The organism is Ornithinimicrobium sp. CNJ-824 (genome assembly GCF_001942405.1).
GTDB lineage: Bacteria > Actinomycetota > Actinomycetes > Actinomycetales > Dermatophilaceae > Ornithinicoccus > Ornithinicoccus kibberensis.
On the sequence record NZ_MKKA01000059.1, the window covers coordinates 1 to 57,671 of the forward strand.

Annotated in this window: 45 protein-coding genes and 8 pseudogenes (1 of these 53 running past the window's edge); 40 read left to right on the plus strand and 13 right to left on the minus strand. The window is 74.3% G+C overall.

From position 1 onward, the window contains the following. The 3 genes from BJF81_RS13835 to BJF81_RS13845 form a co-directional block, all read right to left on the minus strand. Positions 1-442 (minus strand): hypothetical protein (locus BJF81_RS13835; RefSeq protein WP_202817498.1); only part of this gene is annotated, 442 nt, incomplete at its 3' end. Positions 443-695: 253 nt separating this feature from the next. Further along, the gene (locus BJF81_RS13840; RefSeq protein ID WP_075958843.1) at positions 696-1,259 is read right to left on the minus strand and encodes a DUF421 domain-containing protein; all 564 of its coding nucleotides are present in this window, start codon (positions 1,257-1,259) and stop codon (positions 696-698) included. Between the two features lie 66 nt (positions 1,260-1,325). After that, positions 1,326-1,646: a putative quinol monooxygenase gene (locus BJF81_RS13845; protein ID WP_075958844.1), complete on the minus strand. Its 321-nt coding sequence runs from the start codon at positions 1,644-1,646 to the stop codon at positions 1,326-1,328. A gap of 142 nt (positions 1,647-1,788) precedes the next feature. On the opposite strand from BJF81_RS13845, the gene BJF81_RS13850 reads away from it, so the two are divergent. Beyond that, positions 1,789-3,081, plus strand: a complete 1,293-nt coding sequence (locus BJF81_RS13850; protein ID WP_237770250.1) for a DUF445 domain-containing protein — start codon at positions 1,789-1,791, stop codon at positions 3,079-3,081. Between the two features lie 112 nt (positions 3,082-3,193). After that, on the plus strand, positions 3,194-3,643 hold the full coding sequence (locus BJF81_RS13855) for a hypothetical protein (protein ID WP_075958845.1): 450 nt from the start codon (positions 3,194-3,196) through the stop codon (positions 3,641-3,643). Here BJF81_RS13855 and BJF81_RS13860 read toward each other — a convergent pair. Then, positions 3,587-4,060, minus strand: coding sequence for a hypothetical protein (locus tag BJF81_RS13860; RefSeq protein ID WP_075958846.1), 474 nt, complete (start codon positions 4,058-4,060; stop codon positions 3,587-3,589). The genes BJF81_RS13855 and BJF81_RS13860 overlap by 57 nt on opposite strands. Positions 4,061-4,170: 110 nt before the next feature. On the opposite strand from BJF81_RS13860, the pseudogene hrpA reads away from it, so the two are divergent. The 3 genes and pseudogenes from hrpA (at position 4,171) to BJF81_RS13880 (ending at position 10,545) form a co-directional block, all read left to right on the plus strand. Further along, positions 4,171-8,577 (plus strand): annotated as a pseudogene (gene hrpA / locus BJF81_RS16970) (ATP-dependent RNA helicase HrpA). 26 nt (positions 8,578-8,603) lie between these two features. Continuing rightward, a complete protein-coding gene (locus BJF81_RS13875) occupies positions 8,604-9,284 on the plus strand; it encodes a VOC family protein (RefSeq protein ID WP_075958848.1) in 681 nt (226 codons plus the stop codon). Then, positions 9,277-10,545, plus strand: coding sequence for a serine hydroxymethyltransferase (locus BJF81_RS13880; RefSeq protein WP_075958849.1), 1,269 nt, complete (start codon positions 9,277-9,279; stop codon positions 10,543-10,545). The genes BJF81_RS13875 and BJF81_RS13880 overlap by 8 nt, the downstream gene beginning before the upstream one ends. Positions 10,546-10,611: 66 nt before the next feature. Here BJF81_RS13880 and BJF81_RS13885 read toward each other — a convergent pair whose 3' ends face one another. After that, positions 10,612-11,649: a glycerophosphodiester phosphodiesterase family protein gene (locus BJF81_RS13885; RefSeq protein WP_075958850.1), complete on the minus strand. Its 1,038-nt coding sequence runs from the start codon at positions 11,647-11,649 to the stop codon at positions 10,612-10,614. A gap of 89 nt (positions 11,650-11,738) precedes the next feature. Between BJF81_RS13885 and BJF81_RS17690 the strand changes: the two genes are divergently transcribed. After that, positions 11,739-12,212, plus strand: coding sequence for a flavodoxin family protein (locus BJF81_RS17690; RefSeq protein ID WP_075958851.1), 474 nt, complete (start codon positions 11,739-11,741; stop codon positions 12,210-12,212). Here BJF81_RS17690 and BJF81_RS13895 read toward each other — a convergent pair. Continuing rightward, complete coding sequence (locus BJF81_RS13895; protein WP_075958852.1) at positions 12,196-12,897, minus strand: esterase/lipase family protein; 702 nt, start codon at positions 12,895-12,897, stop codon at positions 12,196-12,198. The genes BJF81_RS17690 and BJF81_RS13895 overlap by 17 nt on opposite strands. Further along, positions 12,894-13,691, minus strand: a complete 798-nt coding sequence (locus BJF81_RS13900; RefSeq protein ID WP_075958853.1) for an alpha/beta fold hydrolase — start codon at positions 13,689-13,691, stop codon at positions 12,894-12,896. The genes BJF81_RS13895 and BJF81_RS13900 overlap by 4 nt, the downstream gene beginning before the upstream one ends. 212 nt (positions 13,692-13,903) lie before the next feature. Between BJF81_RS13900 and BJF81_RS13905 the strand changes: the two are divergent. From BJF81_RS13905 to BJF81_RS21645, 4 genes and pseudogenes are all read left to right on the plus strand, one after another. Next, positions 13,904-14,529 (plus strand): annotated as a pseudogene (locus BJF81_RS13905) (DUF5701 family protein). Between the two features lie 33 nt (positions 14,530-14,562). Beyond that, positions 14,563-15,501: a dephospho-CoA kinase gene (coaE, locus tag BJF81_RS18720; protein ID WP_075958854.1), complete on the plus strand. Its 939-nt coding sequence runs from the start codon at positions 14,563-14,565 to the stop codon at positions 15,499-15,501. Between the two features lie 94 nt (positions 15,502-15,595). Further along, complete coding sequence (locus BJF81_RS18725; protein WP_202817499.1) at positions 15,596-16,138, plus strand: hypothetical protein; 543 nt, start codon at positions 15,596-15,598, stop codon at positions 16,136-16,138. Further along, positions 16,099-17,892: a hypothetical protein gene (locus BJF81_RS21645; RefSeq protein WP_446740563.1), complete on the plus strand. Its 1,794-nt coding sequence runs from the start codon at positions 16,099-16,101 to the stop codon at positions 17,890-17,892. The genes BJF81_RS18725 and BJF81_RS21645 overlap by 40 nt, the downstream gene beginning before the upstream one ends. On the opposite strand, the pseudogene BJF81_RS13920 reads toward BJF81_RS21645, so the two are convergent. Then, a pseudogene (locus BJF81_RS13920) lies at positions 17,774-19,977 on the minus strand (prolyl oligopeptidase family serine peptidase). The gene BJF81_RS21645 and the pseudogene BJF81_RS13920 sit on opposite strands and share 119 nt — an antisense overlap. Positions 19,978-20,098: 121 nt before the next feature. Between BJF81_RS13920 and BJF81_RS13925 the strand changes: the two are divergent. From BJF81_RS13925 to BJF81_RS13950, 8 genes and pseudogenes are all read left to right on the plus strand, one after another. Further along, positions 20,099-21,073 (plus strand): PAC2 family protein, encoded by a 975-nt coding sequence (locus BJF81_RS13925; protein ID WP_083664247.1) that lies wholly within the window; start codon positions 20,099-20,101, stop codon positions 21,071-21,073. Between the two features lie 85 nt (positions 21,074-21,158). After that, complete coding sequence (locus BJF81_RS19920) at positions 21,159-21,521, plus strand: hypothetical protein (RefSeq protein ID WP_237770251.1); 363 nt, start codon at positions 21,159-21,161, stop codon at positions 21,519-21,521. After that, positions 21,482-21,679 carry a hypothetical protein gene (locus BJF81_RS19925; protein ID WP_237770252.1) on the plus strand — a complete coding sequence of 66 codons (198 nt, stop codon included), beginning with the start codon at positions 21,482-21,484 and terminating at the stop codon, positions 21,677-21,679. The genes BJF81_RS19920 and BJF81_RS19925 overlap by 40 nt, the downstream gene beginning before the upstream one ends. Then, positions 21,676-21,876, plus strand: a complete 201-nt coding sequence (locus BJF81_RS19930) for an EcsC family protein (protein WP_237770253.1) — start codon at positions 21,676-21,678, stop codon at positions 21,874-21,876. Before BJF81_RS19925 ends, BJF81_RS19930 begins: the two co-directional genes overlap by 4 nt. A 94-nt stretch (positions 21,877-21,970) precedes the next feature. After that, entirely contained in the window at positions 21,971-23,140 is a 1,170-nt protein-coding gene (locus BJF81_RS13935; RefSeq protein ID WP_075958855.1) for a DUF4192 domain-containing protein, read from the plus strand. Positions 23,141-23,189: 49 nt separating this feature from the next. Next, positions 23,190-23,597 (plus strand): universal stress protein, encoded by a 408-nt coding sequence (locus BJF81_RS13940; protein ID WP_075958856.1) that lies wholly within the window; start codon positions 23,190-23,192, stop codon positions 23,595-23,597. Positions 23,598-23,837: 240 nt separating this feature from the next. Next, positions 23,838-25,654 (plus strand): annotated as a pseudogene (locus BJF81_RS18735) (RNA polymerase sigma factor). Between the two features lie 5 nt (positions 25,655-25,659). Then, positions 25,660-26,175 (plus strand): GNAT family N-acetyltransferase, encoded by a 516-nt coding sequence (locus BJF81_RS13950; RefSeq protein ID WP_075958857.1) that lies wholly within the window; start codon positions 25,660-25,662, stop codon positions 26,173-26,175. Here BJF81_RS13950 and BJF81_RS20570 read toward each other — a convergent pair. From BJF81_RS20570 to BJF81_RS13970, 5 genes are all read right to left on the minus strand, one after another. After that, positions 26,142-26,822 (minus strand): helix-turn-helix transcriptional regulator, encoded by a 681-nt coding sequence (locus BJF81_RS20570; protein ID WP_187345518.1) that lies wholly within the window; start codon positions 26,820-26,822, stop codon positions 26,142-26,144. The genes BJF81_RS13950 and BJF81_RS20570 overlap by 34 nt on opposite strands. Continuing rightward, on the minus strand, positions 26,762-28,690 hold the full coding sequence (locus tag BJF81_RS17695) for a hypothetical protein (protein ID WP_143780868.1): 1,929 nt from the start codon (positions 28,688-28,690) through the stop codon (positions 26,762-26,764). The genes BJF81_RS20570 and BJF81_RS17695 overlap by 61 nt, the downstream gene beginning before the upstream one ends. Before the next feature lie 304 nt (positions 28,691-28,994). Then, entirely contained in the window at positions 28,995-31,307 is a 2,313-nt protein-coding gene (locus BJF81_RS13960) for a transglutaminase family protein (RefSeq protein ID WP_075958859.1), read from the minus strand. After that, positions 31,304-32,623 carry a DUF58 domain-containing protein gene (locus tag BJF81_RS13965; RefSeq protein ID WP_075958860.1) on the minus strand — a complete coding sequence of 440 codons (1,320 nt, stop codon included), beginning with the start codon at positions 32,621-32,623 and terminating at the stop codon, positions 31,304-31,306. The genes BJF81_RS13960 and BJF81_RS13965 overlap by 4 nt, the downstream gene beginning before the upstream one ends. 67 nt (positions 32,624-32,690) lie before the next feature. Next, positions 32,691-33,677: an AAA family ATPase gene (locus tag BJF81_RS13970; protein WP_075958861.1), complete on the minus strand. Its 987-nt coding sequence runs from the start codon at positions 33,675-33,677 to the stop codon at positions 32,691-32,693. Positions 33,678-34,036: 359 nt separating this feature from the next. On the opposite strand from BJF81_RS13970, the gene mraZ reads away from it, so the two are divergent. The 22 genes and pseudogenes from mraZ to BJF81_RS14090 all read left to right on the plus strand — a co-directional run. Then, the gene (mraZ, locus tag BJF81_RS13975; protein ID WP_237770264.1) at positions 34,037-34,471 is read left to right on the plus strand and encodes a division/cell wall cluster transcriptional repressor MraZ; all 435 of its coding nucleotides are present in this window, start codon (positions 34,037-34,039) and stop codon (positions 34,469-34,471) included. Between the two features lie 237 nt (positions 34,472-34,708). Continuing rightward, positions 34,709-35,719: pseudogene (rsmH, locus tag BJF81_RS13985) on the plus strand (16S rRNA (cytosine(1402)-N(4))-methyltransferase RsmH); the annotation flags it as partial. A 209-nt stretch (positions 35,720-35,928) separates the two neighbouring features. Next, positions 35,929-36,315 carry a cell division protein FtsL gene (locus tag BJF81_RS13990; RefSeq protein WP_075958864.1) on the plus strand — a complete coding sequence of 129 codons (387 nt, stop codon included), beginning with the start codon at positions 35,929-35,931 and terminating at the stop codon, positions 36,313-36,315. A 42-nt stretch (positions 36,316-36,357) separates the two neighbouring features. Continuing rightward, complete coding sequence (locus tag BJF81_RS13995) at positions 36,358-38,238, plus strand: peptidoglycan D,D-transpeptidase FtsI family protein (protein ID WP_143780869.1); 1,881 nt, start codon at positions 36,358-36,360, stop codon at positions 38,236-38,238. After that, positions 38,239-39,729: a UDP-N-acetylmuramoyl-tripeptide--D-alanyl-D-alanine ligase gene (locus BJF81_RS14000; protein ID WP_075958866.1), complete on the plus strand. Its 1,491-nt coding sequence runs from the start codon at positions 38,239-38,241 to the stop codon at positions 39,727-39,729. It begins immediately after the preceding gene. Next, positions 39,729-40,844: a phospho-N-acetylmuramoyl-pentapeptide-transferase gene (gene mraY, locus BJF81_RS14005; protein ID WP_075958867.1), complete on the plus strand. Its 1,116-nt coding sequence runs from the start codon at positions 39,729-39,731 to the stop codon at positions 40,842-40,844. The genes BJF81_RS14000 and mraY overlap by 1 nt, the downstream gene beginning before the upstream one ends. Continuing rightward, positions 40,841-42,384, plus strand: a pseudogene (murD, locus tag BJF81_RS14010) (UDP-N-acetylmuramoyl-L-alanine--D-glutamate ligase). The gene mraY and the pseudogene murD overlap by 4 nt, the downstream one beginning before the upstream one ends. Continuing rightward, a complete protein-coding gene (gene ftsW, locus BJF81_RS14015) occupies positions 42,381-43,856 on the plus strand; it encodes a putative lipid II flippase FtsW (RefSeq protein WP_083664248.1) in 1,476 nt (491 codons plus the stop codon). Before murD ends, ftsW begins: the two are co-directional and overlap by 4 nt. After that, positions 43,853-44,949, plus strand: a pseudogene (gene murG, locus BJF81_RS14020) (undecaprenyldiphospho-muramoylpentapeptide beta-N-acetylglucosaminyltransferase). Before ftsW ends, murG begins: the two are co-directional and overlap by 4 nt. Beyond that, positions 44,946-46,565: a UDP-N-acetylmuramate--L-alanine ligase gene (murC, locus tag BJF81_RS14025; RefSeq protein WP_342447154.1), complete on the plus strand. Its 1,620-nt coding sequence runs from the start codon at positions 44,946-44,948 to the stop codon at positions 46,563-46,565. The pseudogene murG and the gene murC overlap by 4 nt, the downstream one beginning before the upstream one ends. A 5-nt stretch (positions 46,566-46,570) precedes the next feature. Continuing rightward, complete coding sequence (locus tag BJF81_RS14030) at positions 46,571-47,380, plus strand: cell division protein FtsQ/DivIB (RefSeq protein ID WP_075958868.1); 810 nt, start codon at positions 46,571-46,573, stop codon at positions 47,378-47,380. 141 nt (positions 47,381-47,521) lie between these two features. Continuing rightward, positions 47,522-48,847, plus strand: coding sequence for a cell division protein FtsZ (gene ftsZ, locus BJF81_RS14035; protein WP_075958869.1), 1,326 nt, complete (start codon positions 47,522-47,524; stop codon positions 48,845-48,847). A gap of 202 nt (positions 48,848-49,049) precedes the next feature. Further along, positions 49,050-49,427 (plus strand): DivIVA domain-containing protein, encoded by a 378-nt coding sequence (locus tag BJF81_RS14040; RefSeq protein WP_075958870.1) that lies wholly within the window; start codon positions 49,050-49,052, stop codon positions 49,425-49,427. A 4-nt stretch (positions 49,428-49,431) separates the two neighbouring features. Continuing rightward, positions 49,432-50,214 (plus strand): polyphenol oxidase family protein, encoded by a 783-nt coding sequence (locus BJF81_RS14045; protein ID WP_075958871.1) that lies wholly within the window; start codon positions 49,432-49,434, stop codon positions 50,212-50,214. After that, positions 50,214-50,941 (plus strand): annotated as a pseudogene (locus tag BJF81_RS14050) (YggS family pyridoxal phosphate-dependent enzyme). Before BJF81_RS14045 ends, BJF81_RS14050 begins: the two are co-directional and overlap by 1 nt. A gap of 60 nt (positions 50,942-51,001) precedes the next feature. Next, the gene (locus BJF81_RS14055) at positions 51,002-51,514 is read left to right on the plus strand and encodes a cell division protein SepF (RefSeq protein ID WP_075958872.1); all 513 of its coding nucleotides are present in this window, start codon (positions 51,002-51,004) and stop codon (positions 51,512-51,514) included. 25 nt (positions 51,515-51,539) lie between these two features. Further along, a complete protein-coding gene (locus BJF81_RS14060; RefSeq protein ID WP_075958873.1) occupies positions 51,540-51,824 on the plus strand; it encodes a YggT family protein in 285 nt (94 codons plus the stop codon). Between the two features lie 128 nt (positions 51,825-51,952). Then, positions 51,953-53,887, plus strand: coding sequence for a TraR/DksA C4-type zinc finger protein (locus BJF81_RS20575; protein WP_083664249.1), 1,935 nt, complete (start codon positions 51,953-51,955; stop codon positions 53,885-53,887). Next, positions 53,860-54,408: a signal peptidase II gene (gene lspA, locus BJF81_RS14075; RefSeq protein WP_083664250.1), complete on the plus strand. Its 549-nt coding sequence runs from the start codon at positions 53,860-53,862 to the stop codon at positions 54,406-54,408. The genes BJF81_RS20575 and lspA overlap by 28 nt, the downstream gene beginning before the upstream one ends. Continuing rightward, a complete protein-coding gene (locus BJF81_RS14080) occupies positions 54,405-55,334 on the plus strand; it encodes an RluA family pseudouridine synthase (RefSeq protein WP_075958874.1) in 930 nt (309 codons plus the stop codon). Before lspA ends, BJF81_RS14080 begins: the two co-directional genes overlap by 4 nt. A 16-nt stretch (positions 55,335-55,350) precedes the next feature. Further along, positions 55,351-57,012, plus strand: a complete 1,662-nt coding sequence (locus tag BJF81_RS14085) for a glycoside hydrolase family 3 protein (RefSeq protein ID WP_143780871.1) — start codon at positions 55,351-55,353, stop codon at positions 57,010-57,012. Between the two features lie 78 nt (positions 57,013-57,090). After that, positions 57,091-57,671: the 5' portion of an endonuclease/exonuclease/phosphatase family protein gene (locus BJF81_RS14090; protein WP_075958875.1), read on the plus strand. 643 nt of this gene lie beyond the right edge of the window; only the first 581 of its 1,224 coding nucleotides appear in the window; its start codon is at positions 57,091-57,093; its stop codon lies beyond the right edge, outside the window.

Sequence of the window (57,671 nt, forward strand, 5' to 3'; positions counted from 1 at the left end):
GGCGGTTGGCGCGGGTGGTGCTCGTGGCCGGCAGGCCGGCCACCGGCCGCCCGGTGCGGACCGCGGCCAGGGTCGTGGCCACCGAGGACAGCAACGCCACCGACCCCGCGTCCAGGCCCAGCTCGGCCAGCACCGACCGCAACCGCACCTCGGCCGGCTTCCCGTCGTCGGCGGGGGTGGTGACCGCGCCGTCGACGCCGGTCCTGCCCGTCTCCACGGTGCCCGTCGCGGCCTTGGCAGGTGCGCCCGGGGGAGCCTGGCCCGGACCGGCCGGGGCCAACAGGCCGGGCCCGCCGGCCGCCCGTACGGCGCCGAGCTCGACGTGGACCACGTGCTCGGCCAGGTCCGGACCAGGGTCGAAGGACAACCACAGCCCCAGCTGCTGCTCCAACGGGGACTCGCCCGGCCCCTCCTGCCGCGGCAGCTGCACCGGTGCCCTCATCGTTCCCTCCCTTCCCCAGAACGGGCCATCACCTCGACGGTCGATCTCATACCCCTCGCCGAACCTTCCGACGATGCACCCATGTTAGGACACCTGTACGACATACCTGGGTCTGCGACCCGGCCGCCAGCACCTCTGGGGACGAAGAGGAGCGAACGCCGACGATGTGGACGGCCAGCGATGCCCTCCCCGTCGCGCTGCCGGCCCGAGGCGGCCCCCATCAGGCCCGTCCGTCAGGCCCCGCCCCCGTCCGTCAGGCGTGCCCGTCGTCCGGCTGCGGCAGGCCGGCGACGTCCGGCACCTCGTCGCTCATCCCCGGGACGTCGGCGAGGGCCGAGCCGTCACCGAGGCTGTCCTTGGGGATCACGCTGAGCGAACCGTCCGGCTCCAGCGTGACCGCAGCCACGGAGGCCAGCGACCCCGACCCGCTCGTCCTGACCGCCTGCAGCACCTCGGAGGGAGCCACCCGGCTGCGTCGGAGCGCATCCTGGAGCAGCTTCCCGTCCCGCACGACCAGCGTGGGCTCGGCCGTGACGAACCACCGGCTCCGGGGCCAGGTCGAGGTCACCTTCGCCATCACCCACTGGGCCACGACGAGGAGCAGGATGCCGGTCGCGACGGCCGCCCAGCTTGTTCCCGGGTCGAGCACCCCGGTTGCGAGCAAAGATCCGATGGAGACCGTCACGACGAAGTCGAAGGCGTTGAGCTTCGTCAGCGTCCGTTTGCCGGTCGCGCGCAGGAGGACGACCACCGTCAGGTAGCAGGCCAGCCCCACGACGAGGACGGCATAGAGGTCGGACCATCCGGTCAACCACATGGGAACTCCTCTCGTCGGCAGCCACACCCCCGGTCGGCCATGGACCGCGGGACGGGCCGCGGTTGATCAGTCGACGCGGATCTCGCCCATCTCCTCCCACCCGTCGCCCTCGACCTGGCGGGAGACGATCCGGGGGGTCGCGGTGAGGTACTGCGGCCACTCGCGCGTCACCTTGGCGAAGTGCTCGGACTGCACGTGCGGGCCGGCGCCGTCGTCCTCGAACGCCTCGACGAGGACGAACTCGTTGGGGTTCTCCAGACTGCGCGACCACTCGAACCACTTGTTGCCCGGTTCGGCGCGCGTCGCCTCGGTGTACTCCCGCACGATCTCCGGCCACTGCTCGGCGTGCTCGGGCTTGACGGGGAACTTGACCACAATGAAGTACATGCCCCCGATCAAACCACCAGGACACGCTTCGGTATGGAGTGGGGCCCGCAGCGGAATACGGTGGTCTCGAGCACCGGTTCACCCACCGGCACCACCGCATACCCCGGACCGGGTGCCACCGGAGACGAAGGGGACACGAGCAGTGACGCTGACCACCGGACGGGCCGAGCCCCCACGCGCACCGGCGACCCCCGTCACCCGCACCTCCGTGACCGACAAGGAGCGCCGTGCCGGGCTGCGTCGCATGCGCGCCGTGGCGACCGGGCTGCTCGTGCTCATGGCCGTCGTCTACGTGCTCACGCACGGGCGCGAGGGGTTCTGGGGCTACGTCAACGCCGCGTCCGAGGCCGGGATGGTGGGGGCCATCGCGGACTGGTTCGCCGTGGTCGCGCTGTTCCGCCACCCGCTCGGGATCCCGATCCCGCACACCGCGCTCGTGCGTCGCCGCAAGGACGAGCTCGGCGACAGCCTGGAGCAGTTCGTCAGCGACAACTTCCTCACCCCGGAGGTCCTCCGCGAGAAGATCCTCGACGCGCGGGTCATGCTGCGGCTGGGCGACTGGCTCGCCGAGCCCGAGAACGCCCAGCGCGTCGTGACCGAGGCGTCCCCCTTCCTGCGGCGGCTCGTCGACCGGGTCGACGAGCGCGAGCTGCGGTCCCTCGTCGACAACGTCCTGATCCCGCGGGTGCGCAGGGAGGAGCTCTCCCCCCTGGCCGGCCACCTGCTCGAACGGGTCGTCGACGAGGGCGCCCACCACGGCCTGGTCGACCTGGGCGCCCGCGAGCTGCACGCCTGGCTCGCCCTGCACCAGGACGAGGTCGAGGCGATCGTGCGGTCGCGCGCGCCGCAGTGGGCGCCGACGTGGGTCAACGACCAGGTCACGCGGCGGGTCTACCAGGAGGTGCTGTGCTGGGCGCGGGACATCAAGGACGACCCGCACCACAACGTCCGGGCCGCGATCGACTCCTATCTCGCCGAGCTGGGCCGCGACCTGCAGGACGACCAGCGGACGGCGGAGCGGTTCGAGCGGCTCAAGGAGCGCCTCCTCGACCACCCGCAGGTCAGCGACACCGCCGTGCGGCTGGGCGAGACCCTGCGCAGCTCGATCCTCGAGGCGCTGGACGACCCCGCCGGCCACCTGCGGACGCGGATGGAGACCGAGCTGCGGGCGTTCGGTCGTCGTCTGCAGGACGACGCGGAGCTCCGTTCCCGCCTGGAGGAGTGGACCGCGGACACCGTCGTGGCGCTCGTGGCGCGTTACGGCCCGGAGCTGACCTCGGTCATCTCCGGAACGATCCGGCGCTGGGACGCCGCCGAGGCCTCCGACAAGATCGAGCTCCACGTCGGTCGCGACCTGCAGTTCATCCGGCTCAACGGCACCGTCGTCGGGGCGCTCGTCGGCCTGGTGATCCACACGGTCTCGCAGTTCCTCTGATCGTGGGGCGTCACCTGTCCCGCTGAGGCCAGGTCGCGACGCGTCCCGCGGACACGTCCGGCACTGTGGAAAACCACGAGGGCGCTCCGGCGTTTCCCGGCAGGCTCGGCACATGAGCTTCGACGACCTTCCTCAGGACTGGCCCACCCGTTCCCTGGCCGACCCCGTGCTGGCGGCCGACGTCCTCGACCTCGTGGTCAACGACCGCGACCGGATGCAGGGGGGCCTGAGCTTCCTCCTGTGCCGGGGCGACGGACGCCTGAGCCAACCGGTGTTCGTCGGGCAGATCCCGCACGAGGCCGCCCGGCGCGAGACGGTCGGCAGCACCGTCCTCACCGCCGTGACGTTGCCGGGCGTGGGCGGCCTGGTGGTGGGTATCGTCAAGCCGTGGGGAGGCGTCGACGACGACGACCGCGCGCTGCACGAGCACATCCTGGCGATGTGCCGGCGGGCCCAGCTCCCGCTGCTCGGCACCTACGTGGTCACCGGCACCGGGATCGACCGGCTACCCGTGGCCGCCGGCCTGCAGGACGTCGGGGACCGGGCCCAGGGAGCCGCGTGACTGCTCGGCCAGCAGCGCGACCTGCTCGGCCATGGTCCGCCAGGAGTCCGTGCTGCGGACCCACCGGGCCGTCTCCCACGGCCCGACGACATGGTGCAGCACGTGCAGCCACGTGCCGCCGGTGGTCTCCTCGAGCTCCACCTCCAGCAGCCCGCTCACCCCGGCGGGCAGGTCCATCCGTCCGCGCACCTCCAGGTGGCCTGCCGGGCACCAGCCGGTGATGGTGCCCCACGGACGGCTGGCGTTCTCCTCGACGACCCGGCCGCCGACGTACGGCTCCAGCGAGGCGGACACGGACCCGCGGCGGCTCACCGTGGACCACCACGAGCCCACGTCGCCGGTCAGCGTCCGCCAGACACGGTGGACGGGGGCACGGACCAGCACCTCGTGCCCGGTGCGGAAGGTCGCTGCGGACATGGTCGCCTCCTCGTGCGGGGCGCACCAGGCTGCCCAGGAAGGGGCCGACGGTGCGCCGACGGGTCGTCGGGCCGGGAGCTCGTCCCGACGACGTCGACGCTAGCCAGCGTGTGTTGCGCGACCGTTCCCGCGATGTTTCCGGCAGGGAAACTTCTCCGGCGTCCCGCAGCAGGGGACGGCAGGGGCACGTTCCGCCTCGTCGCCGGCCAGCCCTCACAGCCTCTGCCGCGCGGAACCGGTTTGCCCGCGCTCGTAGAGTGGAGGGCGTGCCCGATCCCACCTCACCGTCGCCCCGGCCTGCCCGCGACGGGGACGACCGAAAGGCGCGCGGGGGTGGAGGAGCACGTGAGGGGGACCGCTCGCACGGACGTGGGCGGGGACGAGGCCGCGGCCGCTCCCACGGCCGTGGGAGCGGACAGGGGCCGGGACGAGAGCGGGGCGCGGAGCGGCATACCCGCCGGCAGGAGGCGGTCGCCGCGCGCCGGGCCGCGCTCCCGGCCCCCGAGGCCCTGCACTACCCGCCCGAGCTGCCCGTCAGCGAGCGCCGCGACGAGATCAAGGCGCTGATCCGCGACCACCAGGTCGTCATCGTCGCCGGCGAGACCGGGTCCGGCAAGACCACCCAGCTGCCCAAGATCTGCCTCGAGCTGGGCCGCGGGGTCGAGGGGATGATCGGGCACACCCAGCCCCGCCGGATCGCCGCCCGCTCGGTCGCCGAGCGCGTCAGCGAGGAGCTGGGCACCGAGCTGGGGACGCTCGTCGGCTACCAGGTCCGGTTCACCGACACCTCCCGGCAGGACACCCTGCTCAAGGTGATGACCGACGGCATCCTGCTGGCCGAGCTGCAGCGTGACCGGATGCTCAGCCGCTACGACACGCTGATCATCGACGAGGCGCACGAGCGCAGCTTGAACATCGACTTCATCCTGGGCTACCTGCGCCAGCTGCTGCCGCGCCGGCCGGACCTGAAGGTCGTCATCACCTCGGCGACCATCGACGTCCACCGGTTCGCCGCCCACTTCGCCGACGCCGACGGACGGCCCGCCCCGGTCATCGAGGTCTCCGGACGCACCTACCCGGTCGAGGTCCGCTACCGCCCGCTCCAGCGCGAGGGGCCACCGACCAAGCAGGGCGAGGCGACCTTCGTCGAGGTCGACCAGGTCACCGGCATCTGCGAGGCGGTCGAGGAGCTGTGGACCGAGGGCTCGGGCCGTGACGGCGCGGGGGAGGACATCCTCGTCTTCTGCTCCGGCGAGCGGGAGATCCGGGACGCCACCGACGCCTGGAGGGTATGCAGCTTCCCGGCACCGAGGTGCTGCCCCTCTACGGGCGGCTCTCCGCCGCCGAGCAGCACCGCGTCTTCGCCCGCCATCCCGGCCGGCGGATCGTCGTGTCGACCAACGTGGCCGAGACCTCGCTGACCGTCCCCGGGATCCGCTACGTCATCGACACCGGCACCGCCCGGATCAGCCGCTACTCCCAGCGGCTCAAGGTCCAGCGGCTGCCGATCGAGCCGATCAGCCAGGCCAGCGCCAACCAGCGGGCGGGACGCTGCGGCCGGCTCGCCGACGGCATCGCGATCCGGCTCTACAGCCAGGAGGACTTCGAGTCCCGCCCGGAGTTCACCGACCCCGAGATCCTGCGGACCAACCTGGCCAGCGTCATCCTGCAGATGACCAACCTCGGGCTGGGGGAGATCGAGCGGTTCCCCTTCCTCGAGCCGCCGGACTCCCGCCAGGTGGCCGACGGCGTGCGGCTGCTCACCGAGCTGCAGGCCATCGACCCCACGGCGCCGGCCCACCTGCCCCGCCAGCGGATCACCCCCTACGGCCGGGCCATCGTCGCCCTCCCCGTCGACCCGCGGCTGGCCCGCATGCTCGTCGAGGCGGAGAGGAACGGCGCCCTCAAGGAGGTGCTCGTCGTCGTCGCCGCGCTGTCCATCCAGGACGTCCGCGAGCGGCCCGTCGACCAGCAGGAGCGCGCCGACCAGCTGCACGCCCGGTTCCGCCGGGTGGGCGGGGTCCCCCGCAGCGAGGGCGGGGCTGCCGGTGGGAAGGACCGCCTGGTCCGGGTCCAGGGCGCCGACGGCCGTGGACCGAAGGGCGGTTCGGGGGGCAGTCGGGGGGGCGGAGCCCCCCGACCGTGTGGACTCCGACTTCCTGGTCCTGCTCAACCTCTGGCGCTACCTCCAGCGCCAGCAGAAGGACCTCTCCGGCAGCGCCTTCCGGCGGCTGTGCAAGGCCGAGTTCCTGCACTACCTGCGGGTCCGCGAGTGGCAGGACCTGCACACCCAGCTGCGGCAGGCGACCAAGGGCCTCGGCCTGCAGCTCAACGACCACCCGGCCGACGCCGACCGGATCCACCAGTCGCTCCTAGCAGGCCTGCTCTCCCACGTCGGCCTCTACGACAAGGAGCGGCGCGACTACCAGGGAGCCCGCAACGCCCGCTTCGTCCTGCAGCCCGGCTCGGTCCTGCACCGGCGCAACCCCGAGTGGGTGATGACCGCCGAGCTCGTCGAGACGACCCGCCTGTGGGCCCGGACCAACGCCGCGATCGACCCCGCCTGGGTCGAGGCCTCGGCGCAGCACCTGGTCAGGCGCAGCTACAGCGAGCCCCGCTGGTCCCGCTCGGCGGCCGCCGCGGTGGCCGACGAACGGGTGACGCTCTACGGCATACCCCTCGTGGCGGGGCGCGCCGTGCCCCTCGGACGCACCGACCCCGAGACCGCGCGCGACCTGTTCATCCGCACCGCGCTCGTCGAGGGCGACTGGGACACCCGGCACGACTTCTTCCACGCCAACCGGCGTCTGGTCGACGAGCTCGGGCAGCTGGAGGCCCGGGCCCGGCGGCGGGACATCCTCGTCGACGACGAGACCCTCGTGCAGTTCTACGACCAGCGCATCCCCGCCGACGTCGTCTCCGGCGCGCACTTCGACGCCTGGTGGAAGAAGGCCCGACGCACCCAGCCCCACCTGCTGACCTTCACCGAGGAGCTGCTGGTCCACGAGGAGCACGCCGACGCGGTCCGGGGGGACGACTTCCCGACGAGCTGGACGCAGGGCGAGCTCACCTTCCCGTTGACCTACCAGTTCGAGCCGGGCGCCGACGCCGACGGCGTCACCGTGCACCTTCCGGTCGAGGTGCTCAACCAGGTGCAGGACGACGGCTTCGACTGGCTCGTGCCCGGGATGCACGAGGAACTGGTCACCGCCCTCGTCAAGGCGCTGCCCAAGGACGTGCGCCGCAACTTCGTGCCCGCCCCCGACCACGCGCGCGCCGCGCTGAGGGGTATGCAGGAGGCCGGCACCGTCGGGACCGTGCCCGTCGACGAGGCGCTGGCGCAGGAACTGACCCGCCGCGGCCTGGTCCGGGTGCGGGCCACGGACATCGAGTGGGACCGCGTGCCTGACCACCTGCGGATGACCTTCCGGGTCGAGCGGGCGGTGCGGCCCGGCGGGGACCACAAGGGCGGCCAGCAGCCCGGCGGGCGACAGAGCGGGGGACAGGGGCGCCAGTCCCGCAGCAAGGGCCGGGTCGAGGTGCTCGGCGAGGGCAAGGACCTCGCGGCCCTGCAGGAGCAGCTGGCCGGGCAGGTCCGCACGACGATGGCCGCCGCGGCCTCGGGCGTCGAACGGACCGGCCTGACCACCTGGCCCGCGGACCTGGACCCGCTGCCGCAGACCTTCTCCCGGCAGGTCGGACCCCGTGTCGTGCAAGGCTTCCCGGCGCTGGTGGACACCGGCGCCGCCGTCGACGTCCGGGTGCTGGCCACCCGGTCCGAGGCCGACCGGGAGACCACCCGCGGGATCCGACGGCTGCTCCTGCTCAGCACGACCCCGCCGTGGAAGCGGCTGCTCGCGCTGCTGACCAACGAGCAGAAGCTGGCCCTGGGCCACAACCCGCACGGCTCGGTCCCGGCCCTGCTCGAGGACGCCCTGGCCGCGGCCGTCGACTCCGTCGTGGCCGACCTGGGAGGTGCGTCGGGGGTGCGTACCCCGGCACAGTTCGAGCAGGCCCTCGTCGCGGTGCGTCAGCAGTCCGTACCGCGGGTGCTGGAGATCGTCGAGGCGCTCGTGCCGATCCTGGACACCGCCCGCCAGGTGTCCCTGCGGCTCCAGCGCCTGACGACCCCGGCGGCCGCCGACATGGCCACCGACCTGCGTCGCCAGCTGGACCGGCTGGTGCGGCCCGGGTTCGTCGCCGAGGTCGGCTACGCCCGTCTGCCCCGCATGGTCGTCTGGCTGCGCGGGATGGCCGAACGGCTCGACAAGGGCGTGCAGGACCTGCCCCGCGACCGGCAGCGGACGGCGGACGTGCACGTCGTCGAGGAGGAGCTGGCGGCGTTCCTGGACAAGCTGCCCCCGCACCGGCGGCAGGACCCCGACGTCCTCGACGTCGTCTGGTCGGTGCAGGAGCTGCGCGTCTCGCTCTTCGCCCAGCGCCTCGGCACCGCCGGCCCGATCTCGCCCAAGCGGATCTACGCGGCGATGGACGCCGCCGAGGACGCCACGGACTGACGGACCCCTGTGCCAGTCTGGGCGCCATGACCGGACCGATGTCGCCTCCGCCCACCGCGGCCGAGCTCTCGGCCGACCCCGAGCTGGCCTCCTGGCGGGTCCTGCTGGGCCGCCTGGCCGGGCGGTGGCGAACCGACAGCTTCGCCCAGGGTGCGCAGTTCGTGGCCGGGGTCGCGGCCCTGGCCGACCGGCTCGACCACCACCCGGACGTCGACCTGCGCTACCGGCACGTGACGGTCACCACCGTGAGCCACGACGTGGGCCGGCTCACCCGCCGGGACCGACGGCTCGCGGTCGCGGTCGCCGCGCTGGCCGACGAGCTCGGGCTGGTCGCCGTGCCCCAGGAGCTGAGCACCCTGGAGATCGGCCTCGACGTCATGGTCGCGGCCGACGTCGCCCCGTTCTGGCGGGCGGTGCTGGACTACGAGCCCGAGACCCAGGGCGGCGAGGACGACTGCCTGATCGACCCCGCCGGACGGCACGCCGGGCTGTGGTTCCAGCAGATGGAGGCGCCCCGGACGGAGCGCAACCGCTTCCACCTCGACCTCACCGTCCCCCACGACGTCGTGGAGGAACGTCTCGCCGCGGCGCTCGCGGCCGGGGGCCGGCTGGTCACCGACGAGTTCGCCCCCGCCTGGTGGGTGCTTGCGGACGCGGAGGGCAACGAGGTCTGCCTGTGCACGTGGCAGGGCCGCGGCGATGGCTGAGGACCCGGCTGCCGCCGCCGCACGCCGCGCCGAGGAGCAGCTCGGCGAGCTCGACCGACTCGTCGCGGAGAACGACCGCATCCACGCCCGCGAGTGCTTCAACCTCGACCCCGCCGCCAACGTCATGAACCCTCGCGCCGAGGCGATGATGTCGGCGCACCTGGGCTCCCGGCCGTCCCTCGGCCGCCCGGGGGAGAAGTACGAGACCGGCCTGGAGGCGATCGAGCAGATCGAGGTGCTGACGTCGCGCCTGGTCGCGGAGGTCTTCGACGCCCGCCACGCGGAGATCCGGGTGCCCTCCGGCGCGATCGCCAACCTCTACGCCTTCCTGGCCACCTGCGAGCCGGGGGACACGATCATCGCGCCACCGCCCTCGATCGGTGGCCACGTCACCCACCACGCGGGCGGCTCCGCCGGGATGTACCGCCTCCGCACCGTCCCCGCCCCCGTCGACCCCACCCGCTGCACCGTCGACGTCGACGCGCTGCGCACCCTCGCCCACGAGGTGAGGCCCAGGCTGATCACCCTCGGCGGCAGCCTCAACCTCCTGCCGCACCCGGTGGCCCAGGTCCGGGAGGTCGCCGACGAGGTGGGGGCCAAGGTCCTCTTCGACGCCGCCCACCTGTGCGGGATGGTCGCGGGCGGCACCTGGCCCCACCCGCTCCGCGAGGGGGCCCACCTGATGACCTTCAGCACCTACAAGAGCCTGGGCGGGCCGCCCGGCGGCGTCGTCGTGACCGACGACGACGAGCTCGCCCAGCGCCTCGACGCCATCGCCTTCCCCGGCCTGACCGCCAACTTCGACGTCGGCAAGACGGCCGCCCTGGCCGTCACCATGGTCGACTGGCAGGAGCACGGATCCCGGTATGCCGCTGCGATGGTCGCCGCCGCCCGGCGCCTCGCCGAGGAGCTGGGTGCGCTCGGTGCCCCGGTCTTTCAGACCGTCGACGGGCCGACCCGTTCCCACCAGCTGGCCCTGCGGGCGGAGGCGTGGGGCGGCGGTCAGGCCGCTGCCCGGACCCTGCGACGGGCCAACCTGCTCGCCTGCGGGATCGGCCTGCCCGTGGCCCCGGTCGAGGGGGACCTGAACGGGCTGCGGCTGGGGACCCCCGAGATCGTGCGCATCGGCCTGGACGAGGAGGACATGCCGCGGCTGGCCTCGCTGCTCGTGCGGGGGCTCGCCGGGGACCAGGGCGTGGCCGACGAGGTGACCGCGTGGCGGTCCACCCTCACCGGCGTCCACTTCGTCCACGGGGCCTGACCGGCCGTCGGTCCCTCGGCCCGTCGGTGGTCGTCGGCGGCCGGCCCGTCGGTCGTCGCGGTTGTGTCACACCGGTCGTCCGGGCGACCGCTGTGACACAAGAGCGGGCTGGGGCCAGCGGGCGGCAACGGTCGCGACCGCCACGTCCACGTGGTCGACGAAGAGCCCGTCGACCCCGACGTCGAGGAAGGCCGTGACCTGTCCGGCCAGGTCGCCGTGCGCCGAGGGGTCGTCCCCCGAGCGGAACGGCGGCAGCAGGAAGGTGTTCTCGGCCCGGAAGGTCCACGGGTGCACGACGAGGCCGGCGGCGTGCGCCCTCTCGACCAGCCCCGTGTCGACGAGCTCGCCGTCCTCCCCGGGGGCGAGCACCAGCTCCAGATGGGGCCCGAGCCCGTCGATCCCGGCCCGGGCGAGCCGCGTGAGGTGGGCGTCGTCGGGCGGGGCGGGCACGCCATACCCCTCCGGCCTGGCCAGGAGGAAGACGGTCCTGGCCCGCAGCCCCAGGCGCGTCCGCATGGCCACGAGGTTGTCCAGCTCGAAGGACTGCACGAACACGGGTGCGTCCGCCCGGTTGAGCCCGTGCAGGTCGAGCAGGTCGACGAGCGGCTCCTCCAGGGGCACCCCGAGACCGGCGAAGTGGGTGGGGTGCTTGGTCTCCGGGTAGACGCCGATCTCGCGGTCCAGCTTCTCGGAGAGCCGCTCGCGCAGCTGCAGCACCTCGGCGAACGTCGGGACCTGCTCGGTCCGGTCGTGACCGGCGCTGCGCGGGCGCAGGTGGGGAAGGCGCTCGACGGCCCGCAGCGTGCGCAGCTCGGCCAGGGTGAGGTCCTCGACGAACCAGCCGGTCCGCTCGAGGCCGTCGACCTCCTTCGTCGTGCGGCGGTCGGCCAGCTCCCGGTGCCGGGCGACGTCGGTGGTGAAGGTGATCTCGCTCTCGTGCCGGGCGACGAGCACCCCGTCCCGGGTGGCGACCAGGTCGGGCTCGAGATCGTCCGCCCCCAGCCGGGCCGCCAGCTCGTAGGCGCCGAGGGTGTGCTCGGGGCGGTAGCCGCTGGCGCCCCGGTGACCGATCACGAGGGGGCGTGCGGGCGGCCGGGAGGTCACCCTCCGACCGTAGGCCGCCCGGGTGGACGCGAGGTGTCGACACGGCGTCCGGCCGACGAACGGACCGGCCCACCTCGTAGCCTGGGGGAATGGCGGCCGACCGACGGACCACGCTGCTCGTGGTGCACCACACGCCCTCGCCGGGGATGCAGGCGATGCTCGAGGCGGTCCTGGCGGGGGCCCGCGACGAGCAGATCGAGGGCGTCGACGTCGTCGTCCGGCCGGCGCTGACGGCAGGGGTGGTCGACGTGCTGGAGGCCGACGCCTACCTGCTGGGCACCCCCGCCAACATCGGCTACCTCTCCGGGGCGCTCAAGCACTTCTTCGACCAGATCTACTACCCGTGCCTGCAGGAGACGACGGGCCGCCCGTTCGCGGCCTACGTCCACGGCAACGAGGGGCTCGAGGGGGCCGTGCGGGCGCTCCGCGGCATCACCACCGCGCTCGGCTGGGAGCCCGTCGCCCCCGTCCTGGAGTTGACGGGGCAGCCGGACGCGCAGGACCTGGCCGCGTGCGGGGAGCTGGGCGCGGTGCTGGCGGCCACGGTCATGCCGGAGGACTGAGGGCCTCCTCGACCGCCGCGAGCAGCTCGCGGCTGGCCAGGATCCGGAAGTGCCCCTGCACGGGCAGCTCGACGTTCGTGGCCCCCTCGAGGCGGGACCCGCCGGGGATGTGGGGGTCGAACTCGCCCCAGATCGAGGTGATCCGCCCGTTCACCCGCAGCTCCTCGGCCAGCAGCCGCACGGTCGGGTCGCCGGGGGAGAAGGCCCGCACCGACGGCACGAGGAAGAACCGGGCGTAGACCGAACCGCCGAACGGCGTGGCGACCGCGACCATCCGGTCGATCCGCCGCCCGGGGTCCAGGTGCGCCATCGCGTACTTGCCCACCAGGCCGCCCTTGCTGTGCGCGACCACGACCACGTCGCGCAGGTCGTGCTCCTCCAGGTATGCCGCGACGGCCTCCGCGCTGGCGCGGACGGGGGCGGTGTTCCAGCGGAGCCGGTCGACGACGTGGACGGGATGCCCGAGGCCGTGCAGCCGGTCGGCGAGCGGCCGCAGGAACTGCCACCGCTCGTAGACGCCCGGGACCAGGACGACCGGCGGCCGGGCGGGCCCTGCGGGGTCCGGGTAGCCGGCGGGGTCGGCCGGGCGGAGCAGGCCGGACGTCTGCCGGCCGGCGGCGTAGGCGTAGTCGAGCACCCAGGCCCGGCCACGGCCGAGGACCGCCCGCACCGCCCGCCGGATCACCGGACCGTGCCCGCCACGTCCTCGCCCGCCACGTCCTCGCCCGCCACGGTGGCCCCCCGGAGACCGTGGAGCACGATCTGCTCCGCCACCTCGTCCGGGCGGGTGAACATCACCGCATGGGCGCCTGGGACCTCCACGAGCCGCCCGTCCGGCGCCAGCCTGGCCAGCTGGTCGGCCCAGTCGTGCGGGGCGACCGGGTCGCGGTCGCCGCGGACCACGAGCAGCGGCACCGGCAGCCGGACGGCGGCCTCCTCGGTGCGGTAGTCGAGCATGAGCGGGACGGTCTCCAGGTAGCGCCGCGGGCCGGTGCGCAGCCAGTCGCGCACCAGGGCCGCGACGGTCGACGGCGTCTCGACGAACAGGTCGGCCAGCAGCCGCATCCCCTGGCGGCTGGCGGACCGGGCGCCCGGGTCCACGACCCCGGCGACCGCCACGACCGGGCCCACGACGTCCGGACCCTGCAGGGCCGCCTCAACCACGACCTGGGCGCCCATGGAGTGGCCGACGAGGACCGGCCGGGTCATCCCGGTCCTGCGGACGTAGGCGAGGACCACCGCGGCCAGCTGCTCGACGGTCAGCGGCTGATCGGGCGTGGGCGCGTCCCCGAACCCGGGCAGCTCGAGCACGTGCACCCCGCCGGAGCCGGCGAGGGACTCGGCCAGCGGGGTGAGGTAGTGGCGGCCCATCCCGATGCCGTGCACGAGGACGTGCTGCTGGTCGGTGTCCGGCCCCAGCCGGTGGACGTGGGTCGTGGTCCCGGCGTGCTCGAACTCGACCACCGACCGCCACCGCATGGTGGGCGACTCTACCGGCCGGTAACGCAGGGTCGGCCCCCCGCGGGGGAACAAGGGCGCCCGGCGACCGGTTGACCAGTCCCTCGCCCCACGACCCGGAGGACCGCGTGCCCCGACCCGCCGACACCCGCCCCGCCGACACCCCGTCCGCGCCGGCCGTCCCCGCGCTGCCGCCCGTCGCCGACCAGGCCGAACGGCTGGTCGCCCTGGGGGTGCACGAGCTCGCCGGGCTGACGGCCGAGGAGCTCCGCGCCGAGGCCGCCCGGCTGGCCGCCGACCTGCCGGGTCCGGGACACCCGCGGGGTCCGGGACACTCGGTGGAGGCCCTGCTCGTCGTCTCCTCCCAGATCGTCCCGCCGTCGGCGCTCGCCCCGCTGATGCGGCTGCCCGTGCGGGGAGGGGAGCGGTCCGGCTTCGTCGTCGAGGACATGACCGACGTCGACGACTTCGCCCCCGTCGACGGGATCGAGGTGCCCGAGGGACCGCTCTACCTCGTCCTGTCGCCCGACCGCGGCGACGACCTGGCCAACTGGTCCCCCGAGGAGGCCCTTCCCGAGCTCGCCCGCCGCGGCCGCAGCCCGCTGCTGCTCGCCGAGGGCGTCCACTGGGCCCTGCAGCGCCCGGCGTCGTCGCCGACAACCACTGCTACATGACGATCGGCTCCCGCCGGCGCAAGGACGACGGCCGCCTCGACAGCCGCACCCCGGCCGTCTGGATCTCCCGCGGCACCGGCCGCGACGGCCGCGAGCGCCGCGGCGCCCCCAAGGTCGGCTGGTGCTGGGCCGGCAACCGGCACACCTGGCTGGGGTTCGCCTCGGCCACGGGGCGCCGGGGCTGAGCCGCGCCGCACCCCACCGCATACCCTGACCCCATGCTGTGGGTCGGACTGTCGGGTGGGATCGGGTCGGGCAAGTCCACCGTCTCCGCGCGCCTGGCCGAGCACGGGGCGGTCGTCGTGGACGCGGACCGGGTGGCGCGCGAGGTGGTGGAGCCCGGTATGCCGGCGCTCGCCGAGATCCGGGAGCGCTTCGGCCCGCAGGTGGTCGGGGAGGAGGGGGTCCTCGACCGGGCGGCCCTGGGCCAGGTCGTCTTCGCCGACGAGCAGGCCCGCCGTGACCTGGAGTCCATCACCCACCCCCGGATCGCCGAGCGGACCCTCGAGCTGGTCTCGGACGCCCCGGCCGACGCCGTCGTCGTGCACGACATCCCCCTGCTGGTGGAGCTGGACCGCGCGGCCGACTACGCGCTGACCGTCGTCGTCGACGTGCCGGCCGACGAGCGGCTCCGCCGGCTGGTCGAGCTGCGCGCGATGGACCCGGACCAGGTCAGGGCACGCATCGGTGCCCAGGCGACCGACGAGCAGCGCGCGGCCGCCGCCGACGTGCTGCTCGACAACTCCGGCACGGTCGAGGACCTCCACCGCGCGGTGGACCGGCTCTGGGAGGGCCGGCTCGCGCCCTTCGAGGAGAACCTGCGGCACGGCTGGTCCTCCTGGGAGGAGCTGGCCGACGGGGCCACGCCGACCGAGAACGGGCGTTGCCGGGCCAGGGCCGAACGCTCGCTGCGCCGGATCGCCGGCGTGGTCGGGGGGCAGGGAAGGGTCACGGCGCTGCGCTGCGAGGGCGACTGCGGGGGGCGGTGCGAGCTGGTGCTGCCGGTGCCCGCGGACGCCGACCTGCAGGACCCCGCCGTCGTCCGTCGGCTCGCCAGGGTCGGCTTCGTGGTCGACCGGGGGCTGGTCCTGGGCGCGGACCCCCGCTGGCAGGTCCGGTGCCGGGTGGAGGAATCCTCCCCGGGCCCTGGCGCCTGAGTCCTACGCGGAGTAGTCTGCTGGGTCACTCCCCGACTCCGGCGTTGGGGGCCGGGGCCGGGGTCTGTCCTCCGACCTGTCCGAGGTGGTCCCGATGCACCAGGTATCCCGCCGTTCCTTCCTCACCTGGACGGCCGTGGGCACGCTCGCCCTCGTCGTCACCGACCCGGTCACCGGCGTGCGCCGGGTCGTGGCCGAGGAGCTGCCGGGGGGCACGCTCCCGGCCGGCGACATCCGGCCGTTCGCCTCGCCCCTGCTCGTGCCGCCGACCATGCCGCGCACGCGACGCAGCGGAGCGAAGGGCGGCCCCGTCGACCACTACGACATCTCGGTGCGGCAGTTCGCCCAGCAGATGCTGCCCGAGGAGCACCCGGCGACGACCGTCTGGGGCTACGGGCCGGCCGACGGAGGGGTGGGCCGGCGGCTCCACCACGCCCCGTCGATGACGATCGAGGCGGAGCACGGCGTCCCGGTGCGGATCCGGTGGGTCAACGACCTCGTCGACGACCAGGGCCGGCCCGGCCCCACCTGCTGCCCGTCGACCCCACCCTGCACTGGGCCAACCCCGACCTGCGGCCGGGGCCGGGGCCGGACGGCGTGCCGCGCACCGACGTACGTCCCGATTTCTCCGGCCTGACCTACGTGCCGCCGGGCGAGCCCGTGGACCCGGACACCCAGTACTCCACCTACCAGGGCCCGGTCCCGATGGTCGTCCACCTGCACGGGGCGATGGGCATGGGCGACGAGTCCGACGGCTACCCGGAGGCCTGGTACCTCCCGGACGCGTGGGACCTCGGCGAGCACGCCGAGCACGGCACCTGGTACGAGTTCTTCGCCCGCCGGTCCCTCCAGCGCTACGGCGAGATGTGGCGGCGCGGCGAGCAGGTCGCCCACTACCCCAACGACAACCGCGACTCCACCCTGTGGTTCCACGACCACACCCTGGGCATCACCCGGCTCAACGTGTATGCCGGGCCCGCCGGGTTCTACCTCCTGCGGGGAGGCCCGCACGGCGAGGACGAGGTCACCGACGCCCGGACCGGCCGGCGCGCGGTGCTGCCGGCCAAGGCCCCGGCCAGTGCGCGCGGCCGGGGTCGGGTGCCGACCTACGAGCTGCCGCTGGCGATCCAGGACCGCTCGTTCAACGCCGACGGGTCGCTGTTCTACCCGGACACCAGGGCCTTCTTCGACGGCTACGAGGGTCCCTACGTGCCCGACAGCCCCATCCATCCAGTCTGGAACCCGGAGTTCTTCGGGAACACGCTCATCGTCAACGGCCGGACGTGGCCCTTCCACGAGGTCGAGCAGCGGCGCTACCGGCTGCGGCTGCTCAACGGCTGCGGCTCGCGCTTCCTCATCCTCGACCTCTCTGGCATCCCCGGGGTCAGGGCCCACCAGATCGGCAACGACGGCGGCTTCCTGCCCGCGCCGCACGACCTGGCGCAGGACGGCCTGCGTCTGCTGATGGCCCCGGCCGAGCGGGCGGATGTCATCCTCGACCTCACGGACGTGCCCGTCGGCGAGCACGTCATCACCAACCTGGGCCCGGACGAGCCGTACGGGGGAGGGGAGCCCGGCGTGGACTTCGACCCGGCCGACCCGACCACCACCGGTCGGGTGATGCAGCTGCGCGTCGTCCCGGCCACCGGTCGCGACCGGACCACCCCCGCCGAGCACCTGCAGCTGCCCGGCCTCCCCGCGGACGGGACCGCCGTGCGCACGCGCAAGCTCGCCCTGCTGGAGCACATGCACGCCGTCGACGACCACGAGGTGGAGGAGGGCGAGGCGCCCGCCGCCGCACTCCTGGGCGTGATGCGGCCGCACGAGGGCAAGGGGCTGGAGGCGCACCCGCTGACCTGGGCCGACCCGGTGACCGAGAACCCCGACGTCGGCGACACGGAGGAGTGGGAGATCTACAACCTCACGGCCGACGCCCACCCGGTGCACGTCCACGAGACCCCCGTTCCAGGTCCTGGAGCGGCGGGAGATCACGGTGGAGGAGGCCGAGTACGTCACCGACGTCGGCGGCCCGCTGCCGGTCCCGCCCGGCGACCGCGGCCTGAAGGACACGGTCATCTCCTATCCGGGCACGATGACGCGGATCCGGATGACCTTCCGCAACCCCGGCCAGTTCGTCTGGCACTGCCACGTGCTCGAGCACGAGGACAACGAGATGATGCGGCCCTACCGGGTCGGCCCGGAGCAGAAGGGGCAGCCGGTGGACGGGATGCCGCACCACTGACGGCGGTGGCGCGGCCCGCCCGTCCGGCGTCTACTCCGTCGCGTCCTTCCCGTCCTCGGCGTTCTGCTCCGAGGGCGCCGTCAGGCCCAGGACCTCGGGCAGGGCCGGCGGCTCCTGGCCCAGGACGTGCTCGGCCAGGAACGCGCTGACCACCTGGTACCAGACCTTGGCGTGCTGGGGCGCCAGGATCCAGTGGTTCTCCGCCGGGAAGTAGAGGAACCGGTGCACGGTGGAGCCGTCCTGCTCCGCCGGCCGCCCGGAGCGGGAGAGCAGCTCGTACCAGAGGCGCAGCCCCTCGCCGATCGGCACCCGGTAGTCCTTGTCGCCGTGGATGACGAGCACGGGGCTGACGATGTCCTGCACGAACCGGTGCGGGCTGTGCTTCTCGCTCATCTCGGGCGTCATCTCGCGCTGCCAGTAGAACGAGGCGTCGGTGGTCGGCCCGAACCCGTCCAGCGCCCACAGCGAGGCGTGCGTGACGATCGCGTCGAACCGGTCGGTGTGCCCGGCGACCCAGTTGGCCATGTAGCCGCCGAACGAGCCGCCCATCGCCGCGGTCCGGGAGGCGTCGATGTCGTCGCGGGCCTCCACCTCGTCGGTGATGGCCATCAGGTCGGTGTAGGGCGCGTCGCCCCAGGCGCCCCAGCCGCGCTGGATGAAGTCCTGCCCGTAGCCGGTGGACAGGGCCGGGTCCGGCAGGAGCACGGCATACCCCTGGGCGACCATGAGCCAGGGGTTCCACCGCCAGGTCCAGGCGTTCCACGAGCCGAGGGGGCCGCCGTGGATCCACAGCAGGAGGGGGTGCCCGCCGGCGACGTCGTCCTCGGGCAGGGCGAGCCAGCCGCGCACCCGGGTGCCGTCCGGCGTGGTCGTGCCGACCTCCTCGAGCCGGCCGGGGATGCGGGGGCGCTCCACCGGGCCGTCGAGCACGGTGATCTCGCCGCTGGCCAGGTCGAGGCGGACGACCTCGGGCGGGTAGAGGTAGGAGCTGCGCACGCCGTAGGCGACCGTGCCGTCGGGGGCGACGACGAGGTCGGACCAGGCGGCGTCGTCGGACGTCAGCTGGCGCACCTCGCCGGAGGCGACGTCGATGCGGAACACCGGCCGGCGGCCGTCGCTGTCGGCCAGCGCGAGCACGGCCGAGCCGTCGGGGGTCCAGGCCACCGGGCTGGGCCAGCGGTCCCAGTCGTGCGCCAGCGGCGTGGTCTCCCCGGTCGTCGTGTCCATCAGGTGCAGCTGCGGCTGCGGCGGGTCGGTCGGGGTGGTGACCCGGTCGAGCACGACGACCGCGCGGGTGCCGTCCGGGCTGACCGGGCCGGCGTCGACCTCGACGCGTCCCGGTCGATCAGCGTGCGCCGCTCGCCGCTGGCCAGGTCGATGCGGACGAGGGCCGAGCGCAGGTCGGCGCCCCTCTGCGGCACCGGGATCGACAGCAGCGCGAAGGTGCCGTCGGGGGACAGGACGGGCGAGGGCTCGTGCAGCGGCGCCGGCAGGTCGGCGGTCAGCAGCCGCAGCCGCAGCGCGGGGGAGCGGTCCACGGTGCCGGGCAGGGGGGCGGCCGCCTCCTCCTCGCTCTCGTGCGGGTGGACCCCGTCGACCTCGCCGTGGGCGTCGACCGCGCCCGACGACGGACCGGCTCCCTGCTCCACGGCGAAGACGTGGGGACGGGCCGGCCCGAGGTCGGAGTCCCAGAACCGGACCGGGTAGCCGGAGTGCAGGATCGCGTCCACGCCGGCGTCCTTGCGGGCCTTGGCCAGGGCGGCGTGCTGCTCCTCGTCCGCGGCACCCGGGAAGAGGTCGGCGGTGACGACCGTGCGGTCGGCGTCGCGGGCGCACCGGACCCCGCCGACGCCCCCGGGCCGGCTCAGCACGACCCGCGCCTCGCCGCCACGGGCGGGGATGAGCCACAGGGCCGGGGTCGGGGAGTCATCGTCGCCGTCCGGGTCGGGCCGGGAGGAGGTGAAGTAGAGGTCGCCGTTGGCGGCGAAGGCTGCGCCGGACTCGCCCTTGCTGCTGCGGGTCAGCCGGTGCGCCTGCTGCCGGCCGGTGGGGTCGACCTCCCACAGCGCCGACGCGTAGCCGGTGCCCTTGCGGTTGAGGGTCGCCACCGTCGTGACCAGCCGGGAGCCGTCGGGGGACAGGGCCAGGCCGGACAGGCGCGGCACCGCCACGTAGTGGTCGAGGTCGTGGAAGACGGACGCGGGGGTCCGGGGCTGGGAGGCGGGTGCGGTCATGCCCTCTGTGATACCACCCCCGTCCGACGATGTCGCACCGTCGCGGGCACCGCATACCCTCTGGAATGCCCCGACGCACCCGGGACGTTGCACCTCGCAGACGAGAACGAGAGGACCCCCCGTGACGACGAGTTCACCGCTGTTCCGCCTGGAGACCGACGCCGCCCGGCAGCCCCAGCCCGCGCCCCTCCTCATGGTCGCGCTGGACGGGTTCATCGACGCCGGGCAGGTGCGCTCCACCCTGGCCGAGCACCTGCTGGAGCACCTGGACCACGAGGTGGTGGCCAGCTTCGCGGCCGACGAGCTGGTGGACTACCGCTCGCGGCGGCCGCTGATGACCTTCGACTCCGACCACTACGCCGACTACGACGACCCCTCCCTCGTGCTCTACCGCGTGCAGGACGCCGCGGGCGAGCCGTTCCTGCTGCTGCACGGCTTCGAGCCCGACTTCCGCTGGGAGGGGTTCATCGAGGCGGTCCGCCAGCTCGGGCTCTACTTCGGGGTGCGCCGCGTCGTCAGCGCCCACGGCATCCCGATGGCTGTGCCGCACACCCGGCCCGTGGGGATGACCCGCTTCGCCAGCGACCGTGAGCTCCTCGGGGAGCACACCCCCGTCTTCGGCCAGGTGAAGATCCCCAGCAGCGCCGAGAGCCTGCTGCACCTGCGGCTGGCCGAGGCCGGCCTGACGACGCTGGGCGTGGCCGTGCACGTGCCGCACTACCTGGCCGAGGCCCAGTTCGGCGACGCGATCGTGGCGGCCGCCGACGCGGTCATGGACCTGACCGGCCTCGTGCTGCCGACCGCCGAGCTCATCGCGATGGCGGGGCTGACCCGGGCCCAGATCGAGACCGAGCTGGCGCAGAACCACGACGCCCGCGAGGTCGTCGAGAGCCTCGAGCAGCGCTACGACCACTTCGTCGAGGGGATGAAGAAGCGCAGCCTGCTCGCGGCCGAGGCGGCCAAGCTGCCCAACGCCGAGGAGATCGGCGCCGAGCTGGAGAAGTTCCTGCGCGACCCCGGCGTGGCCGGTCCCGCCCCGCAGGAGGGCACCGTCGCCGACGAGCCCTCGGACGACGACACGGACCCCCAGGCCTGACCCCGGCCCGTCCGCCGCGACAGGCGGGGCGGGCGCCACCGTGCGACGATGTCGCCCGACCACCACCTACCCCAGGAGGACACCCGTGGGTCTCTTCGACCGCAAGGACGACACCACGCCCGAGAACGCCGAGCCGGACGGGCCGCTGGAGTCGCTGGCCAACGCCTTCGTCGGGCGCATCGTGGACGCCGGCATCAAGGGGCCGGGGCCCATGGCCTCCTCCCACCACGTGGCGCAGAAGGCGCTGAAGGAGTCCGGCGGCGACGTCCGCAAGGCCGTGGACGAGATCGTCTCCGACCACGTCAAGAAGGCGAGCGCCGGCGGGTTCGTCACCGGCGTGGGCGGCCTGGTGACCATGCCCGTCTCCCTGCCGGCCAACGTCCTGGCTTCTACGTGCTGGCCACCCGGATGGTGGCCGCCATCGCCGAGCTGCGCGGGTATGACGTGAACGCGCCGGGGGCGCGCGCCGCCATCAGCCTGGCCCTCGTCGGGGCCGACGCCGAGGACATCCTGCAGAAGACCGGGCTGTCCGTGGCCGCCGATATGACCGGCTCGGGCCGCCTCGCCCGGATGGCCATGGACCGGATGCCCAAGCCGCCGGGATGATGGTCAACAAGGCGGTCGGCTTCCGCCTGCTCACGACCGTGGGCGGCCGGGCGCTGGGCAAGCTCATCCGGTTCGTCCCGATCGCCGGCGGCGTCGTCGGCGCCGGCCTGGACGGGGTGCTCATGAAGCGGCTGGCCGACCACGCGCGGCGCGAGTTCGTCCAGACCTCGCCGGGCGGGAGCGCCGTCGCCGGCTGACGGACGACGACTCACGGCTGGCCCCGTCGGGGTTATCCACAGATCTCGAGGGCGGGCCCGGCACGACCGGGCCCGCCTTCGGCACTGTGGGCCCATGGACGAGACGACAGGACAGCACCGCCCCACCCCTCCCTCCCCGGCCGCCGGGCAGACCCCGCTCGTGCAGGGCCCGGCCCACCTCATGACGGCCCTCCCGCACCTGCTGGGCTACCGGCCCGGCGACTCGCTGGTGGTCGTGGCCACCGCCGTGGAGACTGCCGCCCCCGGCCTGCCGGGACGGGCCGACCGGCTGCGCGGCCGGATGGCGATGACCACCCGGGCCGACCTCGCCGGACCGGGCGACCTGGACCAGGCCGTGCAGCTGCTCGCCGGCCCGGTCGCCCGGCTGCGGCGCCGGCACGGCCACCGGCTGGTGCTGCACTGCTTCCTCTGGGACGCCGACGAGGAGCTCGGCCGGCTGGCCGCGGCCCGGCTGGTCCCCTTCGCCGACGCGCACGAGGTCGCCCTCAACGACCTGGTCCTCGTGGGGACCCACGCCTACCTGCCCCTCGTCGAGGCGGGCGACCCGGTGCAGGACGGACGGTGGCGGCCGCTGCCCTCCCCGGCCGACGTGCCGCTGGTCGCCGACCTGGTCCTGCGCGGCCGCGGGGTCGCCCCCGGCCGGGACGACGCGGTCGCCGTGGTGCGCGCCCGGGACGAGGAGACCAGCAGGGCCACCGAGGCCGCGCTGCAGGAGGTCGCGCCGGGGGAGCTGGACGGGCTGCAGGCCCTGGGTGCGCTGGGACGGTGGGTCGCGGGCGGGTCCTTCGCCGGGCCGCCGACGCCACGGGAGCTGGCCGCGGTGGCCCTGGTCCTGCAGGACAGGACGCTGCGGGACGTCGTCCTGGCGCGCTGGCTGCCGCAGCTGTTCACCCTCGACGACCTGCTCGAGCCGTCGGCGGTCAGGCTCGTGGAGGACCTGCTCCCGGCATGGCCGGGCGACGACGGGGAGGCGCTCGGCCGGCTGATCGCCCTCGCCGGCCAGGTGCCCCTCGACCTGTCGGTCCCGTTCGTCACGCTGGCGGGGCTGGTCGCCTGGGGGACGGGGGAGGGCACCCTGGCCAACGAGGCGGCCGACCTGGCGCTGGAGCTGGACCCGGACTACCGCATGGCCCAGCTGCTGCGGCAGGCCCTCGAGCACGGCCTGCCGCCCGACCTGGGTCGGGCGGAGGGCGACGCCGGCACCCGACGGGGCCGCCGCCGGGGCCGCGGACGGGCCGCCTGAGCGCGCGGTGTAGCCTCCGAGCAGGACCCGTCGAAGGAGGAAGGTGCCCATGTCGGTCATCGTCGGTTACATCCCCACCCGTGAGGGTCGGGCGGCCCTGCGCGCGGCGAGCGGGGAGGCCATGCTGCGCAAGACCAAGCTCGTGGTCGTCAACTCCCACCGCGGCGGGCGCGACTTCGACGCCGAGGAGGCCCAGCGGTTCGAGGACGAGCTGGGCAAGGTCCAGCGCGCCCTGGACGAGGCCGGGATCGAGCACGAGGTGCGCGCCCTGGTGCGCGGCAACGAGCCGGCCGAGGACCTGGTCGACGTCGCCGAGGAGAGCGAGGGCGAGCTGATCGTCATCGGCCTGCGGCGGCGCACCCCCATCGGCAAGCTCATCCTGGGCAGCAACGCCCAGCGGATCCTCCTCGAGGCGTCCTGCCCCGTCCTGGCCGTCAAGGCGGGCGACACCGAGTAGTCCTCCGCCGCTCCGGGACCGGCGGCAGGCCGTCCCCCGGCCGGCCTGCGACCGCGCCCTCCGGCCGTTCCGGGGAGGGGCGCGGAGGGCCTCGGCATACTTCCGCGGGCCTCGACGTTTTATAATGTCGAGGGTCACCTGCTGCGCGCGGCAGGGTCACGCACTCCGCCGTCCGGATCACGTCGCAGATCCCTCCTGCCCGGCCGCCCCGCCCACGCCCGAAAAGAGTTGGTTCTACCCGTGACAGCCAAGACCACCCGCCCCGCCGTCCCCACCGACCTGCCGCCCGCCTTCGAGCACGAGGCGCTGCGCACGCTGCTGGCCCAGGGCGCACAGGACGGGCACGTGGCGCTGGCCCAGGTCCGGGAGGCGCTGGAGGTCGCCGAGGTCGGCACCGCCGCCGCGCGCAAGAAGGTGCTGCGCGTCTTCAGCGACGCGGCCATCGAGGTGCGCGACGACGGCACCGCCCAGACCACGACCAAGCGCACCCGCGGCACGACGGCGCGGCGGACGACCAAGAAGGCCGCCCCGACCGATGGCCAGGCCCAGGCCGCGGGCGCGGACGACGCCGGCGTCGAGGCGACGGCTCCGGCCGCGGCCAAGAAGGCCCCGGCCGCCACCAAGAGGACGGCTGCGAAGAAGACGGCCCCGGCCGCGCAGAAGACGGCTGCGAAGAAGACCACCGCGACCTCCACGACCACGCAGGCGCCCGCGGAGGACGCCGGGGACGACGCCACGGCCGGGGACGACACCTCGAGCGCCTCGCGCCCCGCCCGCAGGACGACCAAGACCGCCACGAAGGCTGCGACCACCAAGGCCGCCGCCGAGAAGGCCGCTCCCACGAAGACCGCCGCGACGAAGTCCGCCACCACGAAGAAGGCCGCGGCGACCAAGGCCACCACCACGAGGCCGCCGCCAAGAAGGCGGCCGCCGAGGCCGCGGCCGCGGACGTCGAGCCCGACGCCGAGGCGGTGGAGGCGGACGCCGACCTCGTCGTCGAGGAGTCGACCACCCCGGCCGAGGACACCACCGTGGCCACGCCGGTGGCCGAGGGCGTCAAGCCCGCCACCAAGAGCGAGGACGACAGCTTCGTCCTCACCAGCGCCGACGACGACGACGCCCCGGCCCAGCAGGTCGTCACCGCGGGCGCGACCGCCGACCCGGTCAAGGACTACCTCAAGCAGATCGGCAAGGTCGCCCTCCTCAACGCCGAGCAGGAGGTCGAGCTCGCCAAGCGGATCGAGGCCGGCCTGTTCGCCGAGGAGAAGCTCAACTCGGGCGAGAAGATCGACGCCAAGCTCAAGCGCGAGCTGTGGTGGATCTCCCAGGACGGCAAGAACGCCAAGAACCACCTGCTCGAGGCCAACCTGCGGCTCGTGGTCTCCCTGGCCAAGCGCTACACCGGCCGCGGGATGCTCTTCCTGGACCTCATCCAGGAGGGCAACCTCGGGCTGATCCGTGCGGTCGAGAAGTTCGACTACACCAAGGGCTACAAGTTCTCCACCTACGCCACCTGGTGGATCCGCCAGGCGATCACCCGTGCGATGGCCGACCAGGCCCGCACCATCCGCATCCCGGTGCACATGGTCGAGGTCATCAACAAGCTGGCCCGCGTCCAGCGCCAGATGCTCCAGGACCTGGGCCGCGAGCCCACCCCGGAGGAGCTGGCCAAGGAGCTGGACATGACGCCCGAGAAGGTCGTCGAGGTCCAGAAGTACGGCCGCGAGCCGATCTCGCTGCACACACCCCTCGGCGAGGACGGCGACAGCGAGTTCGGCGACCTCATCGAGGACTCCGAGGCGGTCGTCCCGGCCGACGCCGTGTCGTTCACGCTGCTGCAGGAGCAGCTGCACTCGGTGCTGGACACCCTCTCCGAGCGGGAGGCCGGCGTGGTCTCCATGCGCTTCGGCCTCTCCGACGGCCAGCCGAAGACCCTCGACGAGATCGGCAAGGTCTACGGCGTGACCCGAGAGCGGATCCGCCAGATCGAGTCCAAGACGATGTCCAAGCTGCGGCACCCCAGCCGGTCCCAGGTGCTGCGCGACTACCTGGACTGAGACCCGTGGTGCCCGTCGGGCTGCACGTCGTCCGGCTGGGGCCGGACGACTGGCGCGACTACCGGGAGCTGCGCCTGGGTATGCTGCGCGACGCGCCGGACGCCTTCTGGACCCAGCTGGCGGACGTGGAACACCTTGCCGAGGAGGACTGGCGGCAGCGGTCGCACGACCGCACCCTGCACGTGCGCGACGCCGACGGCACGCCGCTGGGCACCGCGACCGTGCTGACCCGCGAGGCCAACCAGGTCCTGGGGCTGCAGGCCGGCAGCGGGGACGCGCTCGTGCTGGCGGTCTACGTCGTGCCCGCCGCCCGGGGGCGGGGCGTCGTGGACCTGCTGCTCGAGGCGTCCCACGGGCTGGCCCGGGAGCTCGGCTGCACCCGGCTGGTGCTGCAGGTGGGGGAGGCCAACCTCGCCGCACGGCGGGCCTACGAGCGGCACGGGTACCGTCTGACCGGCGCCTCGTTGCCGCACCCGCGGCTGGCGGGTCAGCGCGACCTGGAGATGGCCCGCCCGGTCTGAGCGTCCCGTCCGTCCTGCGCGTGGCGCAGATGGTGCGCGACCGCCTCCGCCCGTCCGCGGACGGACAGCTTGCGGTAGATGCTCGAGGTGTGGTGCATCACCGTCTTGGGGCTGATCCCCAGGTGCGCGGAGATCTCACGGTTGGTCGCCCCCGACACCAGTTCTTCGAGCACCTGCCGCTCGCGGGCGGTCAGCTCGTCGTCGGTCCGAGGTGCATCGCCGGTGCCCGGCCGGTCGTCGGCGGATGGCCGGTCGCCGGGCGGGGCGCCGTCGGACCGCGACTCCGCCCCGTTGGAGGAGCCGGCGGAGCGTTCCTGGTGCTGGCGGGCCGTGCGGTCCAGCTCGCGGGCCAGCTCCAGCGCCGCGTCGATCGCCTCGTCGTGGCTCAAATGCCCTCCCCAGGCGACCTCGTGGGCCCCCGCCTCTCCCGTCGCCGCGTGGTAGGTGCCCTCGGCCCGGTCGAAGACCACCGCGACCGCCGGCGGCAGGGCCGGTCGGAGCACGTCCAGATGCCGCCCGAGCATCCCCAGGAGGCGACCGGCCCGGGGCAGGTCGCCCAGGTGGAGCGCCACGAGGAACAGGCACATCAGGGGCGGGCCCGAGCGGGCCCGGGCCCCGCTGGCCCGGGCCCTCCGCAACGTCGCCATGCTGTGCCGGACCGCCGTGGGCAGGTCCCCGGACCCCAGGGCGCCGAAGGCTGCCATCGGCTCGAGCCAGTCGAGGGTGCGCAGGTCCCCATGGAGGCGGGCCAGGTCGACGAGCCGGCTCCGGTCGGGCAGCCCGGGGCCGGTCGGCGGGGCACCGGGGAGGCTGAGCAGCAGCCCGGTCGGGGAGAGGGCCAGCGCGGGCTCGTCGAGGCGGTGCGCGCGGGCGCCGCCTGCTGGGCCCAGGCGGCGGCCTCCTCGGGCTCCCCGCGCTGATGAGCGAGCATCCCCAACCAGGTCTCGAACCGCACGAGCCGTGCCTCGTCGCCAAGGCGCCGGGCCAGCGCACGGCCCTCCCGGGCCCACTCCTCGGCCACCTCCCGCTCGACCATCGAACGGGCTGTCTGGACGGCCACGAAGTCCACGTGCAGGACGGCCCGGTCCCCGAGCCCGAGCGCGGCCTCCCGGAGGCGGGCGAGCTCCGGGACGACGGCGGCGACGTCGGCGGCGGCGTTGGCGGTCTCGGCCCGCAGGAGCTGGAGCCAGGTGGCCAGCACCAGCTGGCGGACGAGGTAGGTGCTGTCGACGGGTCCGCTGTCGACGGGTCCGTTGGTGACAGGTCCGCCCAGGGTGAGCACCTCGGCGACGCGCTCCACGGTCCCCCGCACGGCACCCCGGGCGAACCAGACGGGCAGCAGGGCCAGCGTCAGGTCGGTGGCCGCCGGCGCGTCGCCGTCCGCCGCCGCCGAGGCGAGCGCGTCGGTCAGGTCCGGCTCCACGGTGGCGGCCCGCAACCGGGCCCGGGTCGGACGCCCGGCGTCCTCCAGGTCCAGGCAGGAGCGGGCCACCTGGCGGGCCCAGGCCCGGTGGCGCCCGGTCAGCTCCTCCGTCGGTGGAGCCAGCGCCCGCAGGTGGTCGCGCACCACGGGCGCCACGACGAACAGGGTCACCGGACCCGCGTGGTCCGCCTCGACGAGGTGGACGTCGACGAGGGCCGCCAGGTCGTCGACGACGTCGTCCCGGCCGCTGACCCTCTCGACGTCCTCGACCGTCACCGGTGATCCCAGGACCGCCAGGTCCAGGAGCAGGTCGCGGGCGGAGCCGTGGAGGAGGGAGACGCTCCACCCCAGGGCGGTCGCCAGGTCGTGGTCGGCAAGGTCGTCCGGCGCGCGCGCACCGCCGGGAGGTCGCAGGAGCTGCCCGGGCGTGCGGTGGAGCAGGTGCAGCAGCGTGCTCGGCGAGTAGGTCGCGGCGCGCGCGGCGACCAGTCCGACCGCGAGCGGCAGCCCGCCCAGGTGGCGGCAGATCCTGGCGACGTCCGCCAGGGCATGGCCGTCGATGTCCACCGGGGCACCCGCCCGTGCGGCGCGGTCGAGGAAGAGCCGGACGGCCGGCTCGGTCCGCAGTCGCCCCGGCTCGTCCAGCGGGTCCGGCAGCCCCAGCGGGGGGACCCGCACGACGACCTCATCCGGCAGGCCGACGGGGGTGCGCGCGGTGAGCAGGACCCGCAGGCCGGGGCGGGAGCGGCGTTGGTCCTCCACCGCCGACGGGCCGTCCGCCGCGTGGTGCACGTCCTCCACGAGGATCAGGTCCACGTCCGACGACGCACACCCTTCCAGCGCCGCCTGCAGGGCACCGTCGGCGCGGCACGCCCGCCCCTCCACCGTGCAGGTGCGGGCCGGGCCGGGACGTCCGGCGTCCTGCTCGACGTCCGGTCCGGCCGCGGCCGCGCGCTGCACCGCCACCCGGGCGACGGTGGAGGACCCGGACCCCGCCAGACCGGTCAGCGTCACCAGGGCGCCGGGCGCCCCGAGCTCCTCGAGGACCCGGCGCAGCAGGTCGTCCCGCCCGTAGGGGGTGCTGGGGGCCATGGTCCATCATGGCAGCGGCGCGCGAGGCCTGTATAGGGCAGATGCCCTACACCCGGGGCCGACGGATGCAGGTCATCGGGCATCTGCCCGATGTGCGCCGTCCTGCCGCGCTGGTAGTCATGACCCGTGGTCCCGTGACGGGGCCGTGCACTCGGGAAGAGCACTCCATGCGCGGGAAGCACAGCAGTGGGACGGCCCGCGCCGGACGGTCGCACGGCCCCCGCAGGTCCCACCGGCCCCGGCGCACCGGGAAGGGTATGGGTGGCCCTCCGCGTCGGGGCCGTGTGCTGGGTGCCGCGCCGGCTCAGCGCCGACGCCCGAGCATCGACCTGATCCCCTCCATCCCGCTGCGCGGCAGCAGGGCCGCGTTGGCCCGCACGTTCCACGGCGTGGCCTCGCGCACCTGCTCCACGACCCGGCGCACGTCGTCGCCGAGCGGCTCGACCTGGCCCGGGGTCACCGTCCCCGGCCGGCCGTAGCGCGCCTGCTCGAGCACCGCGGTCAGCCGGGCCAGGGCGGCCTCCCCGGAGCGGTTCAGCGTGGTCACGGACCGGTAGTGCCGGCCCATCGCCCGGGGGCTGCGCTCCGGCGGGTCGGGCACCGACAGGTCACGCAGGCTGCGGGTCAGCCACGTCCAGTGGGCCTCCGCCTGCTCGGCCGGGGTCGTGGCCTCCGTCAGCGCCCGCTCGCGGTGGCGCCTGCCGGCCAGCGGCACGAGCGCCAGCAGCAGGCCCAGGACGAGCAGGCCCAGCAGGATCTTGCCGATGAGCGGCAGCAGGTCGCCCAGCCGGTCCTGCCAGGTCGCCTCCGGCTCCGGGGCCGGGGCGGGCGCCTCGGTCTCGGTCGGCGTGGGCGTCTGGGTGACCGTCGTCGTGGTCGGCTCGGTGTCGCCGCCCTCCTGCGCCCGGGCGTAGGCCGGCGGGGCCTCGCTGCGCACCCCGGGGGTCGGCTCGAACCGGGTCCAGCCCATCCCCTCGATCCACAGCTCGGGCCAGGTGTGCGCGTCCGAGGCGACCACGGACCGGGTGCCGTCCGGCTGTGGGTCGCCGGGCAGGAAGCCCACGGCCATCCGCGCCGGGATGCCCTCGGTGCGCGCCATCATCACCATCGCGGTGGCGAACTGCACGCAGTAGCCCTGCCGCGTGTCGAGGAACCCGCCGATCGGGTCGCTGGCGTCGTCCTGGGCCTCCGGCGCGAGGGTCAACGAGTAGGTGTAGGCGCTGGAGCGCAGGTGGTCCTGGATGAGCACGGCCGTCTCGAGGGTGTTCGTCTCCTCCCCGACGACCTCGACGGTCAGCTCCTCGACCGCCGCGCGCGAAACCGGGTCGACCTCGAGCACCTCGGGGTCGAACTGCCCGGGGTCGGCCGGCGACGCGCCGACCCCCTCCGGCAGCGAGCCCGAGCCGCCCACCGCCAGGTACGTCGTCCCGTACGACGTCGCCGGCGTCTGCAGGACGACGGTCCGGTCGTCCGGGTCGAAGCGGTATGCCGCGCCCTCGGGCAGGTCGAGGGCCACCAGCGGGGTGGAGGTCGCCAGGTGCGGCGGCTCGAGGGAGTTGCCCGTCACGGTGAGCTGCTGCTCCTGCACCGGCACGTCCGCGCCGAGGCCGGGGGGCGGGGGGATCGGCTCACCCACCTGGGTCAGCCCGCTCTGCGTGCGCTGCGGCGCGACCCACCGGCCGTCCTCCCACCGCTCGGTGGCGGTGACGCGCAGCGGCTCGAGCCGGGTGGCGGTGGTCCGGTAGGTCAGCACGGGCGTGCGGGACTGGTTCTGCAGGTCCTGGGCCGGGTCCATCGTCTCGGTGAAGGTGACGTCCCCGCCGCCGCCGGCGGTCCGGGCCTCGGGGTTGCGCGCGAGCCCGTCGCCGAAGAAGGTCGGCGGCAGGTGGGGGAGCGCGGCCGCCCCCAGCACGGCGGCCACCAGCGCCAGCGCCCCGAGCACCTGCCCGAGGCCCCGGTAGGAGGGCACCTTGACCCCGATGTCGTCGCCGCGCGCCTCGCGCCGGTCCGCCGAGGACCAGCCGGCCAGCACGCGGTGGCCCTGCTGGGCGAGCATCATCAGCCAGAGGACGGCCACGGCCGCGAAGTACCACGGCTCCATCGCCCGCCCCGTGTTGGACACGGACACGAGGAACCCGGCCGCCAGGGGGATCCCCGCCCCGGCCGGGGCCCGTCCGGTGACGCCCATGGAGTCGACGGAGACCGCGGTGAGGGTGAGCACCGCGACGAGCAGGAACGACACGCCCTCGGTGACCGGCGCCGGTGCGGCGTAGGTCTGCAGGACCGTCCCGGCCTCCCGCAGGAGCACGCCCACCTGGTCGAGGGTCTCCCCGGTCGGCAGCAGCCCCCGCCACAGCGTCTCGCGCAGGTAGGTCAGCATGAGCCCGGTGAGGCCCAGCAGCAGCTGGGCCAGGGCGACGAGGCTCGGCGGCACGTCCAGGGTGCGCAGCACGGCACCGGTGAGGGCCACGACGGCGACCATGAGCACGGCCGCCCACAGCCAGCTGCTGTCGCGCAGGAGCTCGGTGAGCGGCCACGCCACGGCGAGCGTGGCGAGCGCGGCGACCAGCCCCTCGGGCCACATGCCGCGGGCGAACGCCTCCTGGTCCAGCCTCACCGGGGGGTCCCCACGAGTCCGCCCGTGGCGGTGAGGGAGGCCCAGGCCTGCGGGATCTCGGTATGGGGTCCCACCACCACGCTCTGCCAGCCCGCGTCCGCGAGGACGGCGGTGGGGGCGAGCTCGCGGTGCCGCGCGGTCTCGCCGCCGGGGGCGCCGGCACCGCCGATGCCCTCGGCACCGGCGTCCGCACCTGCGCCGGCGCGACGACCGCCCCGACGCTCTCCCTCCCGCGCGGCCTCCCGGTCCGACCGGCGGCTGCGCGCGCCGCCGCCGAAGCGCTCCGGGTCGAGCACGAACGCCAGGGCCCGGGAGCCCGGCTGCCGGATCGCGGCGAGGGTACGCAGCGACTCCTCGTCGTCGGCGACGACGGCGGCGATCACCAGGACCCCGCCGGTGGTGAACGGCGCGGCCGCGGCGGCCAGCCGGTCGAGCCGGGCCTCCCGGTCGGGCTGGACCCGGGCCAGGGCGGTCAGCGCGACGTCGAGGTCGACCGGGTGGTCGGTCGTGCCCTCCCGCAGGGTGGTGTCGGTGAGCAGGTGGACGACGAACCCGTCCGCCACCAGGTGCCGGGCCACCGACGCCAGCGCGGAGACGGCCCACTCGTAGGAGGTGCGCACCCCCGAGCCCGGGTGGGCCCCGTCGCGGGAGTCGAGCAGCAGCAGCGCCCGGCGGCGGGCGGGCCGGTCCTCCTGACGCACCATGAGCTCGCCGCGGTGGGCCGTCGCCGGCCAGTGCACCCGGCGCAGCTCGTCGCCCTGGCGCCAGTTGCGGATCGAGACGTCGTCCTCGCCGTGGAGGGCGACCATCTGGGGCATCTCGCCTTCGCTGCCGCGGGAGGTGCCCCGCACCCGGCCCTCGCCGAGCAGGTGCAGGCGGGGCAGGACGAGCACCTCGGCGGTCGAGGACAGCTGCAGGGTGAGGAAGGTCAGCCCGAACGGGTCCCGCTGCCGCAGCAGCACCGGGCCGAGGTGGTAGGCGCCGCGGTGGCGGCTGCGGACGGTGTAGCGCAGGCGCTTCTCCTCGCCGGGCACGAGGCGGGGCAGGACGAACCGCGGCCGCTCGCCGAGCTGGGGGTCGAGCCGTTCCTCGGCCAGGTAGACGGGGGTGGAGCGGCGGCCGACGTTGGTGAAGCGGGCGGTCACGGTGCCGCGCTCCTCGGGGCTGAGCCGGACCGGCTCCACCTCCCGCAGCACGCGCACCTGGGGGGTGCGGCGGGGGACGAGCAGCAGGGCCAGCAGCGGCAGGGCGAGCAGGACCAGCCCGATGCGAGTGACGTCCTCGTAGCCCAGGAGCACGCCGGCGACGGCCACCACCGCCCCGAGGACGACGACGCCCGGCCCCGGGCGGTGAGCACCTTCCAGGGGGACCTCATCGGTCCCCTCAGCGGCCCGCGGGGACGGCGGTGCGCTCGACGACGTCCCGGACGATGTCGGCGGTGGTGTGCCGGGTCAGCGACGCCTCCCCGGTGGCCAGCACGCGGTGCGAGAGCACCGGGACCGCGATCGCCTGCACGTCCTCGGGCACGACGTGGTCGCGGCCGGCGAGGGCGGCGTGCGCCCGGGCCGCCCGCAGCAGCTGCAGCCCGGCGCGCGGGGAGGCGCCCAGGCGCAGCATCCGGTGGTGGCGGGAGGCGGCCATGAGCTCCACGACGTAGCGGCGCAGCGCCTCGGAGACGTGCAGCTCGCGGATGGCCTCGATCTGGGCCTGCACCTCCTCGGAGGTGGTCACCGGGGTCAGCGCCTCCAGCGGGGAGACGCCGCCGTGGGAGGCGAGCATCGCCATCTCGGAGGCGGCCGAGGGGTAGCCCATCGACAGGCGGGCCATGAACCGGTCGCGCTGGGCCTCCGGCAGGGGGTAGGTCCCCTCCATCTCGATCGGGTTCTGGGTGGCCATGACGAGGAAGGGCCGGGGGAGGGGGTAGGTGTGCCCGTCGACGGTGACCTGGCGCTCCTCCATCGACTCCAGCAGCGCCGACTGCGTCTTGGGGGAGGCGCGGTTGATCTCGTCGCCGACCACGACGTTGGCGAAGATCGCGCCCCGGCGGAACTCGAACTGGCGGGTGTCCTGGTTGAACACGCTCACGCCGGTGATGTCGCTGGGCAGCAGGTCGGGCGTGAACTGCACGCGGGAGACCTGGCAGTCGATCGCCCGCGCGAGCGACTTGGCCAGCATCGTCTTGCCGACGCCCGGCACGTCCTCGACGAGCAGGTGGCCCTCCGCCAGCAGGACGGTGACCGCGGTGGTGACCACGTCGTCCTTGCCCTCGATGACCGTGGTGATGGCCTCGTGGATGCCCCCGGCCACGCGGCGGACGGTGTCGAGGTCGACGGAGTCGGGCGCGGGCGGGGACGACGTCGGTTCGGACATGGGTCGATCTTGCCACCCCCGGCCGTGCGCCTGCTGGGTCGACGGCCCTCCACCACGCCCCACGGCAGCCCCCCACCACGCCCCACCGCGGTCCTCCACATCCCTCCCGCCACGGCTCCGCGGGCGTCGGCGCGGGCGGCCCGGGGCGGGTTTCCGGCCGCTCCGACGGCGGATCGGCCGCCTCCAGGGTGGTCCGCGCAGAGTTTCCCCCCACCTCCCACCACCGCGCCTGACCTGCGTCTACGGCATACTGGGTGCGGGAAATCCGCCACTTTTCTCTTGTCGGGGGAGGGAAGTGGGGTATGGTGGGGCGCACTGGAGGCGAGAACGACCCGTCGAGCGAGAAGGGGGTGGTCCGAGTGCTCTTCCTCGGGACCTACACGCCCAAGCTCGACGACAAGGGCCGGCTCATCCTCCCGGCCAAGTTCCGCAAGAAGCTCGAGGACGGGCTGGTCATCACCCGCGGGCAGGACCGGTGCCTCGTCGTCTACGCCCAGGACGAGTTCGAGCGGATCGCCCTCCAGTGGCAGAGCACCCCGACGTCGTCGCGGGCCGTGCGCGACTACCAGCGCGTCTTCCTCTCCGGCGCCTCCGACGAGGTGCCCGACAAGCAGGGCCGGGTCACCATCCCGCCGATCCTGCGCGACTACGCCGGCCTGAGCTCGGACTGCACCGTCATCGGCGCCGGCAACCGCGTCGAGGTGTGGGACAGCAAGGCCTGGGAGGACTACCTGGCCGCCACCGAGGACGCCTTCGCCGAGCAGTCGGAGGAGGTGGTGCCCGGAGTCATGTGACCCGGTGGCACGCCCGCCTGGTCCCTGGTCTCCCCCCGCCCGAGCCGTTCCGACGCGACTTCCCCCGCGCCGGAGCATCCCGGACCGGACGCCGGCACGACTTCCCCCGTGCCGGACCCGACCGCCGCACCCGACACCTCTTCCCCGGTGCCGGGCGGCACCCGGCAGGGCGGTGGGGGACCAGGACCCAGGAGGAGGCCCCCGGGTCGCGCCGCACCTGACGACGGGCCCGACACCATGAGCGACGACCCCACCGACGACCTTCCCGACGACGGGCTCCCGCCGGTCCCCACCGCGGACCGGCACGTCCCCGTCCTGCTCGAGCGCTGCGTCGAGCTCCTGGCCCCCGCGCTCCAGCACGAGGGGGCCCTCTTCGTCGACGGCACCCTCGGCATGGGCGGCCACACCGAGGCCGTCCTGCGGGCGTGCCCGCAGGCGACCGCTGTCGGCATCGACCGCGACCCGCAGGCGCTGGCCCTGGCGAGCGAACGGCTGGCCCCGTTCGGCGACCGGTTCGTGCCGGTCCACGCCGTCAGCGACGACCTGCCCGCGGTGCTCGCCTCGCTCACCCCGCCGCGCGGCCGCGCCGACGCGGTCCTCTTCGACCTGGGGGTCTCCTCCCTGCAGCTGGACGAGGTCGACCGCGGCTTCGCCTACCGCACCGACGCCCCGCTGGACATGCGGATGGACCAGTCGACCGGGAGAACCGCGGCCGACGTGCTCAACACCTACGACGCCCGCGACCTCGCCCACGTGCTGCGCACCTTCGGCGAGGAGAAGTTCGCCCGCCAGATCGCCCGGGCGGTCGTGCGGCGGCGCGAGACCGAGCCGTTCACCACCTCCGGCCCGCTCGTCGAGCTGCTCCACGACGTGGTCCCCGCCGCGTCGCAGCGCTCCGGCGGCCACCCGGCCAAGCGCACCTTCCAGGCGCTGCGCATCGAGGTCAACGCCGAGCTGTCGGTCTGGTCGCAGGCGCTGACGGCGGCCCTGTCCAGCCTCGCCGTCGGCGGCCGCATCGTCGTCCTCTCCTACCACTCGCTCGAGGACCGGATCACCAAGCGCGGCCTGGCCGCGGGCGCCACCAGCACCGCTCCGCCCGGCTTCCCGGTCGAGCTGCCCGAGCACCGGCCCTGGCTGCGGCTGCTCGTCCGTGGCGCGGAGCAGGCCGACGCCGCCGAGACCGGTGCCAACCCCCGGGCCGCCTCCGTCCGGCTGCGCGCAGCCAAGCGGACCCGTGCCACCCCGGACCAGCCCCCGGCGACCAGCCAGCGACACCCCCGACCAGCCCCCGACGACCAGCAGCGACAACCCCGAGGTGCAGCGATGACCCAGATGACCGTCGGTGCCCGGCTCGGCCGCGCCACCGCCCCCGCGTTCGCCCCCCGCCGACCCGGCGGTGCCACCGCCGCCGTGGCCTGCCCGGGGCCCGGGCCGCGCGCACGTCGCGCACCCGCGTCGTGGACGCCGCCCCCGCGAGCGGGCACACGGCATACCGGCTGCTGTGCCTGTTCATCATCATGGCCGCGGTGAGCGTGGTCCTGGTCCTCAACACCCACCGGGCCGAGGGCTCCTACGTGCTGGGGCGGCTGGCCGCCGAGCAGACCGCGCTGCACGACGAGAAGGTCACCCTCCAGGCCGAGCTCGACCGGCTCGAGTCGCCCGAGACGCTGGCGAAGGCCGCCCGCAAGCTCGGCATGGTCCCGGCCCCGTCCACGGCCACGCTGCGGCTGTCCGACGGCGCCATCACCGGCGTGGCCTCCATGAGCGACGGCGGTCGCACGATTACCGTTGACCTGCCCGCGACGGGCGTGGCGGACCCGGCCGGGACGGCCGCCTCCGACTGACCGACCGACCCTCCCGACCGACTCCCGCGAGGTGACCTTCCAGTGGCAGCAGCACGCGGTGGCAGACGGTCCCTGGGGGCCGTCCACCCCGGGGTGGGGCACCCGCGCACCCGCACGCGGGTCCTGCTGCTGGCGGTCCTGCTCGTCCTGAGCCTGTTCGGCGCCCAGCTCGTGCGCCTCCAGGGCCTGGACGCCGCCAGCGTCTCGGCCGCCGCGCTCGACGGCCGGCTCAACGTCACCGCGATCCCCGCCCCGCGCGGGGCCATCACCGACGTCGACGGCGCCGGGCTCGCCGTCAGCGTCGAGCGCCGCAAGGTCATCGCCGACCCGACGCTGGCCGAGGACTACGTGCTGCGCGACGACGAGGGCGAGGAGGTCGCCAGGGGGTTCGCCGCCGTCGCCCAGGTCGTGGCGGAGGTCACCGGCGAGAAGGAGGCCGACGTGCTGCGCCGGCTCGAGGAGCCGCTGGGGGAGCAGTACGCCGTCGTCGCCCCCGACGAGTCGCCCGCCACCTGGCAGGAGCTGCGCTCGCGCAACGTGCGCGGCCTGTCCGCCGAGAACGTCATGCGCCGCGACTACCCCCTCGGCGAGGCGGCCGCCCCGCTCGTGGGCTGGATCGGCGCCGGCGAGATGCCGGCCGGCGGCCTGGAGCTCGTCCACGACGAGCAGCTCACCGGCACCCCCGGGGAGGCCGTCTTCGAGGTCGGCCGCGAGGGGGAGCGGATCACCACCGGCCTCTACCAGGAGGACGACGCCGAGCCCGGCCAGGACGTGCGGCTGACCCTCGACGCCGACCTGCAGTGGTACGCCTACGACGCCGTCCGCCAGCGGGTCGAGGAGGCCGGGGCCCTGTCGGGGTACGCCGTGATCCTCGACGCGCGCACCTCCCGGGTGCTGGCGCTGGCCAGCTACCCCACCTTCGACCCCGCCGACGACTCCCAGACGTCGGAGGGGATGCGCAACGCGGCCGTCGAGGACGTCTACGAGCCCGGCTCCACCGCCAAGGTCATCACCGCCGCCGCCGCCCTGGAGAAGGGGCTGGTGCAGATGGACACCCCGATCGAGGTGCCCGTCCGGCTGCAGCGCGGCGGCACGACCTTCAAGGACGCCGAGGAGCACCCGCTGCGGCACCTGACCTTCGCCGGCGTGCTGGCCCGCTCCTCCAACATGGGCACGATCCTCTACGGGGAGGACCTGGAGGACCAGGAGCTCTACGACTGGTTCCGCAAGTTCGGCATCGGCACGACCAGGGGCCTGGGCCTGCCGGGCGAGTCGGTCGGCCTGCTGCCCGAGCCGGGCACCTGGAGCGCGACCACCCGCTACACGGTGATGTACGGCCAGGGCGTCTCCTCCACCCTGCTCCAGCAGGCCACCGTCTTCCAGACGATCGCCAACGACGGGGTCCGGGTCCCCGCCTCGATCGTCGCCGGCACCACCGACGCCGAGGGCCGCTACACCGAGACCTCGGTGCCCTCCGGCAAGCGGATCATCCAGGAGGAGACGGCCGAGACGCTGACGACGATCATGCAGCAGGTCGCCAGCACCGGCGGGACGGCGCCGGCCGCGGCGATCGAGGGCTACCACGTCGCCGGCAAGACGAGCACCGCCGACCGCTACGACCAGGAGAAGGGCCGCTACGAGGGGGTGACGAGCTCGTTCATGGGCTTCGCGCCGGCCGACGACCCCAGGTTCGTCGTGGCCGTCGCCATCCAGAAGCCGACCCGGATCCACACCTTCGGCGGCGTCATCGCCGGCCCGGTGTTCAGCAAGATCATGCGCTACGCCCTCGTCAAGGAGGGGGTGGAGCCGGCCACCACGGCGCCGCCCACCGTCCCGCTGGAGTACGACCCCGGCGAGCCCGCCCCCGACGGATCCGGTGCGACACTGGGTCGGATCGCGATTCGAGACGAAGGGACCGGCTGAGTGATCCCGCTGACACTCCGCGAGATCGCGGGTGTGACCGGTGGGCGGGTCGTCCCCGCCACCGACGAGACGGCGCAGGTGACCATCACCGGCGCCGTCGTCACCGACTCCCGGGAGGCCGGACCCGGCGGGCTCTACGTCGCCCGTCGGGGCGAGAGCGCCGACGGGCACGACTTCGTCGCGGCCGCCGCCCGGCAGGGGGCGGCCGCAGCGCTGACCAACCGTCCCGTGGACGCGCTGCCCTGCGTCGTCGTGGAGGAGGATCCGCAGCGCCTCTCCGAGCGACCCGACCGGCCGCCCTACGACGCCGTCACCCGCGCCTTCGCCGCCCTCGGCCGCGAGGTCGTCGACCGGTGCGCCGCCGCCGGGGGCCTGCGCACCGTCGGGATCACCGGCTCCTCGGGCAAGACCTCCACCAAGGACCTCATGGCCCAGGTGCTGCAGCGGCTGGGCCGCACGCTGGCCCCCGAGGCGTCCTACAACTCCGAGGTCGGCGTGCCGCTGACCGTCTGCCGGCTCACCGAGGAGACCGCCTACCTCGTCGCCGAGATGGGCGCCTCCGGCCGGGGCCACATCGCCCACCTCACCGCCGTCGCCCCGCCCCAGGTCGCCGTCGTGCTCAACGTCGGCAGCGCGCACCTGGGCGAGTTCGGCTCCCGCGAGGCGATCGGCGAGGCCAAGTCCGAGCTGGTCCAGGCGCTGCCCGCCGGGGGGCTGGCCGTGCTCAACGCCGACGACGACGTCGTGCGGGGCATGCGCCGGCACGCCGACGCCGTCGGTGCGCGCACCGTGCTCGTCGGCCGGTCCGCGGACGCCGACGTCCGCGCGGACGACGTGCGGCTCGACGAGCAGGGCCGGGCCTCCTTCCGCCTGCACGCCCGCGCCGTCGAGGGCGGTGCGCCGGGCACGGGCCCCGACGGTGTCCCGGTGACCCTGCAGGTCGTGGGGGAGCACCAGGTCGGCAACGCCCTGGCCGTCGCGGCCGTCGCCGCCGAGTGGGGTATGCCGTGGGAGCAGGTCGCCGACGCGCTCGGCGCCGCGCAGCCCCGGTCGCGCCACCGGATGGAGGTCACCGCCCGGCCCGACGGGGTGACCGTGGTCAACGACGCCTACAACGCCAACCCCGAGTCGATGCGGGCCGCCCTGCGCGCGCTGGCGTCGATGCGCGGCGCCGACGGCCGCACCGTCGCCGTGGTCGGCGGGATGCTCGAGCTGGGCCCGGGCAGCGACGACGAGCACGCCGGCGTCGGCGCACTGGCCGCGGAGCTCGGCACCGACCACCTCGTCACGGTGGGCGGGCTCGCCCGGCCGGCGGGCACGGCATACACCTCCGGCGGCGGAGCCGCCACCACCCACGTCGAGGACCGGCACGAGGCCGCCGAGGTGCTCAACCGGCTGCTGCGCCCCGGCGACGTGGTGCTGCTGAAGTCCAGCCGGGACTCCGGCCTGCGAATGCTCGGCGACGAGCTCGCCGGGAAGGGCGACGTCTGATGGTCAACGTGCTCCTCGCCGGGGCGGTGGCGATGTTCGTCGCGCTCTTCGGCACCCCGCTGTTCATCCGCTTCCTCGTCCGGCGCGGCTACGGCCAGTTCATCCGCGACGACGGCCCCACCAGCCACCACACCAAGCGGGGCACGCCCACGATGGGCGGGGCGGTGATCATCGGCGCGACCCTGCTCGGCTACGGGATCTCCCACCTGGCGCTCATCCTGCTCGACATGTCCGGCTTCGTGGAGGTCACCCACAGCCGGTTCACCATCAGCGCGCTGCTCGTGCTCTTCCTCATCACCGGGCTGGGCTTCATCGGCTTCCTCGACGACTACACCAAGATCGCCAAGCAGCGGTCCCTGGGCCTGACGTCGGTGGAGAAGCTGGCCGGGCAGACGCTCGTGGCGGTGATCTTCGCGATCCTGGCCCTGCAGAAGCCCGGCGACGCGACCCGCAGCCCGGCCTCGACGGCGATCTCCTTCGTCCGCGACACCTCCTTCGACCTGGCGGTCGCCGGGCCGGTGCTCGGCACGATCCTGTTCATCGTCTGGGCCAACCTCCTCATCGCCGGGGCGTCCAACGGGGTCAACCTCACCGACGGCCTCGACGGGCTCGCGACCGGGGCCTCGGTCATGGTCTTCGGCGCCTACTCGATCATGGGGATCTGGCAGTACAACCAGAACTGCCAGCTGGCCCCCGGCCCCAACTGCTACGACGTCTCCGACGCCCTCGACCTGGCGGTCGTGGCCGCCTCGGTCGCCGGGGCGACGTTCGGCTTCCTGTGGTGGAACGCCTCCCCGGCGAAGATCTTCATGGGCGACACCGGCTCGCTGGCCCTCGGCGGCGGCCTGGCCGGCCTGGCGATCACCACGCACACCGAGCTGCTGCTGGCCGTCCTCGGCGGGCTGTTCGTCCTCATCACCCTCTCGGTCATCATCCAGGTCGCCTCGTTCAAGCTGACCGGCAAACGGGTCTTCCGGATGGCACCGCTGCAGCACCACTTCGAGCTGCTCGGCTGGGCCGAGGTGACGATCGTCATCCGGTTCTGGATCATCGCCGGCATCTGCGTGGCGATCGGGCTGGGCCTGTTCTACGGCGAGTGGGTGGCGAACCTGTGACCGCGCCGCTGGAGGAGCTGACCCACCGCGACGCCGACTGGGCCGGGCTGCGGGTGCTCGTCACCGGCCTGGGGGTCACCGGCTTCGCCGCCGCCGACGCGCTGATCCAGCACGGGGCGCAGGTCACCGTGCTCGACGCCGGCTCCGGCGGGGAGAGGCAGGAGACCCAGGCCGGGATCCTCGGCATCCTCGGCGCCGACGTGCGGCGCGGGACCGAGCACGTCGCCGCCTGGCCGACCGCCGGCGGCGGTGACGATGCCGACTTCGAGGTCGACCTCGTCGTCACCTCGCCCGGCTGGCGGCCCGACCACCCCGTGCTGACCGGCGCCGCCGACCGCGGCGTCCCCGTCTGGTCCGAGGTAGAGCTCGCCTGGCGGCTGCGCCCCCGCGTCGCGCCGCCCCGTGGCTGGTCGTCACCGGCACCAACGGCAAGACGACGACCGTGCAGCTGCTCGCCTCGATCCTGCAGGCGGCCGGGCTGCGGGCGGCCGCCGTCGGCAACGTGGGCACCCCCGTCCTCGATGCCGTCCAGCACCCCGAGCCCTACGACGTGCTGGCCGTCGAGCTGTCCAGCTTCCAGCTGCACTTCACCCACACGATGAGCCCGCTGGCCTCCACCGTGCTTAACCTGGCCCCCGACCACCTCGACTGGCACGGGGGGCTGGAGGCCTACGCCGCGGACAAGGCCCGCGTCTACGAGCGCACCCAGGTCGCCTGCGTCTACAACGTCGAGGACCCGCGCACCGAGACGATGGTCGAGCAGGCCGAGGTCGTCGAGGGCTGCCGCGCCGTCGGCTTCACCCTCGGCATCCCCGGCCTGTCCATGGTCGGCGTCGTCGAGGACGTGCTCGCCGACCGCGCCTTCGTCGAGGAGCGGGCCACCTCCGCCGCCGAGCTGGGCACCCTCGCCGACCTGGCGAAGGCCTCCGGCGGCGACGGGTCCACCCCGGCCCCGCCGCACCTGGTGGCCAACGCCCTGGCCGCCGCCGCGCTGGCCCGGGCCGCCGGCATCGCCCCGGTCGCCGTCCGCGAGGGGCTGCGCTCCTTCCGCACCGACGCCCACCGCACCGCGATCGTCGCCGAGGTCGACGGCATCACCTGGATCGACGACTCCAAGGCGACCAACCCGCACGCCGCGCAGGCTGCCCTCGCCGCGCACGAGCGGATCGTCTGGGTCGCCGGCGGCCAGCTCAAGGGCGCCGACGTCGAGGAGCTCGTCCGCCTGGTCGCCGGCCGGCTCTCCGGCGTCGTCCTGCTCGGCTCCGACCGCGACCTCGTCGCGCAGGCGCTGGTCCGACACGCGCCGGATGTCCCCGTCCACGACGCCGGGGTCGCCGACCATGGGGACATGGACGGCCTGCACGCGCTCATGGACCGGGTGGTCGCCCGGTGCGCCGAGCTGGCCTCCCCGGGCGACGTCGTGCTGCTCTCGCCGGCCGCCGCCTCCCTCGACATGTTCCCCAGCTACGGCTCCCGCGGCGACGTCTTCGCCGCCGCCGTGCGCCGCCACCTCGGCCTGGGGGAGCAGGAGGGGGTATGACGACCACCACCCGTCCGCGCACGCCCGGTCCCGCCGGGCCCGGGTCCCCCCGGGGCGGGGGCTCCGCCACGGGGGGCGCGACCGCATACCCCTCCGGAGCCCGGCAGGGCTGGACGATGGAGTCGGTGGGCGACTGGCTGCGCTCGCCGGTGGCGCCCTACTACCTCGTGCTCGTCTCCGCCGGGCTGCTCACCGGCCTGGGCCTGGTCATGGTCCTGTCCGCCAGCAGCGTGCGGTCCTACGTCGAGAGCGGCAACAGCTACACCGTCTTCCTGGCCCAGGTGTTCTACGCCGTGGCCGGCGTGGCCCTGGCCGCGCTGGGGGCGCGGCTGCCGGTCGTGGCGTGGAAACGGCTGGCCTGGCCCGCGGTGATCCTCGCCCTCGGTCTGCAGGCCGCGGTGTTCACCGGAATGGGCGTGGAGTTCCAGGGCAACCGCAACTGGATCGAGATCGCCGGGCGCACCGTGCAGCCCTCGGAGTTCGGCAAGCTGGCGCTCGTCGTCTTCGGCGCCGCCGTGCTCGCCGCCAAGCGCAAGGTCGTGCACCGCGTCTGGCAGGCCAGCGTGCCGCTGGTCTTCCCGGTCGGGATCGTCCTCGTCGGGCTGGTGCTGCAGGGCAAGGACCTGGGCACCGGCATGATCATGCTGGCCATCCTCGTCGGGCTGCTGTGGGCCGCCGGGCTGCCCGCCCGCTGGTTCCTCGGCGTCGGTGCCGTCGCGGTGCTGGGGGTGGCCTACCTGGCCGCGGGCAGCGCCAACCGCATGCAGCGCATCCAGGTCTGGCTCGGCGACGTCTGCGACAGCCCGCAGGTCGACGGCTGCTTCCAGAAGGTGCACGCGGAGTACGCCCTCGCCGACGGCGGCTGGTGGGGCCTGGGCCTGGGGGAGTCGCGGGAGAAGTGGGGCCTGCTGCCCGAGCCGCACAACGACTTCATCCTGGCCATCATCGGCGAGGAGCTGGGGCTGCCGGGGACGATGGGCGTGCTGTCCCTGTTCGCCGTGCTGGCCTACGCCATCTTCCGGATCGTGTCCCAGGCCGAGGACATGTTCACCCGGCTGGCCGCCGCCGGGATGCTCATCTGGCTGCTGGGCCAGGCCGTGCTCAACATCGGCTCGGTCATCGGGATGCTGCCGATCATCGGGGTGCCGCTGCCGCTGGTCTCCTCCGGCGGCTCGGCCCTGCTGGCGGCGCTCATGGGCATCGGCCTGCTGCTGTCGCTGGCCCGCTCGCTGCCCGGCGCCCGGGAGGCGCTGGCGCAGCGCACCTCCAGCCTGGACCGGACGTACGCCGCCGTCACCACCGGCCGCTCGGGCGCGGGCCGCGGGCGCACGCCGGGGGCGGCGCGCACGACCGGGCGGACCACGCCCCGGACGTCCACGCACGCCACACCGCGCGCGGGCACGCGGACCCCGCCGCGGGGGAGCACCCGTGCGGCGCCGCGGACCCGCGGCGGACCGAGGGGCCCTCGATGAGCCCGCTGTCCGTCGTCCTCGCCGGCGGCGGGTCCGCCGGCCACGTCAACCCGCTCCTGGCCACGGCCGACGCCCTGCGCCGCCGGGTGCCGGACGCCATCGTCACCGTGCTCGGCACCGCCGAGGGCCTGGAGGCCCGGCTCGTGCCCGAGCGGGGCTACGAGCTGACGACCCTGCCCAAGGTGCCCTTCCCGCGCCGGCCGGGGATGGCCGCCGTGCGCTTCCCCAGCTCGCTGCAGCGGGCCGTCGGCACCGCGCTGGCCGTCCTCCGGGACAAGGACGCCGACGTCGTCGTGGGCTTCGGCGGCTACGTCGCCACCCCGGCCTACCTGGCCGCCCGCCGCGCGGGCGTGCCCATCGTCATCCACGAGCAGAACGCCCGGGCGGGGCTGGCCAACCGGCTCGGCGCCCGGTTCACCACGGCGGTCGCCACGACGTTCGCGACGACCGCGCTGCCGAACGCCCGCCGGGTGGGGCTGCCGCTGCGCGCCGAGATCCGCGACCTCGACCGGGCGGCGGCGCGCGCGGAGGGGCTGGCGCACTTCGGCCTGGACGACGACCGGCCGACCCTGCTCGTCTTCGGCGGGTCCCTGGGGGCCCAGCGGATCAACGAGGCCGTCGCCGGCGCGCGGGCGACCTGCTCGCCGCCGGGGTCCAGGTGCTGCACCTGACCGGGGCGGGCAAGGACGTGAACGTGCCGGAGGCCGACCCGGGGACCGGCGCCCGCTACGTCGCGCTGCCCTACACCGACCGGATGGAGCTGGCCTACGCCGTGGCCGACCTGGCGCTGGGACGCTCCGGCGCCGGGACGGTCAGCGAGCTGGCCGCGGTGGGCCTGCCCGCGGTCTACGTGCCGCTGCCGATCGGCAACGGCGAGCAGCGGCTCAACGCCGCCGAGGTCGTCGAGGCCGGCGGCGGGATCGTCGTCGAGGACGCCATGCTGGACGCCGACCGGGTCCGCTCGACCGTGCTGCCCCTCGTCACCGACCCCGAGCGGCTCGCGGCCATGGGCGCCGCTGCGGTGGAGCACGGGGAGCGCCACGCCGACGACCTCCTCGTCGACCTCGTCCTCGACGCGGCGGGGCACCGGTGACCGGCCGCCCGACGGGCACCGGCCCGACGGGCGGGCGCACCCCGTCCCGCTTCGACCTGTCCGCCGACGTGCCGCCCGCCGCCGCGCTGGGCCGCGTCCACCTCGTGGCCATCGGCGGGTCGGGGATGTCCGGCGTCGCCCGGATGCTGATGGCGGCCGGGGTGCCGGTCTCCGGCAGCGACCGGGCCGACTCGCCGACCCTGCGGGCCCTGGAGGCCGAGGGGGCCACGGTGTTCGTCGGGCACGACGCCGCCCACCTCGACGGGGTCGACACGGTCGTCGTGTCGTCCGCGGTCCCCGAGGACAACCCCGAGCTGGCCGCCGCCCGCGAGCGGGGCCTGCGCGTGCTGCACCGCTCCCAGGGCATCGCCGCGCTGCTGCACGGCCGGCCGGCCGTGGCGGTCGCGGGGGCCAACGGCAAGACGACGACCAGCGCGATGACGACGGTCGCCCTGCAGGCGGCCGGGCTGGAGCCGGGCTTCGTCATCGGCGCCCCGCTGGCCGTGGCGCCGTCCGTCGAGGTGCCGGCCGACGGGGAGACGCCCGCCGGGGACCCGGCCGCCGCCGTCCCGACCAACGCCGCACCCGGGGTACCGGGTGCGCCGGTGGTCGTCGAGGCCGACGAGAGCGACGGGACGTTCGTCGTCTACCGGCCGCAGGTCGCCGTCGTGACCAACGTCCAGCCCGACCACCTCGACTTCTACGGGACGGCCCAGGAGGTCGAGCGGGCCTACGAGGAGTTCGTCGGCACCATCAGGCCTGGCGGGCTGCTCGTCACCAACGTCGACGACCCGGGGGCGGCGCGACTGGCCGAGCGCGCGCGGCATACCCGTCCCGACGTGGAGGTGCTCACCTGGGGGACCGGTGCGGGCGCGCCCGACGGCGAGGACGACCGCGCGGCGGCGGGGCCGGACGTGCTGCTGCGCGACGTCACCTCCCGCGGGATGACGGCGCGGGCGACGCTGCGGGTGCGGCGCGCCGTGGGGCCGTTCGCCAAGGCCCAGGAGCTCGAGGTGGTCGTGCCGGTGCCGGGGGAGCACAGCGCGCACAACGTGACGGCGGCGCTGCTGGCGGCGACCGTGGGGCTGGGGGCGGACCCGACGCGGGTGCTCGCCGGGCTGGCTCTCTTCCCGGGGGCGCACCGACGCTTCGAGCGGGTCGGCGAGGCCGGGGGCGTCGCGGTGGTCGACGACTACGCGCACAACGCCCCGAAGGTCGCCGCCGTGGTCTCCGCGGCGCGGTCGGCGGCGGACGGGCGACGGGTGGTGGTGGCCTTCCAGCCGCACCTGTTCTCCCGGACGAAGGACTTTGCCGACGGGTTCGCCGCCGGGCTGGCCGGGGCCGACGTGCTCGTCCTCGTTCCGGTCTACGGGGCACGGGAGACCCAGGAGCAGTATCCGGAGGTCACCAGCCAGCTGCTCGCCGACCGGGTTGAGGCGCTCGGCGGCCCGGAGCGGGTGGTCGTGGCCGAGAGCCTGGACGCGACGCCGGGGGTGCTGGCCGACCTCGTGCGACCCGGCGACCTCGTCGTGACCGTGGGTGCCGGCGACGTGACGACGGTGGGGCCGCGGCTGCTGGAGCTGCTGGACGACGACGAGGCGGTGAGCCGGCGGTGAGATGGGTGCCGGACGCCGTCGCGGACCGGCTGCCGGGACGACGGGGGGAGGGGGAGGAACGGCTGGCCCGCCCGCCGCGACCGGGGGCCGTGCGCCGCGCCTTCCTGCTGTGGGGGCTGCTCGTGGCCCTGTTCGCCGGTGGCCTGGTGTTCCTGTTCTTCTACTCCGCGGCGTTCGTCGTCGAGGAGATCACGGTCGAGGGCGCCGAGGGAGAGCTGGCCGACAGCGTCGTCCACCACGCCGACATCCCGATGGGCCGGCCGCTGGCGCGGGTGTCCGAGCACAACCTGGCGCAGCGGGTGCTCGAGGGGGAGAAGCGGGTGCGGTCGGTGACCCTGGACCGGGACTACCCCTCCTCGATCAGCTACACCGTCGAGCTGCGCGAGCCGGCCCTGGCGCTGCGCAAAGGCAAGCAGACGTGGCTGGCCGACGAGGGCGGCGTGGTCTTCGAGCAGGTCGACGAGGCCTCCAACAAGCTCCCCGCGGTGACGGTGTCCGAGGAGCCGGACGACCTCGACCAGGAGACGGTAAGGGGGCTGGTCGAGCTGTGGCGCACCCGCCCCGACCCCGCCGAGCTGGAGGGGGAGCTGGACACGCCCAAGATGGACCGCAGCGGCGCGGTCACCCTGACGGTCGACCAGCTCACCGTGCTGTGGGGGCAGCCCACGGACACCGAGAAGAAGTGGCAGGTCGTGCGGGCGCTCGTGGACCAGGAGAGCATCGACCCCCAGGGCTGGGCCCCGCAGACGATCGACGTGCGGACCCCCGACACCCCGTCGGTGCAGGGGATCCCGCCGGCGCCGCCGGAGGGTTAGCCGCGGGGTCTGGCCGGCGTGGAAGGGTGAACCTGAGGTCGAGGTTCACGGTCTCGACCCGGGGCGGGGGTGCCCACCTATGATCGCGGGACGAGCACAACGCACGTCCCAGCACTGATCGAAGCCCCGAAAGGTCCACTTGTGTCCGCTGCGCAGAACTACCTGGCCGTCATCAAGGTCGTCGGCATCGGCGGTGGTGGCGTCAACGCCATCAACCGGATGATCGAGGTCGGCCTCAAGGGTGTCGAGTTCATCGCCATCAACACCGACGCCCAGGCGCTGCTCATGAGCGACGCCGACGTCAAGCTCGACGTGGGCCGCGAGCTGACCCGCGGCCTGGGTGCCGGCGCCGACCCCGAGGTGGGTCGCCGCGCCGCCGAGGACCACACCGAGGAGATCGAGGAGGCCCTGCGCGGGGCCGACATGGTCTTCGTCACCGCCGGCGAGGGCGGCGGCACCGGCACCGGTGGCGCCCCGGTCGTGGCCAAGATCGCCAAGTCGCTGGGCGCGCTGACCATCGGTGTCGTGACCCGCCCCTTTACCTTCGAGGGCCGCCGCCGTGCGAACCAGGCCGAGACCGGCATCGCCTCGCTGCGCGACGAGGTCGACACCCTCATCGTCATCCCCAACGACCGGCTGCTGTCGATCTCCGACCGCACGGTCAGCATGCTGGACGCCTTCCGCTCGGCCGACCAGGTCCTGCTCTCGGGTGTGCAGGGCATCACCGACCTCATCACCACGCCGGGCCTGATCAACCTGGACTTCGCCGACGTGAAGTCGGTCATGCAGGGTGCCGGGTCGGCCCTCATGGGCATCGGTTCGGCCAGAGGCGAGGACCGTGCCGTGCAGGCGGCCGAGCTGGCGATCAGCTCGCCCCTGCTGGAGGCCAGCATCGAGGGCGCCCACGGCGTCCTCCTGTCGGTGCAGGGCGGCTCGGACCTGGGTCTGTTCGAGATCAACGAGGCCGCCCGCCTGGTGCAGGAGGCCGCCCACCCGGAGGCCAACATCATCTTCGGTGCGGTCATCGACGACTCCCTCGGCGACGAGGTGCGGGTCACGGTTATCGCCGCCGGCTTCGACGGGGGAGCGCCCCAGACGCGCAGCGACGAGCGGGCGCTCGGGCAGGTGCAGCCGGGCCGGCAGCCGCAGCAGCAGCGCTCGGCCCAGCAGCCGCCGGCCCAGCAGGCGCAGCGTGCGGTCGGTGCGCCTGCGGCCCCCCAGGGCGGTCAGGGCCAGGCAGTGCCGCAGGGTGCCCAACAGGGCGGCCAGTTCGGCGGCCAGCAGGGTCAGGCCGGTGCGGACGACGGTCAGGGTGGTCAGCAGGGCGACGGGCAGCCGCCGGCCCAGGCGGCCCAGGCACCGCAGCAGCAGGCGCCGCAAGCCCAGCGCCCGGTGCAGCAGCCCCCGCGCCAGGTGACCTTCGAGGACGAGAACGACGACCTGGACGTGCCTGACTTCCTCAAATGATCCAGGCATCATCGAGCCCCGCCGGAGTCACGTCGGCGGGGTTCGACGGATCCAGTGGCAATCCGAGCGGGGCTCGAGATGGCAGACGTGCAAGATCGCTAGGATCGGCTCACGGTGCAGGTGCGCAATCTGGACCGCACACACTGAAGGCTTCCACGAGTCAGTGACCGGCCACCGGTGTCGAGTTCCGGAAGGTACCGCTATGTTCCTCGAGCCAGCAGACATCGTTGCTAAGACCTTTCCGGCCGCCAAGGAACCGCCTGGTTACGACGTCGGTGCGGTCGACTCATTCCTGCAGGAGGTGGCAGAGGAACTGCGAAGACTGCAGCGCGAAGGAGCTGCCGTGGGGAAAGCGCACGACACGGCGGGTGCGTCGGACCCCCATGGTCTGGCTGATCACCGCGACCGCCTACGGGCTGAGGTGGATCAGTTGCAGGCGGAGCTGGAGCGGCTGCAGAAGCAGCATCACGACTTCCGCGAGCGGGCGATCGAGTCGGTGCGCGAGCACCTGCATCTGCTCGAGGCCGGTCGCGACCAGCTGCCACCCCACGGGACGGTGCTGCATCCGCCGGTACGCTGACCGCGTGTTCCTCTGGCGCGAGCGGATCGACCCGGCCGGCACCGACTTCGGCGTCGAGTGGGTCTTCACCGACCGCCACGAGGGCTCCAGCCAGCCTCCCTACGACGAGCTCAACCTCGCCAACCACGTCGGTGACCGCGAGGAGGCGGTAGAGACCAACCGGCACCGGGTGGCCCACGAGCTCGGGCTGAGGGCGGCCGACCTGCGCTTCATGGACCAGCGTCACGGTTGCGACGTGGCGGTCACCCCCGGCACCCGCGACGACCTCGTGCCCGAGGTGGGCAGCCCCGACGCCCCCGCACCCGCGGTCGACGGGCTGGTCTCCGGCCGCACCGACGAGGCGCTCGTCGTGCTGGTGGCCGACTGCACGCCCGTCCTCCTGCTCGACCGGCGCGAGGGGCTGGTGGCGGCGGTGCACGCCGGGCGCCCCGGGATGATGTCCGGCGTCGTTTCGGCCACCCTCGCCTGGATGCGCACCCTCGGGGCCAAGGACGTGGAGGCCGTCGTCGGCCCGTCGGTGTGCCCCCGCTGCTACGAGGTGCCCGCGCGGATGCGGGACGAGGCCGCCCGGGTCAGCCCAGTCGCCCCGTCGGTCAGCTGGACCGGTACGCCGGCCATCGACGTCGGCGGCGCCGTCGTCGACCAGCTCGTCCGCGACGGCGTCAACGTCCGCTGGCTGCCCGGTTGCACCCGCGAGGACCCGAACCTCTACTCCTACCGCCGCGACGGCACCACCGGCCGGTTCGCCGGCATCGTCCGGCTGCTGCCCCCCGAGGAGGTCGCCTGATGACCGACCGCAGGACCGAGCTGCAGACCAACCTGGCCACCGTCCACGAGCGGATCGCCACCGCCTACGCCGACGCGGGCCGCGAGCCCGCAGAGATCACCCTAGTCGCGATCACCAAGTTCTTCCCCGCCTCCGACGTCGTCCACCTGGCCGACCTCGGCGTGCGCCACGTGGGGGAGAACAAGGACCAGGAGGCCGGGGCCAAGGTCGCCGAGCTCCCCGCCGAGGTCCGCGAGCTGCTCACCGTCCACTTCGTCGGCCAGCTGCAGAGCAACAAGGCCGGCCACGTCGCCCGCTACGCCGACGTCGTCCAGTCCGTCGACCGCCACAAGATCGTCAAGGCCCTCGACCGCGGGGCGGGCACCGCCCTCGCCGAGGGCACGCGGCACACCCCCCTTGAGGTGACGATCCAGGTCGACCTGGGGGAGGGGGCCGACGCCGGACGCGGCGGGGCCGTGCCTGCGGACGTGCCCGCCCTCGCCGACGCGGTCGCCGCCACCGAGCACCTGCGGCTGCGCGGGGTGATGGCCGTGGCCCCCCTCGGGCTGGACGAGGACGCACCGCCGCGGCGTTCCGGCGGCTCGCCGACCTCTCTGCGCGCCTGCGCCCCGACCACCCGGAGGCCACCTGGGTCTCCGCCGGCATGAGCGGCGACCTGGAAACTGCTGTGACGCACGGTGCGACACACCTGCGTGTCGGGACCGGAATCCTGGGAGCCCGGCGGTAGCGTCGGGCTCGACCGATCCACCACGGGTAGCACGCCCGTACGCACCAAGGAGCTCGCTACATGGCCGGGGCGCTGCGCAAGACGATGGAGTACCTCGGACTCGCCGAGTCCGACGAGCGGTACGACGACTACGACGCCTACCCGGAGGAGCCGGCCGAGGCCCACCGCGGCGGCGCCGTCCGCGCCGTCCGGGACGAGGACGACGACCGTCCCGACCAGGACGCCGAGGTCACCCCCCTGCCGCGTCGCACGCCGGTCAGCCAGGTCGTCCGGGAGCCCAAGATGAGCGAACTGAACCGCATCACCACCATCCACCCGCGGACCTACAACGAGGCCAAGGACATCGGGGAGTCCTTCCGCGGCGGGATCCCGGTCATCATCAACCTCACCGACATGGACGACGCCGACGCCAAGCGCCTGGTGGACTTCTCCGCCGGTCTCGCCTTCGGCCTGCGCGGCTCCATCGAACGGGTCACCAGCAAGGTCTTCCTGCTCTCGCCCGAGCACATCGAGGTCGAGGGCGGCACCGCCGAACGGCAGCGCCAGGGCTCCGGTCCCTTCAACCAGAGCTGAGGCAACCAGCACGTAGGCTGTCCCCATGGTCGGACAGATCCTCTACGCAGTCCTGAGCCTCTACCTGTTCGTCCTCATCGGCCGGCTGGTCTTCGACTGGATCATGGTCTTCTCCCGGGACTTCCGGCCCAAGGGTCCGGTCCTGGTCCTGGCCAACGGGATCTACGCGCTCACCGACCCGCCCCTGAAGGCCCTGCGCAAGGTCATCCCGCCCCTGCGGCTCGGCGGGATCGCGCTGGACCTCGGCTTCCTCGTGCTCATCCTCGCGGTGAGCCTGGCCCGCGGCTTCGCCGTCACGCTGCCGTTCTGACGGCCCACCCGTCGGGGTGCCCCCGGTGCGTTAGAGTGACCCTGCACGTGCAGACCGCGCGTCATCGACCCTGCCCTGACGACCCGTGCGCCGGGCTGCGGCGGTGACTCCCCGACACGAGGTGAAACATGGCGCTGACCCCCGAAGACGTCATCAAGAAGAGCTTCAGTGCGACCCACCTGCGTCGCGGCTACGACGAGACCCAGGTGGACGACTTCCTCGACGAGGTGGTCGTCGAGCTGCGGCGTCTGCTGGCGGAGAACGACTCGCTGCGCACCGACCTCGAGGACTGCCGTGCCAGCCGGGGGATGGGCGGCGACGACACCGAGCGCTTCACCCCCGCCGCCGCCGTGCCGGGTATGGAGTCGGCCGCCTCCGACGAGCGCGCCGAGCAGCTGCAGGCCGAGCTGGAGGAGGCCCGGCGCGAGCTGGCCGCCTGCCAGGAGGCCCGCGCCCAGGCCGAGGAGCGGGCCCAGGCCGCCGAGAGCTCCCGCGTCGAGGGTGCCGAGGGTGCCTCCGCCGACCTGGAGGACCTGCGCGGCCGGGTGGCCGCCTCCGACCAGCGCGTCCGCGAGCTCGAGGGTCAGCTCTCCGAGGCGCAGGACCGCGCCCGGTCCGCCGAGGAGCAGGCCGAACAGGCCCGGGCCGAGGCCGAGCAGGCCCGCCAGGACGCCGAGGAGCGCGCCGCCGAGCAGGGCCAGGCGGCCCCCGTCGCCGCGGCCGCCGCGATGCCTGGCGCCGGCGAGGAGTCCTCCAAGATCATCTCGCTGGCCCAGCGTCTGCACGACCAGCACGTCGCCGAGGGTGAGACGACCAAGCGTCAGCTCATCGAGGAGGCCGAGGGCTACCGCGACCGGACCGTCGCGGAGGCCGACCAGCGCCGGGACGAGCTGGTGACCACCGGTCAGGAGACCCACGACCGGCTCGTGCACGAGGGCCAGACCCGCCACGACGAGCTCGTCAGCACCGGTCAGGAGACGCACGACCGGCTCGTGCACGAGGGCCAGACCCGCCACGACGAGCTGGTCAGCACCGGGCAGGAGACGCACGACCGCCTCGACGAGCGAGGGCCGCCAGCAGCGCGAGCAGCTCGTCACCGAGGGTCAGAACCGGCACGACGAGCTGGTCAGCACCGGCCAGCAGACCCACGACCGGCTCGTGGGCGAGGGGCAGAGCTCGCGCGACCAGATGGTCGGCGAGGCCGAGCAGCGCCGCACCGCGATCCTGGAGGAGCTCAACACCCAGCAGAACTCGCTGACCGGCCGGATCGGCGAGCTGCAGACCCAGGAGACCGACCTGCGCGACCGCCTGCGCACGTTCCTGTCCGAGCAGCTCTCCCGCATCGACGGGGACCAGCAGCGCTGACCCCCACCGGGTGGTCACCCCACCCCGCACGTGAGCACGGGCGCCCCGGGACCTCCCGGGCGCCCGTCGCGTTGCCGCATACCCGGGGGAGGGCGGCGTGGACGCGCAGGGGGCGTCCTCCCACCCCCAGGGGTGTTTCCCGGAGGACCGGCGTGGCGGATGGGAAGGACGTTGTCTCCAGGGGCCGCGTGGCATATCCTCTGCGCACCGTTGCCCACGACCGGCCGCCGGCCGACCGTGGGTTCTTGCACACAGGAAGGCACCTCGTGGCCAGCACTGCGAAGAAGCGTGGGGGCACCGCGCACGAGTCCCTGAGCGTCCGGGACGACGAGGACGCCTGGACGGCCGAGGAGCTGGCCGAGGTGCGCGCCGAGCTGGAGGCCGACGTGGCCCGGCTCGGGGTCGAGCTGGACGAGGCCGAGCACGACCTCGTCGAGATGATGCGCAGCTATGCCGACGGGGCCGGGGACGACCAGGCCGACGCGGGCGCGGCGACCTGGGAGCGCGAGCACGAGCTGTCCCTGGCCAACAACGCCCGCGACCTGCTCATGCAGACCCTGCGGGCGCTGGAGCGGATCAACACCGGCTCCTACGGCGACTGCGAGGCGTGCGGCAACCCCATCGGCAAGATGCGGCTGCAGGCCTTCCCCCGTGCGACCCTATGCATGACATGCAAGCAGAAGCAGGAACGCCGCTGACCCACGCCCCGACCCCCTCCACGGTCCGCCCCCGCCGGCGGACCGTCGTCGTGCTGGGCCTGGCCGCCGGCTGGGTGGTGCTCGACCAGCTGACCAAGGTCTGGGCCGAGCGGGCGCTGACCCAGGGGGAGCCCGTCCAGGTCGTGGGCGACCTGCTGCGCTGGCACCTGACCTACAACTCCGGTGCGGCCTTCTCCATGGGCACCTCGCTGACGCCGGTGATCACCGTGGTCGGCACCGTCATCTCCGTGGTGGTCGTGTCGATGGCCTTCCGCGTGCGCAGCCTGCCGTGGGCCGTGGCGCTGGGGCTGCTGCTCGGCGGCGCGGTCGGCAACCAGATCGACCGCTACCTGCGCGTGCCGGGGCCGCTGTTCGGGCACGTCGTCGACTTCATCCGGCTGCCCAACTTCGCCATCTTCAACGTCGCCGACATCGGGGTGACCAGCGCCGCGGTGCTCATCGGGATCCTCGCGCTGCGCGGGCTGCGGCTCGACGGCACCCGCGAGGGGCAGGAGCCGTGAGCGACTCCCGGGCCTTCGCCGTCCCCGAGGGTCTGGAGGGGGAGCGGGTCGACGCCGCCCTCGCCCGGCTGCTCGGGCTCTCCCGGTCCAAGGCCGCCGACCTGGCCGCCGACGGTCACGTGACCGTCGACGGCAAGGTGGTCGGCAAGTCCGACCGGGTCATGGCCGGGGCGTGGCTGGAGGTGACCCTCCCGCCCGTCGGACCGCCGCCGGGCCTGGAGGTCGTCGCCGAGCCGGTCGAGGGGATGCGGATCGTGCACGACGACACCGAGATGGTCGTCGTCGACAAGCCGGCCTTCGTCGCCGCCCACCCCAGCGTCGGGTGGTCCGGGCCGACGGTCGTCGGGGGGTTGGCGGCCGCCGGCTACCGCATCTCCACCTCGGGGGCGCCCGAGCGGCAGGGGATCGTGCAGCGCCTCGACGTGGGCACGTCCGGGCTGATGGTCGTGGCCAAGTCCGAGCGGGCCTACACCGTGCTCAAGCAGGCCTTCCGCGACCGGGTGGTCGACAAGACCTACCACGCCCTCGTCCAGGGCCTGCCCGACCCGCACGAGGGCATCATCGACGCCCCGATCGGGCGGCACCCCGGGCACGACTACCGGTTCGCCGTCCGTCGCGAGGGTCGGGCCAGCATCACCCACTACGAGCTCCTCGAGGCGCACCGCTCGGCAAGCCTGCTCCAGATCCACCTCGAGACGGGCCGCACCCACCAGATCCGGGTGCACTTCTCCGCCCTGCACCACCCGTGCGCCGGCGACCTGACCTACGGGGCCGACCCCACCCTGGCCAAGCGGCTGGGGCTGCAGCGGCAGTGGCTGCACGCGGTCAAGCTGGGCTTCGAGCACCCCGGCAGCGGGGAGTACGTCGAGTTCGACTCCCCCTACCCCGACGACCTGCAGCACGCGCTGGACGTCGTCCGGGGCTGAGGAGAGGTCAGGGGGCATGAGAGGGGTCGCCAGGTCCGGCGTCGTCGGCGCCGTCGTGCTGCTCGTCCCCCTCGGGGCCTGCGCGGTCAAGACGCCCGCACCGACGAGTTCCCCGGCCGGCAGCACGACGACGGTGGAGCCCGCCCCGGAGACGACGGCGACCCCGGCGCCCGCGCCGGCACCCGACCCGGAGCCGTCGGACGAGGCCGACCGCACGACCGAGCCCCCGGAGCCCGAGCCGGCGCTCGAGGACGAGGCCGCCGAGCTCGTCGAGGACCTGACCCTGGAGGAGAAGGCCGGCCAGGTCGTGGTCGCCTCCCATCTCGGGGCGGCGCCGCCGGTCGGCCTGGTCACCGACCACCACCTCGGCGGGATCATCGTCATGGACCCCGACCTGACCTCCGACCAGCTGGCCGGGCTGAACGCGGCGATGACCGAGGCGGGGGAGACGACGGGAAGGGCGTGGCCGGTCTTCCTCGGGGTCGACCAGGAGGGCGGCCTCGTCGAGCGGGCCAAGGGCGACCTGACCCGCTTCCCCACGTTCATGAGCCTGGGCGCAGCGGACGACCCCGACCTGACACGGCGTGCGGCGGCGGCCTCGGGGGCGGAGCTGAGGGGCGTGGGGTTCACCGCGGTCTTCGCCCCGACGGCGGACGTGACGATGGGACTCTCCGACCCCACCATCGGCTCGAGGTCGCCGGGCGGCGACCCGGAGCTGGTCGCCGAGCACGCGACGGCCGCCGGACTCGGCTACCTCGACGCCGGGATCCTGCCCGTGGTCAAGCACTTCCCCGGGCACGGCTCGGTCCCGGCCGACAGCCACGTCCAGCTGCCCGTGCAGACCCGCACGCTCGAGGAGCTGAGGGACAGCGACCTGGTCCCGTTCGAGGCGGCCGTCGAGGCCGACCTGCCAGCGGTCATGGTGGGACACATCCAGGTCGCGGCGCTGGAGTCGCAGCTGCCCTCGTCGCTCGAGCCGGAGGTGGTCGAGGGGATGCTCCGCGACGACCTGGGCTTCGACGGCCTGGTCGTCACCGACGCGCTCAACATGGCCGCCGTGTCGAACGCCTACGGCCCGGGGCAGGCCTCCGTCGCCGCCCTGCAGGCCGGTGCGGACGTGCTCCTCATGCCCTCGGACCCGCTGGCCGCACGCGACGCCATCGTCGCCGCCGTCGGCGACGGGACGCTGGCGCAGGAGCGGCTCGACGAGGCCGTCGTCCGCCAGGTCACGGCGCTGCTCGAGGCGCAGGAGCAGGGGACGGTCGAGCCCCTCCAGCCCGGCGGAGCCGCAGACGTGGCCCGCGAGGTGTCGCAGGCCGCGGTCACCGTGGTCCAGGGAGAGTGCGGTGGACCGCTGGTCGACGGCGGCGTCCTCCCCATGGGCGACCGGCTGGCGGTCCAGCGCTTCGAGCGGGCCGCCGAACGGGCCGGCCTGCCCCTGGGCACCGGCACCACCGTCGAGCTCCTCCGCCCCGGCCAGGGCCCCTACGGGGCACAGGTCTCGGTGGCCCTCGAGACGCCATACCTGCTCAGTGCCAGCGGCGCCCCGACGAAGGTGGCGCTCTACGGCGACACCCCCGGCGCCATGGACGCGCTCGTCGCCGCCCTCACCGGGGACGCCCCGGCACCGGGGAGGCTGCCCGTGGAGGTCGACGGCGTGGAGCGCGCCGGCTGCTGACGCGAGGTCTCGACCCGTGCGCCCGGCTGCACCCACCTGGGGGTGCGCGGCACGGCATACCCGCCTATGTTGCGCGGTATGACCTCCGCCGCCCGCCGCACGATCGCGACCACCTCGACCCTCGCCCTGGTCCTCGGGCTGGGCGCCGCCGCGCTCCCGGCCGCCGCCGGACCCGAGCGGGGGCAGGGCAAGCCCGACCTGGACGTACGGTTCGCCACCTTCAACGCCTCGCTCAACCGCTTCAACGACGGCGACCTCGCGCGGGACCTGTCCACCGGGGAGAACCTCCAGGCGCAGAACGTCGCCGAGACGATCCAGCGCACCCGCCCGGACGTCGTGCTCGTCAACGAGTTCGACTACGCGGCCGGCAACGAGGACCTGTTCCGCGACAACTACCTCGAGGTGCCCCAGAACGGTGCCGAGGCGATCGACTACCCCTACGCCTACATCGCCCCGTCCAACACCGGGATCCCCAGCGGGGTCGACCTCAACGGCGACGGGACCGTCGGCGGGCCCGACGACGCGTTCGGCTACGGGTACTTCCCCGGGCAGTACGGGATGGTCGTCTACTCCCGCTACCCGATCAACGCCGACGAGGTGCGCACCTTCCAGACGTTCCGATGGGCCGACATGCCGGGCAACCTCATGCCGACGGACTT

Bases quoted from the DNA above. Each gene is read 5' to 3' on its own strand.
- BJF81_RS13840 (WP_075958843.1), bottom strand. From the start codon at position 1,259: ATGTGGTTGACCGGATGGTCCGACCTCTATGCCGTCCTCGTCGTGGGG.
- BJF81_RS13845 (WP_075958844.1), bottom strand. From the start codon at position 1,646: ATGTACTTCATTGTGGTCAAGTTCCCCGTCAAGCCCGAGCACGCCGAG.
- BJF81_RS13855 (WP_075958845.1), top strand. From the start codon at position 3,194: ATGAGCTTCGACGACCTTCCTCAGGACTGGCCCACCCGTTCCCTGGCC.
- BJF81_RS13860 (WP_075958846.1), bottom strand. From the start codon at position 4,060: ATGTCCGCAGCGACCTTCCGCACCGGGCACGAGGTGCTGGTCCGTGCC.
- BJF81_RS13875 (WP_075958848.1), top strand. From the start codon at position 8,604: ATGACCGGACCGATGTCGCCTCCGCCCACCGCGGCCGAGCTCTCGGCC.
- BJF81_RS13880 (WP_075958849.1), top strand. From the start codon at position 9,277: ATGGCTGAGGACCCGGCTGCCGCCGCCGCACGCCGCGCCGAGGAGCAG.
- BJF81_RS17690 (WP_075958851.1), top strand. From the start codon at position 11,739: ATGGCGGCCGACCGACGGACCACGCTGCTCGTGGTGCACCACACGCCC.
- BJF81_RS13900 (WP_075958853.1), bottom strand. From the start codon at position 13,691: ATGCGGTGGCGGTCGGTGGTCGAGTTCGAGCACGCCGGGACCACGACC.
- coaE (WP_075958854.1), top strand. From the start codon at position 14,563: ATGCTGTGGGTCGGACTGTCGGGTGGGATCGGGTCGGGCAAGTCCACC.
- BJF81_RS18725 (WP_202817499.1), top strand. From the start codon at position 15,596: ATGCACCAGGTATCCCGCCGTTCCTTCCTCACCTGGACGGCCGTGGGC.
- BJF81_RS19925 (WP_237770252.1), top strand. From the start codon at position 21,482: ATGGTGGCCGCCATCGCCGAGCTGCGCGGGTATGACGTGAACGCGCCG.
- BJF81_RS19930 (WP_237770253.1), top strand. From the start codon at position 21,676: ATGATGGTCAACAAGGCGGTCGGCTTCCGCCTGCTCACGACCGTGGGC.
- BJF81_RS13935 (WP_075958855.1), top strand. From the start codon at position 21,971: ATGGACGAGACGACAGGACAGCACCGCCCCACCCCTCCCTCCCCGGCC.
- BJF81_RS13940 (WP_075958856.1), top strand. From the start codon at position 23,190: ATGTCGGTCATCGTCGGTTACATCCCCACCCGTGAGGGTCGGGCGGCC.
- BJF81_RS20570 (WP_187345518.1), bottom strand. From the start codon at position 26,822: ATGGCGACGTTGCGGAGGGCCCGGGCCAGCGGGGCCCGGGCCCGCTCG.
- BJF81_RS17695 (WP_143780868.1), bottom strand. From the start codon at position 28,690: ATGGCCCCCAGCACCCCCTACGGGCGGGACGACCTGCTGCGCCGGGTC.
- BJF81_RS13970 (WP_075958861.1), bottom strand. From the start codon at position 33,677: ATGTCCGAACCGACGTCGTCCCCGCCCGCGCCCGACTCCGTCGACCTC.
- mraY (WP_075958867.1), top strand. From the start codon at position 39,729: ATGGTCAACGTGCTCCTCGCCGGGGCGGTGGCGATGTTCGTCGCGCTC.
- ftsW (WP_083664248.1), top strand. From the start codon at position 42,381: ATGACGACCACCACCCGTCCGCGCACGCCCGGTCCCGCCGGGCCCGGG.
- BJF81_RS14040 (WP_075958870.1), top strand. From the start codon at position 49,050: ATGTTCCTCGAGCCAGCAGACATCGTTGCTAAGACCTTTCCGGCCGCC.
- BJF81_RS14055 (WP_075958872.1), top strand. From the start codon at position 51,002: ATGGCCGGGGCGCTGCGCAAGACGATGGAGTACCTCGGACTCGCCGAG.
- BJF81_RS14060 (WP_075958873.1), top strand. From the start codon at position 51,540: ATGGTCGGACAGATCCTCTACGCAGTCCTGAGCCTCTACCTGTTCGTC.
- BJF81_RS20575 (WP_083664249.1), top strand. From the start codon at position 51,953: ATGGCGCTGACCCCCGAAGACGTCATCAAGAAGAGCTTCAGTGCGACC.
- lspA (WP_083664250.1), top strand. From the start codon at position 53,860: ATGCAAGCAGAAGCAGGAACGCCGCTGACCCACGCCCCGACCCCCTCC.
- BJF81_RS14085 (WP_143780871.1), top strand. From the start codon at position 55,351: ATGAGAGGGGTCGCCAGGTCCGGCGTCGTCGGCGCCGTCGTGCTGCTC.